This is a genomic window from Microbacterium sp. 05T445 (genome assembly GCF_056395865.1).
In genome coordinates this window covers 1,517,456-1,574,186 of the sequence record NZ_JBFTKJ010000001.1, presented here as the reverse complement: position 1 = coordinate 1,574,186, position 56,731 = coordinate 1,517,456, and the positions used below count along the sequence as shown (strand labels likewise).

At 70.2% G+C, this 56,731-nt stretch carries 52 protein-coding genes (1 of these 52 only partly in view); 25 read left to right on the top strand and 27 right to left on the bottom strand.

Annotation, left to right across the window (positions count from 1 at the left end):
• Both AC1DDU_RS07570 and AC1DDU_RS07565 read left to right on the top strand, forming a co-directional pair.
• Positions 1-187, top strand: partial view of an ABC transporter ATP-binding protein gene (locus AC1DDU_RS07570; RefSeq protein ID WP_477432638.1) — the 3' portion only. It extends 731 nt beyond the left edge of the window; only the last 187 of its 918 coding nucleotides appear in the window; its start codon lies off the left edge, out of view; the stop codon is at positions 185-187.
• Entirely contained in the window at positions 184-879 is a 696-nt protein-coding gene (locus AC1DDU_RS07565; protein ID WP_477432637.1) for a hypothetical protein, read from the top strand. Before AC1DDU_RS07570 ends, AC1DDU_RS07565 begins: the two co-directional genes overlap by 4 nt.
• Before the next feature lie 72 nt (positions 880-951).
• Here AC1DDU_RS07565 and AC1DDU_RS07560 read toward each other — a convergent pair whose 3' ends face one another.
• On the bottom strand, positions 952-1,245 hold the full coding sequence (locus tag AC1DDU_RS07560; RefSeq protein ID WP_477432636.1) for a chorismate mutase: 294 nt from the start codon (positions 1,243-1,245) through the stop codon (positions 952-954).
• 130 nt (positions 1,246-1,375) lie between these two features.
• Here AC1DDU_RS07560 and AC1DDU_RS07555 point away from each other — a divergent pair, with 130 nt between their 5' ends.
• From AC1DDU_RS07555 to AC1DDU_RS07545, 3 genes are all read left to right on the top strand, one after another.
• Positions 1,376-2,590 (top strand): AI-2E family transporter, encoded by a 1,215-nt coding sequence (locus AC1DDU_RS07555; RefSeq protein WP_477432635.1) that lies wholly within the window; start codon positions 1,376-1,378, stop codon positions 2,588-2,590.
• A gap of 49 nt (positions 2,591-2,639) precedes the next feature.
• Positions 2,640-4,247 (top strand): LuxR C-terminal-related transcriptional regulator, encoded by a 1,608-nt coding sequence (locus AC1DDU_RS07550; protein ID WP_477432633.1) that lies wholly within the window; start codon positions 2,640-2,642, stop codon positions 4,245-4,247.
• Positions 4,248-4,343: 96 nt separating this feature from the next.
• A complete protein-coding gene (locus AC1DDU_RS07545) occupies positions 4,344-5,459 on the top strand; it encodes a flavin-containing monooxygenase (protein ID WP_477432631.1) in 1,116 nt (371 codons plus the stop codon).
• A 6-nt stretch (positions 5,460-5,465) separates the two neighbouring features.
• On the opposite strand, the gene AC1DDU_RS07540 is transcribed toward AC1DDU_RS07545, so the two are convergent.
• Positions 5,466-6,701 carry a lactonase family protein gene (locus AC1DDU_RS07540; protein WP_477432629.1) on the bottom strand — a complete coding sequence of 412 codons (1,236 nt, stop codon included), beginning with the start codon at positions 6,699-6,701 and terminating at the stop codon, positions 5,466-5,468.
• Position 6,702: 1 nt separating this feature from the next.
• Positions 6,703-7,989 (bottom strand): adenylosuccinate synthase, encoded by a 1,287-nt coding sequence (locus AC1DDU_RS07535; protein WP_477432627.1) that lies wholly within the window; start codon positions 7,987-7,989, stop codon positions 6,703-6,705.
• Positions 7,990-8,079: 90 nt separating this feature from the next.
• On the opposite strand from AC1DDU_RS07535, the gene AC1DDU_RS07530 reads away from it, so the two are divergent.
• From AC1DDU_RS07530 to AC1DDU_RS07495, 8 genes are all read left to right on the top strand, one after another.
• Positions 8,080-8,961 (top strand): hypothetical protein, encoded by an 882-nt coding sequence (locus AC1DDU_RS07530; RefSeq protein WP_477432625.1) that lies wholly within the window; start codon positions 8,080-8,082, stop codon positions 8,959-8,961.
• Between the two features lie 48 nt (positions 8,962-9,009).
• The gene (locus tag AC1DDU_RS07525; RefSeq protein ID WP_477432623.1) at positions 9,010-9,762 is read left to right on the top strand and encodes a Pr6Pr family membrane protein; all 753 of its coding nucleotides are present in this window, start codon (positions 9,010-9,012) and stop codon (positions 9,760-9,762) included.
• Positions 9,763-10,157: 395 nt separating this feature from the next.
• Entirely contained in the window at positions 10,158-10,781 is a 624-nt protein-coding gene (locus tag AC1DDU_RS07520; protein WP_477432621.1) for a Pr6Pr family membrane protein, read from the top strand.
• A gap of 95 nt (positions 10,782-10,876) precedes the next feature.
• Positions 10,877-12,319 carry an argininosuccinate synthase gene (gene argG / locus AC1DDU_RS07515; RefSeq protein ID WP_477432619.1) on the top strand — a complete coding sequence of 481 codons (1,443 nt, stop codon included), beginning with the start codon at positions 10,877-10,879 and terminating at the stop codon, positions 12,317-12,319.
• A gap of 52 nt (positions 12,320-12,371) precedes the next feature.
• Positions 12,372-13,031: a TetR/AcrR family transcriptional regulator gene (locus AC1DDU_RS07510; protein WP_477432618.1), complete on the top strand. Its 660-nt coding sequence runs from the start codon at positions 12,372-12,374 to the stop codon at positions 13,029-13,031.
• Positions 13,028-13,714, top strand: a complete 687-nt coding sequence (locus AC1DDU_RS07505; RefSeq protein WP_477432616.1) for a hypothetical protein — start codon at positions 13,028-13,030, stop codon at positions 13,712-13,714. The genes AC1DDU_RS07510 and AC1DDU_RS07505 overlap by 4 nt, the downstream gene beginning before the upstream one ends.
• Positions 13,711-15,564, top strand: a complete 1,854-nt coding sequence (locus tag AC1DDU_RS07500; RefSeq protein ID WP_477432614.1) for a YhgE/Pip family protein — start codon at positions 13,711-13,713, stop codon at positions 15,562-15,564. Before AC1DDU_RS07505 ends, AC1DDU_RS07500 begins: the two co-directional genes overlap by 4 nt.
• A gap of 228 nt (positions 15,565-15,792) precedes the next feature.
• A complete protein-coding gene (locus AC1DDU_RS07495) occupies positions 15,793-18,459 on the top strand; it encodes a penicillin acylase family protein (RefSeq protein ID WP_477432612.1) in 2,667 nt (888 codons plus the stop codon).
• 25 nt (positions 18,460-18,484) lie between these two features.
• Here the strand turns inward: AC1DDU_RS07495 and mnhG are convergent, their stop codons facing one another.
• The 6 genes from mnhG to AC1DDU_RS07465 are packed head-to-tail and all read right to left on the bottom strand — an operon-like array spanning position 18,485 to position 24,794.
• Complete coding sequence (gene mnhG, locus AC1DDU_RS07490) at positions 18,485-18,841, bottom strand: monovalent cation/H(+) antiporter subunit G (RefSeq protein WP_477432610.1); 357 nt, start codon at positions 18,839-18,841, stop codon at positions 18,485-18,487.
• The gene (locus AC1DDU_RS07485; protein ID WP_477432608.1) at positions 18,841-19,107 is read right to left on the bottom strand and encodes an MrpF/PhaF family protein; all 267 of its coding nucleotides are present in this window, start codon (positions 19,105-19,107) and stop codon (positions 18,841-18,843) included. Before AC1DDU_RS07485 ends, mnhG begins: the two co-directional genes overlap by 1 nt.
• A complete protein-coding gene (locus AC1DDU_RS07480; RefSeq protein ID WP_477432607.1) occupies positions 19,104-19,709 on the bottom strand; it encodes a Na+/H+ antiporter subunit E in 606 nt (201 codons plus the stop codon). Before AC1DDU_RS07480 ends, AC1DDU_RS07485 begins: the two co-directional genes overlap by 4 nt.
• Positions 19,706-21,292 (bottom strand): Na+/H+ antiporter subunit D, encoded by a 1,587-nt coding sequence (locus AC1DDU_RS07475; protein WP_477432605.1) that lies wholly within the window; start codon positions 21,290-21,292, stop codon positions 19,706-19,708. Before AC1DDU_RS07475 ends, AC1DDU_RS07480 begins: the two co-directional genes overlap by 4 nt.
• Positions 21,289-21,861, bottom strand: a complete 573-nt coding sequence (locus AC1DDU_RS07470) for a Na(+)/H(+) antiporter subunit C (RefSeq protein WP_477432603.1) — start codon at positions 21,859-21,861, stop codon at positions 21,289-21,291. Before AC1DDU_RS07470 ends, AC1DDU_RS07475 begins: the two co-directional genes overlap by 4 nt.
• Positions 21,858-24,794, bottom strand: coding sequence for a Na+/H+ antiporter subunit A (locus tag AC1DDU_RS07465; RefSeq protein WP_477432601.1), 2,937 nt, complete (start codon positions 24,792-24,794; stop codon positions 21,858-21,860). The genes AC1DDU_RS07470 and AC1DDU_RS07465 overlap by 4 nt, the downstream gene beginning before the upstream one ends.
• Before the next feature lie 147 nt (positions 24,795-24,941).
• Between AC1DDU_RS07465 and AC1DDU_RS07460 the strand changes: the two genes are divergently transcribed.
• Entirely contained in the window at positions 24,942-26,528 is a 1,587-nt protein-coding gene (locus tag AC1DDU_RS07460; protein WP_477432599.1) for a hypothetical protein, read from the top strand.
• 3 nt (positions 26,529-26,531) lie between these two features.
• Here the strand turns inward: AC1DDU_RS07460 and AC1DDU_RS07455 are convergent, their stop codons facing one another.
• Positions 26,532-27,596: a LacI family DNA-binding transcriptional regulator gene (locus tag AC1DDU_RS07455; RefSeq protein ID WP_477432597.1), complete on the bottom strand. Its 1,065-nt coding sequence runs from the start codon at positions 27,594-27,596 to the stop codon at positions 26,532-26,534.
• A gap of 81 nt (positions 27,597-27,677) precedes the next feature.
• Here AC1DDU_RS07455 and AC1DDU_RS07450 point away from each other — a divergent pair, with 81 nt between their 5' ends.
• On the top strand, positions 27,678-28,913 hold the full coding sequence (locus tag AC1DDU_RS07450) for an MFS transporter (RefSeq protein ID WP_477432595.1): 1,236 nt from the start codon (positions 27,678-27,680) through the stop codon (positions 28,911-28,913).
• Between the two features lie 29 nt (positions 28,914-28,942).
• On the opposite strand, the gene AC1DDU_RS07445 is transcribed toward AC1DDU_RS07450, so the two are convergent.
• Both AC1DDU_RS07445 and AC1DDU_RS07440 read right to left on the bottom strand, forming a co-directional pair.
• The gene (locus tag AC1DDU_RS07445) at positions 28,943-29,596 is read right to left on the bottom strand and encodes a response regulator (RefSeq protein WP_477432593.1); all 654 of its coding nucleotides are present in this window, start codon (positions 29,594-29,596) and stop codon (positions 28,943-28,945) included.
• Positions 29,593-30,852 (bottom strand): sensor histidine kinase, encoded by a 1,260-nt coding sequence (locus AC1DDU_RS07440; protein WP_477432591.1) that lies wholly within the window; start codon positions 30,850-30,852, stop codon positions 29,593-29,595. Before AC1DDU_RS07440 ends, AC1DDU_RS07445 begins: the two co-directional genes overlap by 4 nt.
• 116 nt (positions 30,853-30,968) lie before the next feature.
• Between AC1DDU_RS07440 and AC1DDU_RS07435 the strand changes: the two genes are divergently transcribed.
• Positions 30,969-31,829 carry a GAP family protein gene (locus AC1DDU_RS07435; RefSeq protein ID WP_477432589.1) on the top strand — a complete coding sequence of 287 codons (861 nt, stop codon included), beginning with the start codon at positions 30,969-30,971 and terminating at the stop codon, positions 31,827-31,829.
• A gap of 38 nt (positions 31,830-31,867) precedes the next feature.
• On the opposite strand, the gene AC1DDU_RS07430 is transcribed toward AC1DDU_RS07435, so the two are convergent.
• A complete protein-coding gene (locus AC1DDU_RS07430) occupies positions 31,868-33,196 on the bottom strand; it encodes a MinD/ParA family ATP-binding protein (protein WP_477432587.1) in 1,329 nt (442 codons plus the stop codon).
• A gap of 225 nt (positions 33,197-33,421) precedes the next feature.
• Between AC1DDU_RS07430 and nucS the strand changes: the two genes are divergently transcribed.
• The 4 genes from nucS to AC1DDU_RS07410 are packed head-to-tail and all read left to right on the top strand — an operon-like array spanning position 33,422 to position 38,233.
• Positions 33,422-34,117 carry an endonuclease NucS gene (gene nucS, locus AC1DDU_RS07425; RefSeq protein ID WP_378809461.1) on the top strand — a complete coding sequence of 232 codons (696 nt, stop codon included), beginning with the start codon at positions 33,422-33,424 and terminating at the stop codon, positions 34,115-34,117.
• Positions 34,118-34,150: 33 nt separating this feature from the next.
• Positions 34,151-34,870, top strand: coding sequence for an HAD hydrolase-like protein (locus tag AC1DDU_RS07420; RefSeq protein WP_477432585.1), 720 nt, complete (start codon positions 34,151-34,153; stop codon positions 34,868-34,870).
• Complete coding sequence (locus tag AC1DDU_RS07415) at positions 34,863-36,128, top strand: hypothetical protein (RefSeq protein WP_477432583.1); 1,266 nt, start codon at positions 34,863-34,865, stop codon at positions 36,126-36,128. The genes AC1DDU_RS07420 and AC1DDU_RS07415 overlap by 8 nt, the downstream gene beginning before the upstream one ends.
• A gap of 29 nt (positions 36,129-36,157) precedes the next feature.
• Positions 36,158-38,233 carry a bifunctional lysylphosphatidylglycerol flippase/synthetase MprF gene (locus tag AC1DDU_RS07410; RefSeq protein ID WP_477432581.1) on the top strand — a complete coding sequence of 692 codons (2,076 nt, stop codon included), beginning with the start codon at positions 36,158-36,160 and terminating at the stop codon, positions 38,231-38,233.
• Positions 38,234-38,335: 102 nt separating this feature from the next.
• Here AC1DDU_RS07410 and AC1DDU_RS07405 read toward each other — a convergent pair whose 3' ends face one another.
• Positions 38,336-38,542 carry a cold-shock protein gene (locus tag AC1DDU_RS07405; RefSeq protein WP_045302013.1) on the bottom strand — a complete coding sequence of 69 codons (207 nt, stop codon included), beginning with the start codon at positions 38,540-38,542 and terminating at the stop codon, positions 38,336-38,338.
• 350 nt (positions 38,543-38,892) lie between these two features.
• Between AC1DDU_RS07405 and AC1DDU_RS07400 the strand changes: the two genes are divergently transcribed.
• Together AC1DDU_RS07400 and AC1DDU_RS07395 are read left to right on the top strand one after the other, a co-directional pair.
• The gene (locus AC1DDU_RS07400; RefSeq protein ID WP_477432579.1) at positions 38,893-39,531 is read left to right on the top strand and encodes a GntR family transcriptional regulator; all 639 of its coding nucleotides are present in this window, start codon (positions 38,893-38,895) and stop codon (positions 39,529-39,531) included.
• Between the two features lie 59 nt (positions 39,532-39,590).
• The gene (locus AC1DDU_RS07395) at positions 39,591-40,082 is read left to right on the top strand and encodes a GNAT family N-acetyltransferase (RefSeq protein WP_477432577.1); all 492 of its coding nucleotides are present in this window, start codon (positions 39,591-39,593) and stop codon (positions 40,080-40,082) included.
• 314 nt (positions 40,083-40,396) lie between these two features.
• On the opposite strand, the gene AC1DDU_RS07390 is transcribed toward AC1DDU_RS07395, so the two are convergent.
• The 11 genes from AC1DDU_RS07390 to AC1DDU_RS07340 all read right to left on the bottom strand — a co-directional run bounded on the left by AC1DDU_RS07390 (position 40,397) and on the right by AC1DDU_RS07340 (position 51,750).
• Entirely contained in the window at positions 40,397-41,278 is an 882-nt protein-coding gene (locus AC1DDU_RS07390) for a PfkB family carbohydrate kinase (RefSeq protein WP_477432575.1), read from the bottom strand.
• 52 nt (positions 41,279-41,330) lie between these two features.
• Positions 41,331-42,104, bottom strand: a complete 774-nt coding sequence (locus AC1DDU_RS07385) for a GntR family transcriptional regulator (protein ID WP_477432573.1) — start codon at positions 42,102-42,104, stop codon at positions 41,331-41,333.
• A gap of 145 nt (positions 42,105-42,249) precedes the next feature.
• Positions 42,250-43,209 (bottom strand): SIS domain-containing protein, encoded by a 960-nt coding sequence (locus AC1DDU_RS07380; RefSeq protein ID WP_477432571.1) that lies wholly within the window; start codon positions 43,207-43,209, stop codon positions 42,250-42,252.
• Positions 43,210-44,109 carry a PfkB family carbohydrate kinase gene (locus AC1DDU_RS07375; protein ID WP_477432569.1) on the bottom strand — a complete coding sequence of 300 codons (900 nt, stop codon included), beginning with the start codon at positions 44,107-44,109 and terminating at the stop codon, positions 43,210-43,212.
• Positions 44,109-44,549, bottom strand: a complete 441-nt coding sequence (locus AC1DDU_RS07370; protein ID WP_477432567.1) for a secondary thiamine-phosphate synthase enzyme YjbQ — start codon at positions 44,547-44,549, stop codon at positions 44,109-44,111. The genes AC1DDU_RS07375 and AC1DDU_RS07370 overlap by 1 nt, the downstream gene beginning before the upstream one ends.
• Positions 44,550-44,569: 20 nt before the next feature.
• Entirely contained in the window at positions 44,570-46,648 is a 2,079-nt protein-coding gene (locus AC1DDU_RS07365; protein WP_477432565.1) for an ADP-ribosylglycohydrolase family protein, read from the bottom strand.
• Entirely contained in the window at positions 46,645-47,469 is an 825-nt protein-coding gene (locus AC1DDU_RS07360) for a carbohydrate ABC transporter permease (RefSeq protein WP_477432563.1), read from the bottom strand. Before AC1DDU_RS07360 ends, AC1DDU_RS07365 begins: the two co-directional genes overlap by 4 nt.
• Positions 47,466-48,392 carry a carbohydrate ABC transporter permease gene (locus AC1DDU_RS07355; RefSeq protein ID WP_477432561.1) on the bottom strand — a complete coding sequence of 309 codons (927 nt, stop codon included), beginning with the start codon at positions 48,390-48,392 and terminating at the stop codon, positions 47,466-47,468. Before AC1DDU_RS07355 ends, AC1DDU_RS07360 begins: the two co-directional genes overlap by 4 nt.
• 72 nt (positions 48,393-48,464) lie before the next feature.
• Positions 48,465-49,817 carry an ABC transporter substrate-binding protein gene (locus AC1DDU_RS07350; RefSeq protein ID WP_477432560.1) on the bottom strand — a complete coding sequence of 451 codons (1,353 nt, stop codon included), beginning with the start codon at positions 49,815-49,817 and terminating at the stop codon, positions 48,465-48,467.
• A gap of 72 nt (positions 49,818-49,889) precedes the next feature.
• The gene (locus tag AC1DDU_RS07345) at positions 49,890-50,732 is read right to left on the bottom strand and encodes a nucleoside phosphorylase (protein ID WP_477432558.1); all 843 of its coding nucleotides are present in this window, start codon (positions 50,730-50,732) and stop codon (positions 49,890-49,892) included.
• Positions 50,733-50,823: 91 nt separating this feature from the next.
• Positions 50,824-51,750, bottom strand: a complete 927-nt coding sequence (locus tag AC1DDU_RS07340; RefSeq protein WP_477432556.1) for a carbohydrate kinase family protein — start codon at positions 51,748-51,750, stop codon at positions 50,824-50,826.
• 55 nt (positions 51,751-51,805) lie between these two features.
• On the opposite strand from AC1DDU_RS07340, the gene AC1DDU_RS07335 reads away from it, so the two are divergent.
• Positions 51,806-52,750 (top strand): nucleoside hydrolase, encoded by a 945-nt coding sequence (locus AC1DDU_RS07335; protein WP_477432554.1) that lies wholly within the window; start codon positions 51,806-51,808, stop codon positions 52,748-52,750.
• Complete coding sequence (locus AC1DDU_RS07330; RefSeq protein WP_477433461.1) at positions 52,747-53,748, top strand: adenosine deaminase; 1,002 nt, start codon at positions 52,747-52,749, stop codon at positions 53,746-53,748. The genes AC1DDU_RS07335 and AC1DDU_RS07330 overlap by 4 nt, the downstream gene beginning before the upstream one ends.
• Positions 53,749-54,655: 907 nt before the next feature.
• Here the strand turns inward: AC1DDU_RS07330 and AC1DDU_RS07325 are convergent.
• Together AC1DDU_RS07325 and AC1DDU_RS07320 are read right to left on the bottom strand one after the other, a co-directional pair.
• The gene (locus AC1DDU_RS07325) at positions 54,656-55,189 is read right to left on the bottom strand and encodes a hypothetical protein (RefSeq protein WP_477432552.1); all 534 of its coding nucleotides are present in this window, start codon (positions 55,187-55,189) and stop codon (positions 54,656-54,658) included.
• A gap of 35 nt (positions 55,190-55,224) precedes the next feature.
• Positions 55,225-55,698 (bottom strand): matrixin family metalloprotease, encoded by a 474-nt coding sequence (locus tag AC1DDU_RS07320; protein ID WP_477432550.1) that lies wholly within the window; start codon positions 55,696-55,698, stop codon positions 55,225-55,227.
• 488 nt (positions 55,699-56,186) lie between these two features.
• On the opposite strand from AC1DDU_RS07320, the gene AC1DDU_RS07315 reads away from it, so the two are divergent.
• Positions 56,187-56,384 (top strand): hypothetical protein, encoded by a 198-nt coding sequence (locus AC1DDU_RS07315; protein ID WP_477432548.1) that lies wholly within the window; start codon positions 56,187-56,189, stop codon positions 56,382-56,384.
• Positions 56,385-56,731: the final 347 nt, after the last annotated feature.

Here is a 56,731-nt window from a genome sequence, read left to right as displayed (position 1 = left end):
CCACCGCGAGAGCCTGGGGAACGTGGCATCCGTCACCGTCCTCGGAGCCCTCTCGCTCGCCGACCGCGAGCGGCTGGCGGCAGCCGGCCTGGACGTCGCGCCGGTCTCGCTGCAGCAGCTCATCGTGCGCACGACGCAGCACGCCGCCGAGCAGTCCGCCACCATCGACGAAGGAGCCCTCCGATGAGCCGCACCGTGAACGTCGTCCGCCTCCAGCTGGTCAACCGGATGACGTACGTCTGGATCCCGCTGATCATCCTGGCCGGCTCGTTCCTGCTCGCGCTGGCGGTGTACCTGACGCTGTACAGCTCTGGCCTGCCCGGCCCGTTCTACGGGGGCGGGGCGCAGGCGCCGCTGTGGTACTTCGGCATCGTCGGCATCCAGGCGCTGACGCTCACCTTCCCGTTCTCGCAGGCGATGAGCGTCACGCGTCGCGAGTTCTACCTCGGCACCCTGCTGACGGCGGCGCTGACCTCGCTGATCCTGGCCGCGATCTTCATCGCGGGCGGGTTCATCGAGATCGCGACGAACGGCTGGGGCGTGAACGGCTGGTTCTTCCGCCTGGACTGGGTGTGGGAGTCCGGACCGGCCGCCGCGGGCCTGTTCTACTTCAGCACCGCGATGATGTTCTTCGTCGTCGGCTTCTGGGCGGCGACGATCTACAAGCGGTTCGGATCGCTCGGGCTGACCATCGTGCTCGTGGGACTCGGCGTGCTGTTCGTGATCGGCATGTTCATCGTCGGCCGTCTGAACGCCTGGGGATCGGTCTTCGGCTGGTTCGCCGAGCAGGGCGCGCTCGGCCTGTCGCTGTGGGGGCTGCTGGTGATCGCCGCCCTCGCGGGGATCTCGTTCCTCACGCTGCGACGCACGGTCCCCTGATCGGGAACGGATGCCCCGGCCCGCGCGCGTGCGCCGGCCGGGGCATCCTTCTGCCCGGCGCGGCGACGAGGCTCAGCGGCTGTCGGCGGCCTCGGTGTGGTGGCGGATCACCTCGGCGACGACGAAGTTGAACCACTTCTCGGCGAAGGCGGGGTCGAGGTCCGCCTGCTCGGCGAGACTGCGCAGGCGCGCGACCTGCTGCTCCTCGCGGGCGGGGTCGGAGGCGGGCATGCCGTGGTCGGCCTTGAGGTGCCCGACCTGCTTCGTGGCCTTGAACCGCTCGGCGAGCAGATACACCAGGGCGGCGTCGATGTTGTCGATGCTGCTGCGCAACCGGGCAAGCGTCGCCGTGGGATCTTCGGTCATGGGGGTTCCTCCTCGCCCATCGACACTACCCGAGCGGGAGCGCGTGCCCGCGGGCGCGGTGCGTCGCACGATCAGACGATCTTGCGCCGGTGCCCTCGTCCCGGCGTGGGCCCGCCAATAGAGTGTGTCCATGACCGATGCCTCGTCTTCACTCGGCGCGACCGCCGCCGAGGCCGCTGAGCCCCTGTCCGCGGCCCCTGGTGGGGGTACGGACGGGCAGCTCGTCCCGCAGGATGCCGCCGAGCTCGCGGCCGCGGCCCCCGTGTTCACCGGGGAGGCTCCGGCGGGAAAGACGTTCTGGGCGAACCTCAACAGCCCCTTCCGGCTCGGCCTCGTCCTGACGCTCGGCGCACTCGTGGCGGTCGCGCTGGGTCTGGCCTTCTGGAATCTGTCGACGATCATCATCTACGTCGTCTTCGCCTTGTTCGCCGCACTGGGACTGGACCCCGTGGTGCGCTGGCTGGGGCGTCACCATGTCTCGCGCCCGTGGGCGATCGTGGTGGTGTACACGGCGTTCGCGCTCGTCCTCACCGGGGTGCTCCTGCTGGTGGTCCCGACGCTCGTGAAGCAGATCGGCGTGTTCTTCACCAACCTGCCGCAGACCGTGGACGACTTCCAGAAGTCCGATTTCTACGGCTGGCTGAGCTCGACGTTCGGTTCGCAGGTGGGGCAGATCACCGACCAGGTCGAGAAGTTCCTCACCAACCCGGCGAACATCGCAGCGATCGGCGGCGGCGTCGTGAGCTTCGCGGTGAACGTCGGCACCACGATCTCGGGCCTGATCATCGTGCTCGTGCTGAGCCTGTACTTCCTCGCCGGCCTGCCGGCGATGAAGGTCGCGTTCAACCGGTTCGTCCCCGCCCGCAACCGGCCGAAGGCCGCGGAGATGACCGACCAGATCACCGATTCGATCGGTGCCTACCTCATGGGCATGGTCGTCCTGGCGTTCTGCAACTCGGTCGTCGCGTTCCTCCTGCACCTGTTCCTGGGACTGCCGTTCCCAGCCCTGATGGGCATGCTGGCCTTCCTCATCACGCTGATCCCGCTCATCGGCTCGGTGCTCTACTGGCTCACGGCGACCACGCTCGCCCTGTTCACCGGCTGGCTGCCCGCCCTCATCTTCGCGGTCATCTACCTCATCTACATGCAGCTGGAGGCATACGTCCTCACGCCCAAGGTGATGAACAAGGCGATCTCGGTGCCGGGCGCCCTCGTCGTGATCGGCGCCATGGTCGGCGGCACGCTGCTCGGGCTGCTCGGCGCGCTCGTCGCGATCCCCGTGACGGCCTCGATCCTGCTCATCATCAAGCAGGTCTTCATCCCGAAGCAGGACGCCAAGCTCTGATCCCGGCGCCGGGGTTGTCGGCGCCGGCGCACACGCCCATACTGTGCGCATGGCGATCCGGGACGCCGGCGTCGTGGACTGGACGGGCCGGTTCCAGCAGCTCGCCGCGCACGAGGCGTCGCTGGCGGGCGACGAGCTGGAGGAGTTCGGCCAGGCGGCGTGGTTCGTCGGGCAGGACGAGGTGTCGGTGCGCGCGTGGGAGCGCGCGCACCTGCGCCACCTCGACGACGGCGACCTCCCCTCCGCCGTGCGGTGCGTATTCTGGCTCGGCTTCACGCTCAGCGAGCGCGGCGACGACGTCCGCGCGGGGGCGTGGATGGGCCGGCTCATGGATCTGTGCGGTCGCAGCGGCGCCACGGCGGGCACCGACGCGGTGCGGGCGCTGTGCGTCGCGGTGGGGGCGTTCGCGCGCGGAGAGGCGGAGGCATCCGTCCCGCTCTTCCGCGATGCGATCGAGAGGGCGGATGCCGCCGCCGACGCCGACACACTGACGCTGGCGTCGATGGGGCTCGGCCGGGCGCTCCTGGCGACCGGGCGCGCCGACGAGGCGTTCGGGGTGCTGGACCGCGTGATGCTGCTCATCGCGGACGGGCGCGTCAGCGACCGCGCGGCGGGCCCCGCGTACTGCGCCGTGATCGCGAGCCTGCTCGGCCGAGGCGACGTGGAGCGGGCCCGGGTGTGGACCCGCGAGCTCGGCGACTGGTGCGATGCGCAGCGCGGACTGGAGCCGTTCCGCGGCGAGTGCACGCTGCACCGCGCGAGCGTGCTGCAGCTGGGCGGCGAGTGGCAGGCGGCGACGGCCGCGGCCGAAGAGGTGTGCGCGACCGAGAAGCGCACCGAGACGCTCGCGAACGCCTGGTACCGGGCCGCGGACCTTCACCGCGTCGCGGGCCGACCGGATCCGGCGCGCGACGCGCTTCGCCGGGCCGCGGCCCTGGGGCGCGACCTGCAGCCCGGACTGGCGCTGCTGCACCGCGACACCGGCGACCTCGCCGGGGCGTGGGCCGGGCTCGAGGCCGCACGCGCGGCGACGGCCGAACCCGCGCCGCGGGCCGAGGTGCTCGCGGCGGCGGCGCGCGTCGCGCTGGACCGCGGGCACCTGGCCGAGGCCGCCGCAGCCGCCGAGGAGCTCGCGGAGTGCGCGGCGGCCTTCGACACGCTGTACCTCAGGGCGCTCTCGACCCGCGTCGACGGCGAGGTCGCGCTGGCGGAAGGGCGCCCGGCCGACGCGCTGACGCTGCTGCGCGCGTCGTGGGCGGCGTGGCGGCGATTGGACGCACCCTACGACGCCGCACTCACACGTATCTCGATCGGCGCCGCCATCCGCGACATCGGCGACGCCGAGGGCGCCGAGCTCGAGTTCGACGCGGCGCGCGGCACCCTCGAAGGCCTGGGCGCCATCCCGGATCTCGCCCGCCTCGAACGCGTCGCGGCGGCCGCGGCGGCGGCATCCGATCCAGGGCTCAGCCGACGCGAACGGGAGGTGCTCGCCCTCGTCGCGCGCGGCTGGTCGAACCGCCGCATCGCGGAGCACCTGTTCCTCAGCGAACGCACCGTGGCCCGGCACGTGGGCAGCATCCTGGCCAAGCTCGGGGTGCCCAGCCGCTCAGCGGCGACCGCGTACGCGTTCGAGCACGGGCTCGCCGTCGTCCTTTGAGCTTCGCGAGCGGGATGCCGCGGCATCCGCAATTGGTCATTTCTGCCGATGCCGGCCCCTGCCCACGCGCCTACCGTGAGGGCCCAGGAGGTCATCATGGACATCACGACACGCGACACCGTCATCGTCGGAGCGGGGGCAGCGGGGCTGCGCGCCGCGCGCCTGCTCACCGCCCGCGGCGTCGACGTCGAGCTCCTCGACGCGCACGACCGGGTGGGAGACACCTGGCGGGAACGGTACCGCTCGCTGCGCCTGTTCACGCCGCGGCGGTGGGCGGAGCTGCCCGGCCTGCGCATGGACATCGGGTTCTTCGAGTACCCGACCGGCGCCGGATACGCCGACTACCTCGAGAGCTGCGCGACCGCCATCGGCGCGCCGGTGCGTCTCTCGACCCGCGTCGAGCGGCTGTCCGTCGCCGGCGACGGTCGCTTCCGGCTCGCGCTGTCGACGGGCGACGAGATCCTCGCGGACCACGTCGTGGTCGCCGCGGGCGCGCACCACCGGCCCATCCGCCCGCCGTTCGCAGGGCACCTCGACCCCGGGATCCGTGCGCTGCACTCCCTCGACTACCGCGGCCCGGACGACTTCGCCCCGGGGCCCGTGCTGATCGTCGGGGCCGCGAACTCAGGCACCGACATCGCGCTGGAGGCCGCGGCATCCGGTCATGCGGTCACGATGGCAGGCCGCCACCCCGGTCAGGTCCCCGGTCGCATCGACACCCCGATCGGCAACCTGGTCAGCAGCATCTTCATCCGCCGGCTGCGCCGGCTCACGCTCGACACGGCCCGCGGCCGGCGGTTCGCCGCCGAGCACCGCGGGCACGGCGTGAACCTCGTGCGCAACCATCGCGCCGACCTCGCGAAGGCCGGCGTGCGGCTGGTCGGGCGGATCGCCGGGGTCGACGACACGGGCCGTCCGGTGCTCGACGACGGCGAGCGCGTGCCCGCCGCGACCGTGGTGTGGTGCACCGGTTCGCTGCCGGAGCTGCGCTGGATCGACATCCCCGCCGCGTTCGGCGAGCACGGTGCCGTCGCCCACGAGCGCGGCCTCGCGACGCACGTCGCAGGTCTCGCGTTCGTCGGGCTGCCGTTCCAGTACTCCGTCGCCTCGCCCACCCTCATGGGGATGGAACGGGATGCCGCCCACGTCGTGTCCCGCCTGCTCGCGCCCTCGCGCGCGCCGCGCGGGGAGGCATCCGTCGCCGTCGCGTGACGGGGCTCAGCGCACCGGGAGCAGACAGGTCGGCGACGGAGCCGCGGTGCGGTGCCGGACCCGGCCGGGAGCGCCGGTGCGCAGGTCGAGCGTCAGCGAGGCGACCTCGTCCGAGAGCTGCCCGGCGACGACGAGGATGTCGCGCACCACGACATGGTGCCGCGGCCAGTCCACCCCGGCATCGACCAGGGCGACCGGCTCGACCGTCTCGCCCGCGCCGCGCACGCGCAGCGTCGCGATCGTGTTGCTGCCGCGCACGCCCGCGTAGAGGAACCCGCCGTCGCGCGAGGCGGCGAGCTCGGCGGCGTTGTCGCCGGGAAGCGTGCCCGCGCCGAGCGGGGCGCCACCGACGAGTCGCCAGGTGCCGTCGGCCGACGGTGCGAGCACGAACAGCTCGCACGAGAACTCGGTCACCACGTACAGGTGTCCGCTCGGGTGCCACACCATGTGCCGGGGGCCGCTGCCCTTCGGCAGCGCCACCTGCTGCACCGGCCGCAGCCCGCTGCCGCCGTCGCGCCAGAACCGCACCACGTCGAAGCCGAGGTCGGTGGTCGCGATGAGCCCGCCGGGCAGGAACGCCGCCTCGTGCGCGCGCGAGGGACGAGCGGTCCCCACGCCCCCTCCAGGCGCCGCTAGCGCGTCGCCCGGAGCCTCCGGGCGCGTGGGCCCAGCCTCGCCCTCGGCCGCCGGCGCCGGCTCGGCGTCGTCGCGGTCGTGGTCGGGAACGAGGTGCGCGAACTCCGCTCCCGCGGCCTCCCGCAGCGCCCGCGTGGCGGCCACGAGGTCGATGTCGCCCGCGACGGGGGAGACGGCGTCGGGGTCGTACGGGTCGGTCGCCGCAGGCGCGATGGCCGGCGACGAGGGCCGGCCCGCGGCATCCAGGTCCATCCGCACGACGCGCCCGTCGCCCCAGCAGCTGGCGACGAGGAAGCGGCCGTCGGGCGACACCGCGACGTGGCAGACCGCCTCGCCGGCAGCCACCGGGGCGCCCAGCGGTGCGAACGTCGCCTCGCCGGTGCGGCGGAACGCCTGCACCTGCCGGCGCTGCTCGAGCGCCGCGTACACGACGTCCAAGGTCGGGTGCGGGGCGAGCCACGACGGCGAGTCGGCGGTCGCGACGTCACCCGCGAAGGCCAGCGAGCCCCCGGCCGATGCGTCGTCGACGGCGCCGGCCAGCAGCATCCCGAATCCGGTGGCGTTGCCGCCCATGTCGGCGGTGTACCCGCCCAGCCAGAACCGCACGTCAGTCGACGAGATCGTGGCGCACGATCACGGCGTCGCGGGCCGGGCCCACGCCGATCACCGAGATGCGCGTGCCGCTCATCGCCTCGAGCGCGAGGACGTACTCCTGCGCCTCGATGGGGAGGTCCTCGAAGGTGCGGGCGCCGGAGATGTCCTGCTTCCAGCCGGGGAAGTACTCCAGGATCGGCACCGCGTGGTGGAAGTCGGACTGGTTCACCGGCACCTCGTCGAACCGCTCCCCGTCGACGTCGTATGCGACGCACACCGGGATCTGGTCGAGGCCGGTGAGGATGTCGAGCTTGGTGAGCACGAGGTCGGTGATGCCGTTGATGCGGGTCGCGTAGCGCGTGATGGGCGCATCGTACCAGCCGACACGGCGCGGACGACCCGTGGTGGTGCCGAACTCGAAGCCGCGCGAGCGGAGGAAATCGCCGTTCTCGTCGAACAGCTCGGTCGGGAACGGGCCCGAGCCGACACGCGTCGTGTAGGCCTTCACGATGCCCACGATGCGGTCGAGTCGGTTGGGGCCGACGCCCGCGCCGGTCGCGGCGCCGCCCGCGGTCGCCGACGACGACGTCACGAACGGGTAGGTGCCGTGGTCGACGTCGAGCATCGTCGCCTGGCCGCCCTCGAACACCACGACGTCGCCCGCGTCGAGCGCGTCGTTGAGGAGCAGCGCGGTGTCGGCGACCATCGGGCGCAGACGCTCGGCGTACGACAGCAGGTCGTCGACGATCTCGTCGCACGTGATGGCGCGGCGGTTGAAGACCTTGACCAGAAGGTGGTTCTTCTGGTCGAGGGCGCCCTCGACCTTCTGGCGCAGGATGTTCTCGTCGAAGAGGTCCTGCACGCGGATGCCGACGCGGTTGATCTTGTCGGCGTAGGCGGGACCGATGCCGCGGCCCGTGGTGCCGATCATGCGCTTGCCGAGGAAGCGCTCGGTGACCTTGTCGAGCGTGCGGTGGTACTGCGTGATGATGTGCGCGTTCGCGCTCACACGCAGGCGCGAGGTGTCCAGGCCCCGGGCGTGCAGCGCCTCGAGCTCGGCGAAGAGCACCTCGAGGTCGACCACGACGCCGTTGCCGATCACCGCGTTCACGCCCGGAGACAGGATGCCGGAGGGCAGCAGGTGCAGCGCGTACTTCTCGTTGCCGATCACGACCGTGTGGCCGGCGTTGTTGCCGCCGTTGAACTTGACCACCCAGTCGGTGCGGTCACCCAGGAGGTCGGTGGCCTTGCCCTTGCCCTCGTCCCCCCACTGGACTCCGACGATCACGATGCCTGGCATGGGCTACTCCCCCGTTATCGGACGGTTACACCCCATCCTATCGGCGGTGCGCATTCCTCCCGCATCCTGCCCGGATGCCAGGATGGGCCGGTGCCCTCCAGGAAGCCGAGACGCGGCGCTGCCGCCGCCCCGAGCGCCGATGCCCCCCGGCCGAGCGCATGGCGCACCCACGTGTCGTGGGCGACCTGGACGCTGATCGCCCTCTCGGTGCCCTTCACGGTGTTCGCCGTGTTCCAGGCGGCCGGCGATCCCTCGGGCGACACCCTGTGGGGCGTGGCGTTCTTCCTCCCGCCGGCGGTCATCACCGGGTACGCGGTCCTCGAGATGCTGTGGGCGCGCGCGCACCTCATCAACGCGGCGGCCTTCCGGATGACGGCGATCCCGGCTGTCGCGGCGGCGGTGTCGACGGCGACGATCGCCGTGACCTACGCACTGCCCGCCCTCCAGGCGGTCCTCGCCCGCACCCGCCGGGACGACGGCGGGCACTATTGGCTCGGCACGGGGATCGGCAACCCCTGGCTCCTCACGCTGACTGCCGGCTTCGCGGCAGGCGCGCTCGCGGGGCTGCTCGTCTGGGTGCTGATCGTCACCCCGGTCGCGGCCATCCGGCGCCCCCGCGAGTTCGCCGACGCGAACATGATGTCGACCGAGAGCAAGGACTTCGAGAACAACCGGCGGGCGGGCATCGCGTTGTCGTTCCTGCTCATCCTCATCTTCGCGATCCCCACGCTCATCGTCTTCGGGTCGCAGAACGCGACGGCCGACGACGTCGTCGAGCTGTTCGCCGACCTCGGCCGGACTGTGAGCGCCCCGTCGGAGAACCTCGGAGAGATCGCGTGGCTGCTCGGCCTCCTGCTCATCCCCCTGGCGGTCTGGCTCACCTGGTACGTCTGGAAGACGCAGCGGGTCGACCGGGCGCGTCGAGCGGCCGCCGGCGTGCCGATGGGGCTGCCCGGTCCAGGTCACGACTGAGCCGCGGCATCCGACGACGCGACGCGGGCCTGTCGATATTGTGAGCGCATGATTCGTTCTCGGACCTGGGCGAAGATGTGGGCGGTACTCCGGCTGGCGATGGCGGCGCTCATCGTCGCCGCGATCGTGCGTCAGCTCGCCGCGTCGATCGGAACCGCGCTGGAGAAGGAGCGCGACCTCGGCACGACCATCGCCAACTTCTTCAGCTTCTTCACGATCCTCTCCAACGCCGGCGCCGCGATCGTGCTGCTGTGCGCGGGGGTGTGGTTCTTCACGCGCGGGCGGGGGGCCTCCGCCGAGCCTTCCGGTCTCGCCGTGGCACTCACGTGCGTGAGCACGTACATGATCATCACGGGGATCGTCTACAACCTCCTGCTGCGCAACGTCGTCCTGCCGCAGGGGAGCGAGCCGGTCTGGTGGTCGAACGAGGTGCTGCACCTGCTCGCACCGCTGTTCCTCCTCGCCGACGTCTTCGTCGGCCCGCTGCGCCGAGCCCTCCCCTGGCGCGCGCTGTGGGCGGTGGTGGCGTTCCCTCTCGTCTGGATCGCCTACACGCTGATCCGCGCGCCTTTCGTGACGAACCCGGTGTCGGGTGATCCGTTCTGGTACCCGTACCCGTTCCTCAACCCGAACAACGCCGGCGGCTGGCCCTCGGTGATCGTGTACATCGTCGGGATCGCCGTCGCCGTCATCGCCGTCGCGTCGTTCGTCGTGTGGTGGGGACGCCGGGTGGGGACGACCGTCCGGTCCGCATCGGCGGGCGTGGGCGTGTCCGAGGACGTGTCGGCATCCGCCCTGTGATGCCCCGCCCGCCGGCCGCTCCCTGACGGCTCGTGCCGGCATCGGGCAGGGTCGCCGACTGCCGGAGCGGGATGCCGAGCCCCTCGAACACCCTCTTGTAGAACGTGTCCCCCGAACGGTGGACACGTTGTAGCCTGCGTACAACAATCGGTGGGACTGCAACCGCTTCCCTCCCGGTTTCGCGCCAGTATCTGCGCCCGCCGCGTATCGGCGGGAGCACATTTCTGCTCAACGGAGAACGACACGCATCCGCGTGACGTCGTCAATCTGGGGGTGGGACATGTACTGGGCATGGTTTCGGATCGCCGCCGCGGTCGCCGGGTTCTCGGGAGTGGTGGCGGGGTTCATCGTGAACGTGGATCGCGCCGCGCGGCAGGGCCAGGGGGCTCGGCGCCGTGCTGGCGAACTACTTCAGCCTGTTCACGATCGTCTCGACGCTGCTCGCCATCGTGGCCCTGCTCATCGCCGCGGCGTGGACGATGCGGCATCCCGGCTCATCGCACGAGCCGCTCGGCATCGCACTCGCGATGGCGGCGACGGCAGGCCCCGTGCTCCTGCTGGGAGTCGTCTACAACGCGCTGCTGCGCGATCTTCCGTCGCCCGTCGCGCTCGGCGACACCGCCGGCATCGCGATGCTCGACGAGTACGCGGTCGAGGTGCTTCACGTCGTCCTTCCGATCTACGTCATCGTCGACCTGCTGCTCGCACCGCGGCGACGCGGACTGCCGTGGTGGTCGCTGGGCGTGCTCGTCGGCTATCCCCTGGGATGGACCGTCTACACGATGGTCCGCGGCGAGCGGGTGGCCAACCCCGACGGCACCACGCCGTGGTGGTACCCGTACCCGTTCCTCGACCCGCACGGTGCCGGTGGCTACGGCTCCGCGCTGCTGTACATCGGGGCGATCCTGGTCGCGTTCCTCGCGATCGGCGCGATGATCATCGAGATCGGACGCTACCGCGAACGACGGTCGGCCCGCGGTGGGCCCGCGTCCGCGGCCCGCGGTCCGCTCGCAGCCTGAGTCCGCGGTGCCGCTCGCCAGTGTTGCCCCTGTGCCTGGAGTGACGGGCGACTCCGAGCCCGGCGGCATCCTTCCCCTTAACTAGACTTGACCCCATGTCGAAGGTCCTCCAGTCCCTGCCCGTCGGCGAGCGCGTCGGCATCGCCTTCTCGGGGGGCCTTGACACCTCCGTCGCGGTCGCGTGGATGCGCGACAAGGGCGCCGTCCCCTGCACGTACACCGGCGACCTCGGTCAGCCCGACGAGGACGACATCGCCGCGATCCCGAACCGCGCGCTGGAGTACGGTGCCGAGATCTCGCGCCTGGTCGACTGCAAGCCGGCTCTCGTGGAAGAGGGCTTCGGCGCCCTCGCGTGCGGCGCGTTCCACATCCGCTCCGGCGGCCGCACCTACTTCAACACGACGCCCATCGGCCGCGCCGTCACCGGCACGCTCCTGGTGCGCGCCATGAAGGAGGACGGCGTCGACATCTGGGGTGACGGCTCCACCTACAAGGGCAACGACATCGAGCGGTTCTACCGCTACGGCCTGCTGGCCAACCCGGCGCTGCGCATCTACAAGCCGTGGCTCGACGCCGACTTCGTCACCGAGCTCGGCGGCCGCCAGGAGATGAGCGAGTGGCTCGTCGAGCACGGCTTCCCTTACCGCGACTCCGCCGAGAAGGCCTACTCGACCGACGCGAACATCTGGGGCGCGACGCACGAAGCGAAGACTCTCGAGCACCTGGACGTCTCTCTCGAGACCGTCGAGCCCATCATGGGCGTGCGCTTCTGGGACCCGTCGGTCCCCATCGAGACCGAGGACGTCACGGTCACCTTCGAGGCCGGTCGACCGGTCGCGCTCAACGGCGTCGAGTTCGCCGACCCGGTCGCGCTGGTGCTCGAGGCCAACCGCATCGGCGGCCGCCACGGCCTGGGCATGAGCGACCAGATCGAGAACCGCATCATCGAGGCGAAGTCGCGCGGCATCTACGAGGCGCCGGGCATGGCGCTGCTGTTCACCGCGTACGAGCGCCTGGTCAACGGCATCCTGAACGAGGACACGCTCGCGACGTATCACGAGCAGGGCCGCCGCCTCGGCCGCCTGATGTACGAGGGCCGCTGGCTCGAGCCGCAGTCGCTCATGCTGCGCGAGTCGATCCAGAAGTGGGTGGGCTCGACGATCACCGGCTCGGTGACGCTGCGCCTGCGCCGTGGCGAGGACTACACGATCCTCGACACCGACGGCCCGCGCCTGTCGTACCACCCCGAGAAGCTGTCGATGGAGCGCGTCGGCGACGCCGCGTTCGGCCCGACCGACCGCATCGGCCAGCTCACGATGCGCAACCTCGACATCGCCGACTCGCGCGTGCGGCTCGAGCACTACGCGGCCGCGGGCATCATCGGCGGCGCGACGGGCGAGCTCGTCGGCCACCTCTCGCAGGGCGAGGCGGGCGAGATCACCGAGCACGCCGAGGAGTACAGCGCCGAGCGCGAGGAGCTCGCCGAGGCGACGGATGCCGCGAACGAGGCATCCGCGTTCGACCTGGGTACCGACTGAGCATCGCCGAAATAAGTTGCACACCAGTGTGCAACTTATCTACGCTGGAGGCATGACCTCCTCGACCGATGCCGTGCGCCGTCCGCGGCGCGATGCCCTCGAGAACCGCGCGGGCATCCTCGCCGCGGCGCACGTGGCCCTCGCACACGACCCCCACGCGTCGGTCGACGCGATCGCCCGCGAAGCCGGCCTGTCGCGCCGCGCGCTGTACGGGCACTTCGACGATCGCGACGCCCTCGTGGGAGAACTCGTCGCACAGGGCGCGGCGCGCTTCAACGCGGTGGCGGCCGTCATCGACGACACCGACGCCCGCGTCGCGCTCGCGCGACTGGCGGCGGCGCTGTGGAACGAAGCGGCCCACGTGCAGGTGCTCGCCGCGATCGCCCTCGACGAGGCGCACCTCGAAGACACCGCCGCCGCTCTCGCCCCCCTCCGCCGCACGGTGGTGCGGATCGTCCGCGAAGGACAGGAGGCCGACGTGCTGCGCACCGACGTCGCCGCGCCGACGCTCGCGCGCCTGGTCGAAGAGACCGCGCGCACCGTCATCACCCGCATCGACGCCTCCTCCCCCGAGGCGGGCGCACTCGCGGTGCGCGCCGTGCTGAGCATCGCGGGGCTCTCGTGGCGGGAGGCGCGGACCCTCCTCGAGGACCACCCCGATCTCCTCGCCCAGACGGCGGGCCCGCGACGCACGACGGGGGTCCGGGCGTGAGGGTCGTGCTCGACGCGGTGGGCAAGGGCCGCCGCGAACACGCGCTGCCGGTGACCTCCGCCGTCTTCGAGTCGGGCCGTGCCGCGCTCGTCGCCGCCGAGACCGCGCAGCGCCCCACCGTGCTCGGCCTCATCGCCGCCGGCCGCATGCGCCCCGACACCGGCCGGGTCGAGATCGACGGACGGACGGATGCCTCCGCCCTCCGCCGCCGCGTCGCCCTCGTGGACGCCCCCGAGGTGTCCGAACCCGAGCCCAACGTCACCCTCGCCGGCGTCGCCGCCGAGGAGCTGATGTTCGCCGGGCGCCGGTCGCACCCCATCGCCGTGCAGAACTGGCTGACGGGCCACGGACTCGCGGAGGCGGCATCCCTGCCCGTCTCGAACGTCGACCCCGCCGACCGGGTGCGGGCGCTGTGCGAACTCGCGGTGCTGCGCAAGGGCGTCGACGGCATCGTGCTCGTCTCGCCCGACCGGCACGGCGGCCGACCGGCCGCGTGGTGGACGATCGCCGAGGAGTTCGCCGCGCGCGGCTACGCGGTGCTCGTCATCGCGGGCCAGGCCTCGCGGTCGGTCGTCGCGGACGTGAACCGTGAAGCCGCCCGCCGCGCGCCGGCCGACCCGCGCACGGCGTCGGGGCCCCGCCTGCGCCGACTCACCGCACGCACGAAGGGCGGCCGCGCATGAAGGTCCCGCAGATGGTCCTGGCCGAACTGCGCCGGCTCGCCTCGACGCGCATGTCGCTCATCGCCCTGATCGCGCTCATGGTCGTGCCGATCCTCTACGGCGGCCTCTACCTCTGGGCCAACCGCGATCCGTACGGCCAGCTCGACCAGGTGCCGGTCGCCCTCGTCGTCGCCGACACCGGCGCCGAGCTCAACGGGACCGAGCGCAACCTCGGCGACGAGGTCTCGCAGGAGCTCATCGAGGACGGCTCGTTCGACTGGCACCTGGCCACCGCCGCCGAGGCCGACGCCGGGCTCGACGACGGCACCTACGACTTCGCGGTGGAGCTGCCGGCCGACTTCACGGCATCCGTCGCCTCCATCACCACCGCCGAGCCGCGCACCGCCGATATCGTGCTGCACACCAGCGACGCCAACAACTACCTGGCGTCGACGATCGGTTCGCAGGCGGTGCAGCGCATCCAGACGACCATCACCGAGAAGATCGTCGCCGAGGCGGGCGTCACGATGCTCGACGCGCTCGACACCATCCGCGTCAAGCTGACGGATGCCGCCGACGGCGCGTCGCAGCTGACCGACGGCCTCGCACAGGCCGGCGACGGCGCGTCGCAGCTGACCGACGGCGCGTCGCAGCTCGCGGACGGCACGGTGCAGCTGCGCGACGGCGCCGCCCAGCTGTCGGCCGGCGCCGCCCAGGTCGCCGACGGCACCGCGCAGGTGGCCGCCGGCACCGCACAGCTCGACGCGATCGCCGACCGGATCGGAACCGCATCCGCGGATGCGGCCTCTCTGCTGCCTCAGGTACGCGACGACATCGCGGCGAAGCTCGCCGCGGCCGGCCTCGATCAGACCCAGATCGACGACGTGCTCGCCAAGCTCGACCCGGTGGGCGACAAGCTGGCCGCCGTCGACTCACGGGTTCAGGGCGCGGTCGCGCAGGTCGATCAGCTGAACTCCGGTGCTCAGCAGGTGTCGGCGGGAGCGACGTCGGTCGCCTCGGGCGCCGCGACCCTCGCGTCGGGCACCGCGACGGCGGCGGACGGTGCGGCGCGGCTGCACGACGGCGCGGCGACCCTCGACGACGGCCTCACCCGGCTCGAGGACGGCGCGACACAGCTGCGCGACGGCCTCAGCGAGGGTGCCGCCGAGCTGCCCTCGTTCGACGCCGCGACCCGCGAGGCGCAGGCCGACACGCTGGCCGCCCCGGTCGAGGTCGAGCGCTCGTCGCTCACGCAGGCGCAGAACTACGGCGCGGGCCTGGCGCCGTTCTTCGCGGCCCTCGCCGGCTGGATCGGCATCTACGCGCTGTTCCTCATCGTGAAGCCGGTGTCCAAGCGCGCGGTGACGGCCCTGCACTCCCCGATCCGCATCACCCTGGCCGGGTGGGCGACCCCTGCGCTCCTGGGCGCCGTGCAGATGATCGGCCTGTTCGGCGTGCTCGCGCTGGCCCTCGGCTTCTCGTTCGCCCATCCGCTCGCGACGCTGGGCATCCTCGTGCTCGCCTCGGCCACCTATGCCGCGATCGTCCTCGCGCTGAACGTGTGGCTCGGCTCCGTCGGCCAGTTCCTCGGACTCGTGCTGATGGTGCTGCAGCTCGTGACCGCCGGCGGCACGTTCCCCTGGCAGACCCTGCCCGCACCACTGGCGGCGCTGCACCACGTGCTGCCGATGGGCTACGTCGTCGACGCGATGCGCCAGGTGATGTACGGCGGCAATGCCGACAGGGTGTGGCTCGACCTCACCGTGCTGCTGGTGTGGCTCGTCGGCGCCGGCGTGGTCGCGGCCATCGGCGTGACCCGCATGACCCACTTCCGCACGCTGCGCGACCTGCAGCCCAGCGTCATCGGCTGACGGCGCGCCGAGGGACCGGATGCCGCTGCCCGCGGCATCCGGTCCTGTCATCGCTCCTTGCGCGCGACAAGGGCAGGTCGCGGGGCGAAAAGCGAGCATGATTCGGCAAGGGGCGCGCGTCGGGGTTACGATGCGAATCGGCGCCCGCGCGACCCGAACGCGCGCGGCACCGCGTCCCGCGATGCCTGGCATCGCGTATCCCCCCGCCCCCGCCCGGAAAGCCCTTCAATGTCGAAGCCCCAACCCTCCCCCTATGCCGTCGACGACACCGTGCGCCGTCGATCGCCGGGGCGGATCATCGGCATCACCCTGTTCAGCATCCTCGCCGGCGTCGTGGTGATCGCGCTGATCGCGGTGGGCGTGGTCACCTACACGGTGCAGCGCTCGTTCCCGCAGCTCAGCGGAGAGGTGCAGGTGCCGGGGCTCGACGCCGAGGCGACGGTGCAGCGCGACGCGCTCGGCATCCCGACCATCACGGCCGACTCGTCGCACGACCTGTTCTTCGCGCAGGGCTATGTGCAGGCGCAGGACCGCTTCTGGGAGATGGACTTCCGCCGTCACGTCACCAGCGGCCGCCTCTCGGAGCTGTTCGGCGAGTCGCAGCTGGGCACCGACGAGTTCCTGCGCACGCTCGGCTGGCACGACATCGCCCAGCAGGAGGTCGACGCCCTGCCCGAGACCGAGCGCGGCTACTACGACGCCTACGCCGATGGCGTGAACGCCTACCTCGCCGACCACAAGGGCGCCGACGCGTCGTTCGAGTACGCCGTGCTGGGGCTGCAGAACCCGGACTACGAGATCGAGCCGTGGACGCCTGCCGACTCCGTGGCGTGGCTGAAGGCGATGGCCTGGGACCTCCGCGGCAACATCGAGACCGAGACCGAACGGGCGCTGCTCGCACCCGATCTCACCGAGGCCGACATCGACGGGCTGTACCCGGCGTACCCGTTCGACCGGCATCCGGTCATCGTGCCCAAGATCTCGAGCGTGCCGGCCGTCGGCACCGCGCCCGACGCACCCGCCGAGGGTGAGACCGTCCCCACGCCCACTCCAGGCGCCGCTGACGCGTCGCCTGGAGCCTCCGGGCGCGTGGGCCCAGCCGACACCTCGTCGATCGAGTGGACCCAGGTCGACAGCGTCATCGAGGCCGTCGGCGAGCTCGTCGGCGACGCGGGCGAGGGCATCGGATCGAACTCGTGGGTGGTGTCGGGCAACCTGACCGACACCGGCAAGCCGCTGCTCGCCAACGACCCGCACCTCGGAGCGTCGCTGCCGAGCGTGTGGCACCAGATCCAGCTGAAGTGCTCCACGGTGAGCGAGGAGTGCCCCTTCGACGTCGGCGGCTTCGGGTTCTCGGGCCTGCCGGGCGTCGTCATCGGCCACAACGCCCGCGTCGCGTGGGGCTTCACCAACCTCACCACCGACGTCACCGACCTGTACCTCGAGAAGATCGAAGGCGACTCGTACTGGTACGACGGGGCGCTGGTCCCGCTGAAGACGCACACCGAGACCTTCAAGGTCGCGGGCTCCGAGGACGTCGAGCTCGAGGTGCGCTCCACCGTCAACGGGCCGATCGTGTCGGGACTCACCGACGACTTCACGGCGATCGCCGAAGACCCCTACACCGGCACCGGCGGCACGGTGGTCGAGCCGGCCGCGGCGCCGGCAGGGGACTACGCGGTGAGCCTGCGCTGGACCGCGCTGCAGCCGGGGACGACGGCATCCGCCATCTTCGCCCTCAACACCGCGAAGGACTTCGACGACTTCCGCGGCGCGGCGGCCCTGTTCGACGTCCCCGCGCAGAACCTCATCTATGCCGACGTCGACGGCAACATCGGCTACCAGACGCCGGGTAAGCTGCCCCTCCGCGGCGCCGGCGACGGCTCGATGCCGCAGCCGGGCTGGGACTCGGCGTACGCGTGGCAGGGATACATCCCCTTCGAGGAGCTGCCGGTCTCGTACAACCCCGCCGAGGGGTACATCGTCACCGCGAACAACGCGATCGTGGGCCCCGACTACAAGCACTTCCTCACCAACGACTGGGACTACGGGTGGCGAGCCGCCCGCATCGACGAGCTGCTGCAGCGCGCGATCGCGAAGGGACCGCTCACCGCCCAGGACCTCAACGACATCCAGGCGGACGACTACTCGTACATCGGCATGCGGCTGACGGCGGCCTACGCCGACATCACCACCGGCGACGACGACACGGATGCCGCACTCGACCTGCTGCAGGAGTGGGACGCCCAGAACGACGCGGATTCGGCGGCGGCGGCGTACGCGAACGTGCTGTGGGACACCCTGGCCGGCAACGTGTTCGCGAACGGCCGTGAGAATCCGGCACCGCTGACCGGCCAGGGCCGGCTGTTCCTGGTGATGGACGGGCTCTTCGACGACGAGTCGTCGCCGTGGTGGACCAACGACGAGCTGGGGGTGTCGGGCATGTCCGACATGCTCAAGCGCTCCGCGATCGACGCCTACGAGCGGCTGGTCGACGCGCAGGGCGACAACCCGTCGCGGTGGAACTGGGGTGCGCTGCACGCCCTGCCGCTGGAGAACGGCAGCTTCGGCACGTCGGGGATCGCCGCCATCGAGTGGCTCTTCAACCGCGGTCCGTTCCCGGTGGGCGGCGGCTCGTCCGTGGTGAACGCGACGGGCTGGACCCTCGGCGAGGGCTTCGCGACGGTCACCGTCCCTTCGATGCGCATGGTCGTCGACCTCTCGGACTTCGATGCGTCGGGGTGGAACCAGCTGACCGGCGAGAGCGGGCACGCGTTCCACACGAACTACATCGACCAGGTGGAGTCGTGGCAGAAGGCGGAGCTCACGCCGTGGGCCTTCTCGCCGAAGGCCGTCGCCGCAGCCGCGACCGACACCCTGGTCCTGAAGCCCTGACGCGCGGCCTCCGCCGCCGGCCGGCTCAGCCGCCGGCGGCGGGAGGCGTGCGCTGCGAGTCGGCCAGCTCGTCGACGTAGAGGCCCGCCTCGTCGATGGTGCCGTTGCGGTACGCCTGGCGGCCGACCATGTGCGCCGACAGCGGTGCGGTCGCGAGCTGGATGAGCACGACGGGAACCAGGAACGCGACCACCGGCCATGAGCGCAGCGACAGCGCGATGGCGAGGCAGATGAGGATCAGGCCGAGCACCTGCGGCTTGGTCGCCGCGTGCAGGCGCGTGGGCACGTCGCGGAAGCGCAGCACGCCGATCGCGGCGGTCAGGCACAGCAGGGCGCCGATCAGGATCAGGATCAGCGCGGCGACGTCGAGAGCGGCATCCATCAGCGTTCCTGGTCCCTTCTCGCCACGAACCGGGCGATCGAGATCGAGCCGAACACGCCGACGGCGGCGATGATCAGCAGCACCGGCAGCGTGCGGGTGTGGTGGTTGATCGCCATCTCGGCGCCCAGCACGCACATCACCTCGGTGAGGAGCACGTCGGATGCCACGGCCCGGTCGAGGATCGACGGCCCGATGACGATGCGCCACAGCGTCAGCAGCGCCGCCACCCCGAAGATCACGTAGATCGCCAGCAGCAGGACGTTCATCGCGCACCTCCTCGGGCGTTCGCGGCGCGGCGTGCGGCGGCATCCGCCCGCACCGCCTGCAGCTGGGCGTGCGAGCCCACCGCGCGCACGATGCGCGCCTCCCAGTGGTGCACGCTGGCGCGCTGCTTCTCGACGGCGGCGGCGTCGCGCACGCCGATCACATGCAGGTACAGGATGCGGCGGTCGCGGTCGGTGTCGACGATGAGCGAGCCGGGGATGAGGGATGTCGTGACCCCGGTGTGCGTCATGATCAGGTCGTCGTCGGTCACCAGCTGCACCGCGATGATCGCCGCCCCCGGCTGCCGCCGGAAGTCGAGCACCTGCCAGGCGACCGTGAGCGAGCCCTGCACGACCGCGATCAGGAACTCGACGACGAACACCAGGCCCCACCACAGGTTCACGCGTCCGGAGAGCTCCACCGGCGGAAGTCGGAAGATGCGCGTCACGACGAGCGCGGCGACGAGACCGGTGACGAAGGCTAGCCACGTGAACTGGCCCCACAGCAGCATCCACAGCGCGATCAGCCAGACGAAGAACGGCAGCTGGCGCCAGGCGGTCGCCGCGGCGCGGCGCAGCGGGTTCGGGGAACGGTCGGGACTCACGGCACGACCTCCGTCCCGGGAGGTGCATCCTCGTGGAGCTGCGTGAGCGAGACCGGCTCCAGCAGCGCGGAGCCGATGCGCGCGCACACGTCGTACAGCGGCCCGGCGAACACGGTGAGCGCGACCGTGAGCGCGACCATGCCGGTCGTGGCGGCGGTCATGATCTTCGGGATGACGCGGCGCTCGGTCTCGATGCCGGCCGCGGGCGCGGAGCCGAGGTACGAGATGCGCGCCTCGGTCTCGGCGGAGTCCTCGTCCTCACGCCAGAACGACAGGTTCCACGCGCGCATCAGGGCGTACAGCGTCAGCAGGCTCGTGACGATACCGCCGACCATCAGCACGATCATGATCGGCGTGCCCACCTCGGCGGCCGCCTCGAAGAGGGCGAACTTGCCGATGAAGCCCGAGAACGGCGGCAGCCCGCCGAGGTTGACCGCGGGGATGAAGTACAGCACGGCGATCACCGGCGCGGCCTTCATGAGGCCCTTCACGCGGAGGATCGACGTCGAGCCGGCGCGGCGCTCCACGAGTCCGACCGCCAGGAACAGCGTCGTCTGCACCACGATGTGGTGGACCATGTAGTAGATCGTCGCGCCGATCGCCGCGGGTGTCGCGATCGCGAGGCCGAAGATCATGTAGCCGATGTGGCTGACGAGCGTGAACGACAGGATGCGTTTGAGCTCGGCCTGCGCGACGGCTCCCAGCACCCCCACGATCATCGTCGCGAGCGCCACCCACATCAGCAGCTGGTTGACGTCGTTGTCCTGGAACATCTCGGTCTCGGTGCGGATGATCGCGTAGACGCCGACCTTGGTCAGCAGGCCCGCGAACACCGCCGTGACCGGCGCGGGGGCGGTCGGGTACGAGTCGGGCAGCCAGAACGAGAGCGGGAAGACTGCCGCTTTGATGCTGAACGCCAGCAGCAGCATGAGGTGCAGGATCAGCTGCGTCTCCTGCGGCAGCTCCCCCATGCGCTCGGAGATCTGCACCATGTTGACGGTGCCGAGAGCCCCGTAGATCATGGCGATCGCCGCCAGGAACAGGATCGACGACACCAGCGAGACGACGATGTAGACGACTCCGGTGCGGATGCGGGACTCCGTCGAGCCGAGCGTGATGAGCACGTACGAGGCCACGAGCAGGATCTCGAAGCCGACGTAGAGGTTGAAGAGGTCGCCCGCGATGAACGCGTTGAAGATGCCCGCCCCGAGGATCAGGTACGACGGGTGGAAGATCGAGACCGGCGTGTCGTCGTCGCCGTCGGCGGCGCCCTGCCCGACCGAGAACAGCAGGACCGCCAGCAGCACGATACTCGAGACCACCACGAGCAGGGCCGCGAGCCGATCGACGTAGAGCACGATGCCGAACGGGATCGGCCAGCCGCCCACCGAGACGGCGATCGGCCGGTCGCCGACGTCGACGACGTACAGCAGCACGGCGGCGATCACCAGGACCGCGGTCAGTGTGATGACCGAGACGACGACCTGCGTACGGCGGTGGCGACCGGCGATGAGCGCGATCGCGGCACCCAGTAGCGGCAGCGTCACGAGCAGGGGCACGAGGGCGGGGGCGATCTGGCTCATGCGTCACCCCCGTCGGGCGGGGTGGAGTCGTCGCGGCGGGGCGGGCGGGTCCCGCCGTCGGGCCGGTCGACGGGCGCGTCGTCGCGCAGGCCGGCGAAGTCGCGCGCGCCGAGGATCGTGATCGGGGCGGTGTCGGTGCCCACGAAGTCCGTCGTGGCGTCCTCGTCGGCGTCCTCGATCTCGGTCTCCTCGTCCATCGTCTCCTCGGCCTCCGGGGCGCGCTCGCGCACCTCGAGGTCGGCCTCGTCGTCGGTCACGGTGTCGGCCTGGCCGAGCTGCCATGACCGGTAGATGAGGGCGAGGAGGAACGCCGAGACGGCGAACGTGATGACGATGGCGGTGAGCGTGAGCGCCTGCGGCAGCGGGTCGGACATGTCGTCGACGGATGCCGAGCCGAAGAACGGCGCGACCCCCGGCGCCCCCATCACGTTGAGCAGCAGCAGGTTCGTGGCGTTGCCCAGCAGCAGGAAGCCGATGAGCACGCGCGTCAGGCTGCGCTCGAGCATGGCGTAGACGCCGCACGCGAAGAGCACCGCCATGACGATGATGAGGACGAGCGAGACGCTCACGGCGCGCTCACCTCCTGCTGCTGGCGTGCTTCGTACGCCTGCCGGTCGACCTCGGCGCCGAGGCTGCGCAGCACGTCGAGCACGAGCCCGATGACGACGAGGTACACGCCGATGTCGAAGAACGTCGAGGTGACGAACTCGACGTGACCGAGCACGGGGAGGGTGGCCTCGACGAAGAAGCTCTTCAGCGGCGGCGCCCCGAAGAACACCGGCACGACGGCGCATGCGACGGCGATCGTCATGCCCGCGCCCAGCAGTCGCCCGGCATCCGTGGGCGCGGCGGCACCCAGCTCGTAGCGGCCGCCCGCGACGTAGCGCATCACCAGCGCCATGCCGGCGACCAGGCCGCCGGCGAACCCGCCGCCGGGCAGGTTGTGGCCGGCGAACAGCAGGTACAGCGACACGATGATGATCGTGTGGAAGAGGATCCGCACGATCACCTCGAGCATGATCGAGCGGTTCTCGGGGCGCACGCGCTGCCCGCCGACGAGCCACGCCATGCGGCCGCTGCCTCGTGCGTCGCCCCGCTGGCGGAGCCCGTCGGAGGTCTCCACGAGCGGGCGCCGTGCGCGCGTGGCACCGGTGGGCAGCGACGAGATCGCGCGCGACAGCGTGTCGGCGCGATGGGTGACGAACACCAGGGATGCCACACCCGTCGCCGCGAGGATCAGCACCGACAGCTCGCCCATGGTGTCCCACCCGCGCAGGTCGACCAGGGCGACGTTGACCACGTTCTTGCCGTGACCGAGCTGGTAGGCGAGCTCGGGGAAGGCATCGGAGATCGGCTTCTCGACGCGCGCGCTGGTCGCCACGATCGCGACCATCGCCATCGTGAGCCCCACGGCCGCGCCGAGCACGGCGCGCGCGACCGGCCACACCGAGGCGTTGTGCTCCCCCATCCGCGACGGGATGCGGCGCAGCACCAGCGCGAAGGCGACGAGGGTGACCGTCTCGACGAGGATCTGCGTGAGCGCCAGGTCGGGCGCGCCGCTGGTGGCGAAGAGCATCACCATGCCCAGGCCCGTCACCGAGACGAGCACGACGCCGGTGTACCGCTTGCGGGCGCGGATCGCGATGAGGCCCGCGGCGATCATGATGGGGGCGACCAGGAGCTGCATCGGCGTCTGGAACGCGTCCAGCTGCGCCCGCAGCTCGTCGCTCGCCAGCAGCGCCGTCGCCTCGGCGGCGACGAACACCACGAAGATCGTTCCGACGTACACGGGCAGCGAGCCGCGCTGCGTGAGGCTCGTGGTGACGACGGACAGCCGCGCGATGACGCGGAGCGCGCCGTTGTAGGTGTCGGCGGCGGTGAACGGCAGGAGCCGCTTCGCCGGCCGCCAGGCGCGGGTGATCCAGAACACGAGCACGCCCACGAGGATCGACGCGAGCGAGATCCACAGCGCCGGCTCGAGGCCGTGCCACAGCGCGAGGTGGGCGGCGTGCTCGGGTGGGGCGACCCCCGGGGTCGCGGCCGGCGCCTGGTCGGCGTAGGGCGCGAAGACCTTGTCGAGCCACGGTGCGGCGACGCCGGCGACGACGGTCAGGCCCGCCAGCAGCGTGGGGGCGACCAGGAATCCGAACGGCGGGTCGGGCCATTCCGTTTCGGGCATACGATCGCCGTTCGCGTCCCGCTTGGTCGCGAAGGCGCCCCACAGGAAGCGGATGCCGTAGCCCGCCGTCAGCACCGAACCCAGCGCGATGCCCGTCACGGCGACGATCCCCCACACCGCACCGCCCAGCGCCTCGTGCAGGAGCGCCGCGAGCGCGCCCTCCTTCGCGACGAACCCGATGGTGGGGATGATCCCGACCATCGACGCGACGGCGATGATCGAGAACGTCGTGATCACCGGGGCCTGTCGGCCGACGCCGGACAGCTCGGTCAGGTCGCGGGTGGACAGCTGCCGGTCGATGACGCCGACGACGAGGAACAGCGCCGACTTGAACAGCGCGTGGCTCAGCAGCAGCGCGAGACCGGCGAGGGCGGCATCCCTCGTTCCGTACCCGAGCACGACGGTCAGCATGCCGAGCTGGCTCACGGTGCCGAAGGCGAGCACGCGCTTGAGGTCGGTCTCGCGCAGCGCCTGGAAGCCGCCCAGCAGCATCGTGAACACGCCCAGCCCGACGACGATCGGCCGCCAGGTCGGGGCGATCGCGAAGACGGGGGCGAGCCGGGCGATGAGGTAGATGCCCGCCTTCACCATCGCGGCGGCGTGCAGGTAGGCGCTGACCGGCGTCGGCGCGGCCATCGCGCCGGGCAGCCAGAAGTGGAAGGGGAAGATCGCGGACTTGCTGAGGGCGCCGACGAGGATGAGGACCAGAGCGGCGTCGACCACCGGGCCTGTCGGGGCGTCGGCGAGGATCGCCGAGATGCTCGACGTGCCCGCGTCGACCACGAGCAGCACGACGCCGATCAGCATGACGAGCCCGCCGAGAGTCGTGACCAGCAGCGCCTGCAGCGCCGCACGACGGCTGGCCGCGCGCTTGTTGTAGTACCCGATGAGCAGGTACGACAGCACGCTGGTGACCTCCCAGAACATCACCAGCACGACGAGGTCGTCGGTGAGCACCAGGCCGTACATCGCGCCGGCGAACGCGAGGAGCACCGCGGCGAACTGGCCGAGATTCTCCTTCTTGCCGCGGAAGTACCAGCGGCAGTAGATCATCACGAGCGCGCCGACGCCGGTCACGACGAGCGTCATGAGCCACGAGAGCGTGTCCATGCGCATCGACAGGTCGATGCCGAGCGGCGGGATCCAGGCGTATGACTCGAACGGAATGTCGCCGGCGAGCACGTTCGGCGTGAGCACCGCGGCGTAGACGAACCCGGCCGCCGGAAGGATCGCGGCGACGTAGAACGCTCGCGCGCCGATGCGTCCGACGAGCCACGGCAGGAGGATCGGGAGGACCGCGAACGCGCCGAGCACGAGGAGCATTCAGGCCTCCTCGGGGTCGTCGGCCGGCGCAGGTCGGATCGACGGCGCGGGCTAAGGCGATCGGGGTTGTCGCTTTCCATCCTACCGGCGCGCGCGACCCGGAGGTCGTGACGGCGTCACACGGCCCACGCGTGGCAGAGTGACACGGTGGCCGATCCGCACCCGCACGACCCGCGCCGCACGTCCGCGATCCCCCGCTGGGCGCGGGAGCTGCTGGGCATCGCGGCGGCAGCGGCGATCGCGGTGGGGGTCGTGGCGGCGGTGGCGGCATCCGCTCGATCGGAGCTGCTCTTCCGCGACGGCGACTCGCTCGTGACGACGCTCATCGTGCACTCGCTCGCGGCCGGGCAGCCGCAGGACTGGGCGCTGTCGACGGTGCTGTTCCTCCCCGAGACCGCGGTGCTGTGGCTGCTGTCGCTCGCGGGCCTCGGCGTGAACGGCACGCTCGCCCTCGCCGGTGCGGTGAACATCGTGGCGCTGTACGGCGCGCTGCGGGTGGCGTCCGGACGGGGTCCGCGGCCCGTCGCCGGCGCACTGCTCGCGCTCGGCGGGTTCGGGGTGCTCGCCGCGTCCGAGTCCTCGCCGTCCCGCGATGCGCTGGAGCTCGCCTCGCTGCTGACCACGACCACGTACTACAGCGCGACCGTGATCGGCGTGGTGCTCGCCGTCGGCCTCGCCCGGCGAGGACTTGACAGCGTTCGGGTTTCACGTGAAACGGCCCCCGGCGACGGGTCGGGGCCTCGCGCACCCTGGGGCGCGGTGACCGCGGTCGGGGTCGTGGCGGCGGCATCCGTGCTCACCAACCCCCTCTTCGCGGCGTGGGCGACGGTGCCGCTGGCGCTCGTCCTCGCGGTCGCCGCGGTGCGCGAGCGCGTGGCGCTGTGGCTGGCCGGAGGGCTCGTCGCCGGCACGCTCGCCGGCTACCTCGGACGGATTCCGCTGTCCCACCTCATCGCGAACACCGGCGCGGGCTACGCCGACCCCGCGCAATGGCGCGCGTCGCTGGAGTACTACGGCGCCCTGCTCGCGGACCGGTGGGCGCAGCCGTGGGGGGCGGCATCCGTCGTCACGGTCGCCCTGCTGTGCGCGTGGTGCGTGTGCGCCACCGTGCTGCTCGCGCGGCGCCGCGAGCTCGGCGCCGCGGTGGTCGCCGCGTGCGGGTGGGTCCTGCCACTCCTGGTGACGCTCGGCGCGGTCGCGCTGGGCACCCACGCCGCTCGATATCTCCAGCCGGCGGTGTTCGCCCCGCTGCTGGGCCTCGTGGTCCTTCCCGCCCTGCTGCCGCGCGCGCACGGGGCTCGTGCGCCGCGGCTCGCGGTGGCGATCGGCGCGACGGCGGCGGCAGTGGTCGCGGCGGCAGGGCTCGGCATCCCTCGCATCGTCGCCGCGGCGGACGCGCCGGACGCCGACCTCGCCTGCGTGGTCGACTGGGCCGAGCACTCCGGGCGCACCGGTGCGGGACAGTTCTGGACAGTGCGGCTCCCCAAGACCCACCTCGCCGACCCTCGGGGACTCGTGCAGGTCGACCACCAGTTGCGCGGCTACGCGTGGCTGGTGAACCGCGACGACTTCGCGGTGGGCGAGGTGTCGTTCCTCGTGCTCGACGCGCAGTCCCCCGCGTTCGACCTGCCGGGCGGCGTCGCGATGGCCGACGCCGGGCTGGTCCCGTGCGGCCGCTACACGATCGCCGACTTCGGCGATCGCACGCTTCCGCTCGGCCCGCAGCGTTCCTGACGCCTACGTCCGGGGAGCGGGACCGGTGGTGTTGCCCTCGCGGAAGGTGCAGGTGAAGCGGATGGATGCCGCGGCCTGCCCCTCGAGCATCGCGGCGACGGCGGCCCCCGCGGCGCGTCCCTTGTCGGTGGCGGGCTGCACCAGCGTCGTGAGCTCGTACGGCGCGAGCCCGTCGACGACGATGCCGTCGAAGCCGGTGACGCTGACGTCCTCGGGGACGCGCAGTCCCGCCTCCTCCGCCGCGCGGATGACGCCCGCCGCCAGCAGATCGCTCTGCGCGATGACGGCGGTGGGGCGGCGATCGGGATCGGCGAAGATCTCGCGGCCGGCCGCGAAGCCCTCGTCGATGAAGCTTCCCGCCGCGGCGTAGGTCACGGCATCCGGGAACACGTCCAGCGCGCCCGCGAGCCGCTCGCGCGTGACGTCGACGGCGATCGCGGTGTCGTCGCGCAGCCAGCCCCGCTCCCATCCGGCCTGCGCGGGAAGGGCGACCACGGCGACCTCACGGTGACCGAGGGCGCGCAGGTGACTGGCGGCCTGACGCTGCGCCTCGCGGTTGTCGAGCCCGATGCGGGGCACGTCGTCGCCGGCATCGCCCTCGATGACGACGACCGGGATGCCGCGGGCCTTGACGGTCTCGAGCGACTGGCGCAGCAGCCCGCTGCACCCGATGAGCACGGCGGCGTCCAAGGGCGCCGATGTGAGCGAGGGGCCGGTCCCGGTGGGTTCGTGATCGCGCAGCAGGAGGAGACCCGCGCCGAGCGGGGTGACCGCGTCGGCGAGCCCGTCCATCATGAGCGTCTTGACCGGATCCAGGAACGCCCGCCCCAGGTGCTCCTCGAAGACGACCCCGACGATGCCGGAGCGGCCGCGGCGCAGCGATGCCGCCCGCGGATCGGGGCCGGTGTAGCCGAGGGCCGCGGCGGCGTCGAGCACCCGGCGACGAGTGGCCTCGGACACGGGGGTCTTGCCGCTGAACACCACGGACGCCGTCGAGGGCGAGACGCCCGCCTCGCGGGCGACATCGGAGATGGTGGCACGGCGGGTGCCGGAGTCCTGGCGGCTCATGTCGAGTTGATGGTAGCCCGTCCCGCCGCAGCCGGTCGAATCGATTCGGATGTTGTCGAATCGATTCGGTACCCTGTCGGAATGGATACCGCGCTCACCCGGAGGCAGCTGGTCGCCTGGCGCACCGCGATCTTCGTCATCTTCTTCGCCACGGGGCTGGGCTTCGCCACGTGGGCTTCGCGCGTGCCCTCCGTCAAAGCCGGCCTCGGAATCAACGACTTCGAGGTCGGCCTGCTGCTGTTCGCCTCGGGCGGCGCGTCGATCATCGGCCTCTCGCTCGCGAACGTGCTCCTCGCACGGTGGGGCGCACGACGCGGCCTCTTGATGGGCATCGCCACGCTGGCCGCCGGCATCCTGCTCACCGGCTTCGGCGCGCAGTTCGCGGAGTCGTTCGCCCTCACCGCGGTGGGGCTGGCGATCATGGGCCTCGGCATGGGCGCGACCGACGTCATGATGAACGTCGAGGGCGCCGCGATCGAGCAGGCCACCGGCAAGACGCTCATGCCGCTGTTCCACGCGCTGTTCAGCCTCGGCACGGTCGCCGGTGCCGGCGTCGGCGTCGCGATGACGGTGTGGCAGGTGGGCGTCGCCCCGCACCTGTGGAGCATGGGTCTCCTCCTCGTCGCCGGCGGCGCGATCGCCGTCGCCTTCGTGCCGCGGCGCGAGGCCACCGAGGACCCGACCGGCGCTGCCGAGGCCCCCACGCGACGCGAGAAGTTCGCCGCCATCGTCGCGGTGTGGAAGGACCCGCGCACCTACGCGCTCGGCGCCATCATGCTCGGCATGGCGTTCGCCGAGGGCGGCGCCAACGACTGGCTGCCCCTCGCCGTCGTCGACGGCCACGCCGGCACCGAGGCGCAGGGCGCGATCGCGCTCACCGTGTTCTCGGTCGCGATGACCGCCGTCCGCGCCCTCGGCGGACCGCTCGTCGACCGGTTCGGCCGCGTGTGGACGCTGCGGATCCTCGCCGTCCTCGCCTGCAGCGGCCTGGTGATCTTCATCCTCGCCCCGTCGGTGCCGATCGCCCTCGTCGGCGTCGCGCTGTGGGGCATGGGCGCGTCGCTCGGCTTCCCGATCGGCATGTCGGCCGCGGCCGACGATCCCACCAAGGCCGCGGCCTCCGTCTCGGCTGCGGCGACGATCGGCTACGTCGCGTTCCTGTGCGGCCCGCCCATCCTCGGCTGGATCAGCCACCAGATCGGTCTGCTCCCGACGCTGTGGATCCTCGTGGGGCTCATCGCGCTGTCGGGCTTCGCGTCGGGCGCCGCCAAGCCGATCGCCGGCTCGAAGGTCGGCGCGGGCCACGCCCACCACTGAGCCTCCCGGGCGGAAGGGCCCGGATGCCGTCAGCCCTCGCCCGCGACGAGCGCCACCGCGTGAGAGCGGCTCCGCGCGCCGAGCTTGGCGAGGACGTTCGAGACATGCGTCTTGACCGTCGTCACCGAGATGCCCAGCTCCTCCGAGATCTGACGGTTGGAGCGTCCGCCGCGCATCCGGTCGAGCACCTCGCGCTCGCGCTCGGTGAGCAGCTCGAGCTGGGCGGCCTGCGCACGCGGGATCCCCGTCTCGGCAGCAGGGCCGCGAGGGATCAGTGCCAGCGCACGCCGCGTGACACGTGGGTCGAGCACGCCGTCGCCGGCGGCGACGCTGCGCACGGCCGCGACGAGGGTCGCGGCATCCGTCGTCTTCAGCAGGAATCCCGCTGCCCCGGAACGCAGCGCGCCTTCCACGAGGTCGTCCTCGTCGAAGCTCGTCAGCACGAGCACGGCGGCCGATCCGGCCCGGACGATGTCGCGGGTGGCCGACACGCCGTCGACGCCCGGCATGCGCAGGTCCATCAGCACGACGTCGGGGCGCAGGGCGGCGGCGTTGCGCACCGCGACGCCGCCGTCGGCGGCCTCCCCCACGACGTCGATGCCGTGGGCCTCCAGCATGATCCGCAGCGCCTCGCGGATGGCACCGTGGTCGTCGGCGAGGAGCACACGCGGCGCCGCGGTCATGCCGTGACCTCCACGGGGATCCTCGCGTGCACCGACCAGCCCGCGAGCGTCGGGCCTGCGTCCAGGCGCCCGCCGAGCGCGCGTGCCCGCTCGCGCAGGAGCTCCAGCCCCCACCCGCTTCCCGGGAGCAGGGGCCGCGTGACGGCGGCGCCGCCGCGCGAATCGACGCGCACCACGACGTCGCCGGCGTCGTCGGTGTCGAGGACGACCGCGACCTCGGATCCGGCGGCGTGACGGACGCAGTTCGCGAGCGACTCCTGCACGATGCGCGTCACGGCCTGGTCGATCGGCGACGGGATGCCGGAGGGCAGCGCATCGTCGAGGGTCACCGTCAGCCCGTTCCGGCGCGCGTCGTCGACGAGCGCGGGCAGGTCGCCGCGGCGGGGCGCGGCGACCACGGCGTCGCCGGTGCGCAGCACCGAGATCATCGACCGCAGCGCCCGGTGCGCCTCGAGGCTGGAGTCGCGGACCGCACGCAGAGCCGCGCGGTCCGCGCCCGGCGCGCCGTCCACCGACAGCGCCGCCTCCGAGCGGATCGCGATCGCCGAGACATCACCGGCGACCAGGTCGTGCAGCTCGCGGGCCATCTGCTCGCGTTCGCTGCGCACGGCCGCGGCCCGGTCGCGTTCGGCCAGGCGCTCGGCATCCTCCGCCCGCTCGCGATGCAGCGCCACCAGTTCGTGGGCCTGCGCGACCGACGTCGCGTACCAGTAGTCCATGCCGGCCAGGGCTCCGAGCTGCAGGACGACCAGCAGGGCCACCCGGGCATCGTCCACCGCGGCGAAGGCCGCGATCCCGAACCCGGCGACGGCGACCGCGATGCCGATGAGGATGCGCCGGCGCCCCGCGGCGGTGGCCGCGACCGTGGCGGCATAGAGCAGGTCGAGCACGACGACGAGGGTGACGATGCCGCCGACCGTCATGAGGTCGATCACGAGCAGCACGAAGGACACGCCCAGCAGCACGAGCGGGGCGCGGGTGCGCCACGGCACCAGTGCGCACGCCGGCAGCGCCGTCGCGAGCGACCACCACGGCGACACCGGGGCGGGCAGGATCGAGAACGACGTCCACAGTCCGACCATGCCGAGAGCGGCGAGCGCGATCGCGAACAGCGCGAAGCCGATCGCATCGGCGAGCGGACGGTGGGCCCGCACCCAGCCGAGGACGCCTCCTCCACCGGGTCGCCGCGCCACGACGCGGTCCTCGGCATCACGGCGCGGGCTCCCGGCCGGGGCCTGCTGCACGGTTCCGCTCACCGTCTCATGCAATCACGCGTCGGGCGCGGCGGCCTCCGCCCAAAGGAGGAGGTGCGCTCGCACGCCTCGTCCTTCCGCCCGATCCGCTCCCGCGTCCGCGCGGCGAAGCTGGCGGCATGGACATGATCGCGGACGCCCCACTCGCCGGCACGCTCGGGGTCCTCGCCCTCGTCGACAGCTTGAGCGTGGGCACGCTCCTCATCCCGGTGTTCCTGCTCCTCGCGCCGGGCAGGGTGCGCGCGGGCAGGGTGCTGCTGTACCTGGTGACGCTCGCGGTCTTCTACCTCGCCGTGGGGATGCTCTTCACGCTGGGACTGGTCAACCTCGTCGACGTCGCGCAGGAGGTGCTCACGTCGCCCGGCGGTCAGGTCGCCCGGCTCGCGGTGGGCGCGGCGCTCCTCGCGGGCTCGTTCTTCGTCGGGCGCGCACCGGCCGATGCCGCGTCCGGCGCTCTCGGGCCCGCCGGGTCAGGTCGCTCCGGCCCGGCCGACGCGGGCGCCCCGAGCCCTCAGGTCACCCCGCGCCTGACGCCGCCCGATGCGGCGGCTGTCGGCACCTCGACCGATCCCGCTGCGCCGGCGACGGCATCCCGCCTCACCCGGTGGCGCGACCGCCTGCTCGCCCCCGGCTCATCCGGCACCGCGGTCGTGGCCGTCGCGCTCGGAGCCGGGCTCGTCGAGGTCGCCACGATGCTGCCGTACCTCGTCGCCATGGGCATGCTCGCCGAGGCTCCGCTCGACATGCCGGTCCGCTTCGCCGCGCTGGCCGGGTACTGCGCCGTGATGATCCTTCCGGCGATCGTGCTCCTGGTGCTGCGCATCGTCGCCGCACCGCTCGTCGAGCGCCCGCTCGCGCGCCTCGCGGCGTGGATGGAGCGCACCGGACGGGAGAACACCGCGTGGATCGTCGGCATCGTCGGGTTCCTGATCGCCCGCGCCGCGGCGAGCGAACTCGGCCTGCTGGACTGGCTCGGCTGAACCGCTCGGCGCGGTTCCGCACCCGACGGCGGCAGGCCTCAGAGGCGGTCGGCCACCGTGGCCGCGACCGTCAGCCATGCATCGCGCGTCTCGGGCGACAGGGCGTCGAAGTCGATGGGTCCGCCGTCGACGAGCGAGGGGTCGAACGGTGCGTTGACGACCGCGGACGTCACCTGCTCGAAGTGCTGCGAGAGGCGCGACTCGAGGCGGCGGTCGGGACGCGACGACGGCGCGGTCAGCACCGTCACGGCCTCGTCGATCTTCGCGCCGAAGCCCTTCTCGCGCAGTCCGTCCAGCAGCCACGCCGCGCTGGCGGCGGTGTCCTCGCGCACGGTCGAGACGATCACGAGCTGGTCGGCGGCGGCGACGGCGGCCACCCAGTTCGAGGCTCGCATGTTGTTGCCGGTGTCGACGATCATGAGCCGGTAGTACCGGCGCAGCAGATCGTGCAGGCGATCGAACGCGGCGGAGTCGATCGTGGAGGATGCCGCGGCATCCTCGTCCGACGCCAGCACGTCGAATCGGGCGTCGACCTGCGTGCGCACGAAGGTGTCGAGGGCCGCCAGGCTCGAACCGGGCAGGTTCGAGAACTCGTCGAGGTGTTCCAGCAGGTCCACGGCGGTGCGGTGGTGCGGTGCGTTCTGCGCCCGCCAGCCGAGCGTGCCGCGCGTCTCGTTGTTGTCCCACGCCAGGGTCGCACCGCCGCGCAGGGTGCCGAACGTCGCGGCCAGCAGGAGGGTGCTCGTCGTCTTGTGGGCGCCGCCCTTCGGGTTGAGCACGACGATCGTGCGGGGAGCGTCGAGACGACGCTGCACGCGCTTCTCGCGGTCCAGGCGCGAACGCTCGGTGCGGCCGGGAGCGGGAGAGATGAGCCCGCCGGTGGCGCGGCGAACGACGGCCTGCCACCCTTCGGTCGCCCGCATCCGGCTGGCGCCGTTGCGCGAGTCGAGCAGGTCCTGGACCGTGGGGCGGGCCTCCTGCGCAGGAGCGGGCGGCGCGGTGGCAGGCGACAGGGCGGCCGCGGCCGCCGACACCGGCGTCGGTGCGGTGACGGGTGTCGTCCCGGTCGGAGCCGACACCGGGGCGGTGGCGCCGGTGTCGTCCATCATGACCTCCGCGGACTCGAGCTCCTCGGCGAAGGTGCCGTCCGGGTGGACGACGAGCGGCCACCGGGACGAGCCCTCGACGAGCGTGGCGTGAGCGGGTTCTCCGGCGGACGCGGCGAGCTGGCGGATCTCCTCCACGACACGGTCGCGCAGGGCGAGGCTGTCGGGGGCGACGACCTCCGCCACGTCGCTGCCGACGTGGAGCTCGGCGACCGTGCTGGACAGGATGTGCACTGTCGCGTCGGGCTGACGTGAGTTCATGGTTCTTCTCCGGGCGATGCGGCGTGTGAGCCGGGGTCTGGGGGCCCGCACCACTGGGCGGGCGGTGACGGGCGCATCGACCCGTCCGGATCGCAGCGTCGACCGTCGTCGCTGATGCGACACGGAGAATCACGCTATCCGACGAGCCTGCGGGCAAGCTGAGGCGCGCTCACCGGCGAGCGGGCGCGCGACCGCCACGGAGGCACCCCGGGCTAGGCTCGTCGGGTGCGTCTCGTCATCGCCCGCTGCTCCGTCGATTACACCGGGCGGCTCAACGCCCACCTGCCTCTTGCCACCCGCCTGCTGGTGCACAAGGGCGACGGCTCGCTGCTGGTGCACTCCGACGGCGGTTCGTACAAGCCGCTCAACTGGATGAGCCCGCCCTGCCGGCTCGACGTCGAGGAGCCCGACGAGGAGTCTGCGTCCGCGGGCGTGCTCGAGCACTGGCGCGTGACGCATGCCAAGACCGGCGATGCGCTCCTCGTGCGCATCTACGAGGTGCTGCACGATTCGTCGCACGAGCTCGGCATCGACCCGGGGCTGCAGAAGGACGGCGTCGAGGCCGACCTGCAGCGACTGCTCGCCGAGCAGGTCGACGTCATCGGCGAGAACCTGACGCTGGTGCGCCGCGAGTTCCCGACCGCGATCGGCCCTGTGGACCTGCTGCTGCGCGACCCCGCGGGCGGCACGATCGCCGTCGAGGTGAAGCGCCGGGGCGACATCGACGGCGTCGAGCAGCTCACCCGCTACCTCGAGCTGCTCGGCCGCGATCCGCATCTCGCGCCGGTGACGGGCGTGTTCGCCGCGCAGGAGATCAAGCCGCAGGCCAAGGTGCTGGCGGCGGACCGCGGCATCCGCTGCGTCACCCTCGACTACGAGGGCATGAAGGGCATCGAGTCCGGGGCGCCCCGCCTGTTCTGATCTCCCGGCCCGGCTCGTCCTAGGCTGGTGCCCATGCCGAGCCGATCTGCGTGGACCTGTGTGCTGTGGGACGTCGACGGGACCATCGTCGATGCCTCCGACGGCATCCTGCGCCGCCTCACGATCGCCCTCGAGCACTTCGGCAAGCGCCCGCCCACCCGCGCTGAACTGGTGCACTGGATCGGCCCGCCGATGTACCAGTCGTTCCAGACGAACGTGGGCATGACGCCCGAGGAGTCCGCCGAGGCCGTCTCGTTCTACCGCACGCTCGGCAAGGCCGACGGCTACACGACCGGCGCGAAGCTGTTCCCCGGAGTCGCCGAGCTGATCACGGATGTCGCCGCCGCCGGCATCCCGCAGGCCACCGCGAGCTCGAAGCCCGAGGTGCAGGTGGTCGCCCTCATGGACCACTTCGACCTGTCGCCCTCGCTCACGGCCATCGTCGGCGCGACGGCGGACGAGAAGACGTTGAGCGCCAAGTCCGACATCGTGGCCGAGGCTCTGCGGCGCCTGGACGCGGCGGGTGTCGACACCAGTCGGCCGGTGCTGGTCGGCGACCGGCATCACGATGTCGAAGGCGGCGCCGAGCAGGGTGTGCCGGTGATCTTCGTCCGCTGGGGCTTCAGCTGGCCGCACGAGGCGGAGGGCGCGCAGGCGGTCGTCGACGACGTCGACCAGCTGCGCGCGCTGCTGCTGTTCGGCGAGACCGCGGACGAGGTCGCGACCACCGCCGCGGGAGTCGCCGATGCCTGAGCTCGCCGCGGCGATCCTGGAGTGGCTGGTGCCGGCCCTGGTCGTGTTCGGCGTGGCGGCGATCGCGGCCGCCGTCATCGCCTGGGGCGTGCGCCGCGCCCGGCGGTCGCCGCGAGCACGCCGGGCGGCCGAACAGGCGCGTGCCCATGCGGGCGCCGCGCTCGTGCGCCTGGACGACGAGGTCGGCGAGCTCGACCTCGAGGTCGGGCTCTCCGGCGCGCTGTACGGCGGCGACGCCCCCGCGTCGCTGCGGCGGGCGCGCCTGACCGCGCAGCACGTGCGCGACGAGGCGTTCGAGCAGTACCGCGAGATCAGCGATCCGAGCGCCACCCCCGACGAGATCAAGCGCGTCTCGGCGCGCATCGAGCGGCGCGCCGGCGAGGCCCTCGCCGCGGTCGCCGCCGCCCGCACCGAGCACGGCGCGTGGGTGCGCGCGAACGTGTCGGCCGCGGGGCAGATCGACGCCGCCCGTCGCCGGCTCGCCGACCTGCGGGCGTCGATGGGGGATCCCGCCGCGCTCGTGGCTGAGCTGTCGTCGCGCTTCGCCGAGGACGAATGGCAGGATGCCTCCCGCGCGGCGCACGGCGCCGTGTCGGAGGTCGCCGCCGCCCAGCGTCACATCGACGAGGCCGCCGCGCACGCTGCCGACCCGTCGCTGAGCGCGCTGCCCGACCTCGCCGCCGCGGAGCGGGCGCTGCGGCGAGCGGAGACCGACGCGCGCAACCTCGAAGAGAGCCACCGCCTGGTGCTGCAGGCGTCGCAGGCGGTGGCCGACGAGATCGCCGCGGCCCGCACCGCGCTGCGGCAGGCGGCCGTCACGCGCGAACACCTCGGTGCCGTCGACGCGGAACGGCTCGGCGCCGAACTGCGGGCGGTGGCCGACGAACTGGATCGGATCGAACCGGATGCCGCGCGCCGCCCGACTCGCACGGTCGACGCCGTCGCACGCCTGCGCGGGCGCCTCGACCTCGCGCTGGGCGACGCCCGCACCGCGCAGCAGCGACTGCGCGGTGCCCGCACGGCCCTGCCGGGGACCCTCGCCGCCGCGCGCGGCGCGATCGCGCAGGCCGAGGCATCCGTCTCCCACTCCCGCGCCGGGATCGACGCGCGATCGCGCCTGCTGTCGGCGCAGAACGAGCTCGCACAGGCGCGGCAGGCGCCCGACCCCGTCGCCGCTCTCGATGCCGCGCGCCGCGCGATGAGGGATGCCGAGGACGCCAAGGCCCTCGCCGACTACGCCCGCCTGGCGCAGCCCTGACCGCGCACCCCTCTCGCTATCGTGAACGCATGAGCGACGGGGCGACTCACCGACCGAACCGCGTGCTGGCGGTCGCTGCCAGGATTCCGGCGACGCTCGCGATGATCGGGCTGATCCTCGCGGCCGGCGTGGTGTGGCAGGGGCTGTGGCGGCCGTTCCAGGACTCGGACCTGTTCGATGTCGTCGCGTACGGGCTGCCCGCGTTCGAGGCCGGCCGCTGGTGGACGCCGGTCACCGGCACGTTCTTCGTGGCCGAGCCATGGGTGTACCTCTTCACCATCGGCGGTTTCGTGGGCATGGCGTATCTCGAGTGGCGCCGCGGCTCGCGGGTCGCCCTCGCCTACTACTGGGTCGGGCAGCTGTTCGCCGTGTTCGCGACCGCGCTGGTGCTCTGGCTGTGCGCGATGCTCCCCTGGCCGTGGGCGCAGACTCAGGCGGCGGCGCTGGATGTGGGCGCCTCGGGCGGCACCATGGCGTGCATCGCGGCGGCGGTCGGCCTGCTGCGGTCGCCGTGGCGCGTGCGCGCCTGGCTGGTGCTGCTGGGCTTCGTCTTCATCGCGGTGCTGTTCTGGGGAACCCTCGCCGACGTCGAGCATCTGCTCGCCGTGCTGCTCGTCCTCTTCGTCGACCGCTCGCTGCGCATCCAGCGCACCACGATCCGCGAACAGCGGCTGATCGCCTTCATCGCCGTGCTGCTGCTGGGCGCGATCGAGGTGATCACGGCGCTGGTGCCGACCGACGGACTCTTCGGCCCCACGCAGCCCGCGTCGGGCGGGTTGGTCGACTTCGCGGTCGACGTGGTGGTGATCCTCCTCGTCGCGAACGGCCTGCGACGCGGTCGCCGCTGGGCGTGGGTGGTCGCCGTCATCCTCGCGGTGATCAACGTGCTCACCGCCCTGCTCGTCGTCGGCCTCATCGTCCTGGTGACCGAGGCGAAGCTGGAGGCCACGATCGACGGCGAGACCGAGCTGGCGCTGGCCAGCGGCGCGATGTGGCTGCTGATGCTCGTCTACCTGGTGTGGGTCAGGCGCGCGTTCCGTGCGCGGCGGAAGTCGCGCATCGGCGCGCAGCCCGCGCCCGAGGTCGCCGACGTGAAAGACATGCTCCACGCCGACGGCGGCGGCACGCTGTCGTGGATGACGACGTGGGAGGGCAACAGCTACGCGCGCACCGCCGACGGCATCGTCGCGTACCAGCGGCGCGCGGGGGTCGCACTGGCCCTCGCCGACCCGTTGGGTCCCGCGGCGACGCGCGCGACAACCGTTCACGAGTTCATCGCCAGCGCAGAACGCGCGGGCCTGGTCCCCTGCTTCTTCAGCGCCGACGAGGCGACCCGCGCCGCGGTGCCGTCGTCGTGGCGGAGCCTCGTCGTCGCCGACGACACGATCGTCGACCTGCCGGGCCTGGAGTTCACCGGCAAGCGCTGGAACTCGGTGCGCTCGTCGCTGAACCGCGCCGGCCGCGAGGACATGACCTTCCGCATGACCCATCTGAAGGACGAGTCCTGGGGCGTGCAGCAGCAGCTGCGGGCGATCTCGGAGATGTGGGTCGGCGACAAGGGCCTTCCCGAGATGGGCTTCACGCTCGGCACCCTGGTCGAGGCCGAAGACCCGGAGGTCCGGCTCGCACTGGCCATCGCCCCCAACGGCGACGTCGACGGGTTCCTGTCGTGGCTGCCGGTGTACGGCGGGGGGAACACGATCCGCGGGTGGACGCTCGATCTCATGCGCCGCCGTGACGGCGGCTTCGGTCCGGTGATGGAGTACCTGATCGGCTCGTCGGCCCGACTGTTCTCCGACGAGGGCGCCGAGATCATGTCACTGTCGGGGGCGCCTCTCGCCCACGACTACCCGCCGGATGCCGGCATGATCGCGGCGCTGAGCGACAAGCTCGCCGACGCGCTGGAACCCGTCTACGGCTTCCGGTCTCTGCACCGCTTCAAGGAGAAGTTCCACCCGCGGTACGAGACGATGTACCTGCTCTACCGCGACGAGAGCGACCTGACCCGCATCGGCGGCGCGCTCACGCGCGCGTTCCTGCCCGACGCGACTCTGCGTCAGTTCGCCGGTGCGGGCCTGGAGCTGGTCCGCGGCGACCGCGATTGATCACCGCCTGCTCGATCGTAGGCACCGCAAAGCCGCGGCATCCGCCTCGGCGGAGATGGATGCCGCGGCCCACTGATCGCCGAAGCGATCAGTCCGCTCGACTCAGAGCGGGCGGATGTTCTCGGCCTGGAGGCCCTTGGGTCCCTGCGCGATCTCGAACTCGACGCGCTGGTTCTCCTCGAGGGAGCGGTAGCCGCTCGACTCGATGGCGCTGTAGTGCGCGAAGACGTCTGCGCCGCCCTCATCGGGGGCGATGAAACCGAATCCCTTTTCCGAGTTGAACCACTTGACGGTGCCCTGCGTGCTCATTACTTGCCGTTCTTCTGTGATCTCGTCGCTTTTGCGGCGAGTCACTCCAACGTAGTGAACAAGGGCGCGCGCGGCGAGACCCTCTTCGGAAGGTGACAGAAATGTTGCACTGCGCTCGGGTAAGGCGCGGCGGCCCCATCGTACGCCCGGGCTGAGCGGTGCTCGAAGCCCGGGCGTCGACGGATCCCCCCGGATAGGCCACGCCGTAGCGTGGACATCAACATCGTACCGATATATCAACGCAAGAGCGAGGTCGGGGTGCCGCGGAATCACGGGGCTGACGCAGGCATGCAGGTGGTTTCGCACAGGGTCCATGCAGATGAATCCTCCGGCGTACACTGGTGCCACTCATGACTGCTCCCTTCGCTCCGCTCGTGCCGCGCGGCGCCTTCCTCGGCGACGAGGTGTACGCCCATCTGGGCGAGGCGATCCTCGACGGCCGGCTCGCTCCGGGCGAGCGGCTGCGCGACCAGGAGCTCGCAGAGTGGCTGGGCGTCTCCCGCACGCCCGTGCGTGAGGCGCTGCAGAGACTCGAGCGCGCGGGGCTGGTCGAAGTCTCGCCCCACCGCTACACGCGGGTGTCCGAGCCCAACGACAAGGCCGAGGCCGACACCTTCGAACTCGTCGCGTACAACATGGGCATCGCGGTGCGGATGGCGACATCCCGCTGCGACGACGAGACCCTCGCCGACGCGCTCGAACGGCTCGACGTGCTGATCGCCGCATCCCGCGCCGACGACATCGAGGCGCTCGCACGGGCCAGCCACGCCTTCTTCACCGGCGTGACCCGGGCCAGCGACAACGTCGCGCTCATCCAGTTTATCCGCGAGTACGAGATCGCGATCCGGCGGAACCTGCACGGCTGGCGGCCGTTCATCGAGTGCCCGCTGGGGCGCACCGCCGCCTACGAGGAGTTCCGCGACGCGTTCGCAGACCGCGACGGCCAGCGCGCCGAGATGGTGCTGCGCGGCATCCACGGCTTCGTCTGAGCACGCCGCCGGCCGACCCGCCCTTCTCAGTGGGGGATGCCGTGGCTAGCGTGGGGCGCGTGAAGCACATCGAGCTGCGGGCCTTCGACGACGACGATCTCGACGCCGTCTTCGAGATGATGCGCGACCCCGAGGCGATCGCGATGGCGGCCTTCACCGCGGAGGACCCCGACGATCGGGAGGCCTTCGACGCGTGGATCGCGCGCCAGCGCACCACGGAGGACGTGCTGTGCCTGGTCGTCACCGAGAACGGAGGCTTCGCCGGCACGGCTGCCGCCTTCACGGTCGACGGCGACCGCGAGGTGAGCTTCTGGATCGCCCGTCACGCGTGGGGGCGGGGCGTCGCGACCGAGGCCCTGCGGCTGCTCGTCTCGCACGAGCCGATCCGCCCCCTGTTCGCCCGTGCTGCCGCCCACAACGCCGGCTCGATCGCCGTGCTGACGAAGGTCGGCTTCACCGAGGTGTCGCGCAACGTCGACTTCGCCCCCGGCGTCGGCCGCGAGATCGAAGAGATCGTGTTCACGCTGCCGCCGTCCCTCGACGGTGCGTGACTGTCCACGGGACTAGTGGCTGAGCTCTCCCGAGATGCCCCGGCAGATGCCGTTGGCCCTGGCCAGCTCCTCGTCGACGATGACGCCGTCCTGCATCACCGGGACGATCGACGGGTTGTCGGGCATGACGTAGCGTTGATCGGCATCCGCGACGCGTTTCCCACCCTGGAACGGACCCGGTCGGAGTTCCTGCCTCCGACCGGCTGCTTCACGTCCTGTGGCCCTCTGGCTTCGTCCGCGGGGCCAGACGGCTCAAGGGATCGCCAGAGCTTCTTCTCAGCGCCTTCCGCGGTAGGGCGCTGAGTTTCCCGGTCTCAGCCCCGAGGAGGGCGGGCGCCTGTCCACGCAACGGAAACAGCGGCTGCGGCCGACGCCCGGCGGACCGAAGCGGGTAGCGGCTCACCCGAGGCCAGGCTGGCGGCCAGCGTGCCCAGGAAGGTGTCACCCGCACCGGTGGTGTCCGTGACGAGGCTCGCAGGCACTGCGTGCACAACGTAGACACTTGCCCCTTCCACCACATGGCTGCCCCGCTCACCCAATGTCACGACGACTGATCGTGCGCCGGTGACCTCGGCCACGGCGACCGCGAGGTCGTCTGTGGTCAGGTTCGCACGGGCGGCGCAGATCTCACGCGCCTCGTGCTCATTCACGACCAAAGGATGCGCTGCGGCCAGCGTCGCTGCAGAGAGAGGGACATAGGGGCCGTCGTTGAGTACCAGGCGAACGTCGTTCTGACGGCACCATGCGGCGACTGCTTCGATGACCTCTGGAGAGACTTCGGTCTGCAGGACCACCATCGACGGGTCCGCAGCGTCAAGAGTGGCCAGCGTGGCCGGTACGGTCAGAGAGCCGTTGGCACCCGGAGCCACGGTGATCGCGTTCTCACCGTCCGCCGTCACGGTGATGAACGCAAGACCGGTGGTAGCACCGGAGATCGTGATGATCTTCGACACGTCGACGCCGTCGTAGGCGAGCTCAGCCAACTGCACGGCCGCCTCCGCGTCGTCGCCGACTGCCGCGATCAGGACGGTGTCCGCTCCCGCTCGGGCTGCGGCCGCGGCTTGGTTGGCGCCCTTGCCGCCAGACCTCCGAGCGATCCGGCTTGCCAGAACGGTCTTTCCCGGCGTCGGCCGCTCGGGGACGGAGGCGATGATGTCCGCGTTGATGGAGCCGACGACGACGACACGGTTGGTCATGTGTTCTCCCGTTGGGTTCGGGTGGTGCTCGCCCGCCGACGGGAACCCGTCGTCAGGAGCTGATGGCGTAGTGGAAGCGCACGCGGGAACCAAGCCACACCGTGCGTGAGGTCTCGACGAGCTCGCCATCGGCACGACCGATCGACCAGTCGACGAAAAGCGTTCCGTCCTCACTGGTCTGCAGCAGTGCTGCCTCGGCACGTGTCACGGTGCGTACTTCGAGGAAATGATGGGTCTCGGTGCTGGACACACCGAGGGGTTCGAGGGTCTTCGACAGCGAACCTTCGACGAGCTCGACGTCTCTCAGCAGTTCGACGGCAGGACCGGCAACCCACGAGTCGGTGATGCCTATCGGTCGCCCGTTCACCTTGTGCAGGCGCTTCAGGTGCAGCCGCGGCTGGTCCCGTTCGGCAGGTTCCAGTTCGTTTGCCAGCTCGTAGGGCTCGTTCTCGGGTGGACCTTCGGTGAGGTGAATCGACTGGGCATCCTCTCCGGCGGCGCGAAACCGGTCGCGCCACGGTGTCATCAGGCCGAAGTCGTGCTGGATCAGCGGCGGCCGGTCAGCGACGAACGTCCCGGTGCCGTGACGTCGCTCGACGTACCCGTCCTGCGCGAGGGTCGCCAGCGCCTGGCGGATCGTGATCCGGCTGATGCCGTAGATCGCCGCCAGATCCAGCTCGGTGGGCAGTTGCTCCCCGATGTCCGCAGCCTGGTCGATCAGCCCCTTGAGATCACGATGCACCTGTGCCCAGGCAGGCATCGGCGACTTGCGGTTCACCGGTGTCGCCAGTGCGGCGAGCGGATGCGTGCTGGCTGCGATGGTCATGGAGCCCTTTCAGAGCGAGTCGTATGCGGAGATTATAACCACATGACCTACTCGGGCAGATGGAACTGTACGGCGATTCGAGGTGGTGAAGCGGTGCGCTGAAACACCCATCGCCCCACCACCCCCGTCGGCGCTGGCGCGGTCGTCAGGTGACCGGCTGACCGTCGAGCTTGATGTGTGCGGCGTCCATGTTCACCGCCCCGCCACGGAACGTGGGTCGCCCCCAACGCGCGGCCGCGGCTTCGGCGACCACAGTGCCCACGACGGCGCCGGCAAGCTCGTACAGGAACGCGTCACGCGTCGTGTCCACCCCGGTGTCTGGGAAGTTGACCTGCAGCACCGTCTGACCGGCGTGCTCGAGCGCGGTGGCGAGGCGGTCGAACCGGAACCGACCCTGGGCGCCGACGAGCTGGACTGCGAGGTGCGCCTGCGGGCCGATGAAGTAGTCGACGTGTCCGCTCTCTTCGAGCGCAACGGTGCGTACCGAGATGCCGGTGGCCTCGATGAGCTTGAGCATCCAGAAGTCCGCGGCTCCGCGCAGATCCGGCAGCGACAGCAGGGAGACCCCGACCGGCGCCTGGTCCGGAAGACCGTTCACCGTGTCCTCGACGAGCGAGGCACGTTCGGTCAGCAGTTGCGCGAGCGCCGAGGTGGCACCCGTGGTGTCCTCACCGCAGACGGCGGCGACACCGAGGCCGAGCATCAGGTGGCCTGCGCAGGGGACGATCTCGTCGACCTTCAGCGACGGCACCAGCTGCACCTCGTCGGCCGCCTCAGCCAGTGGCGAGTCGGCGTTCGAGGTGATGGCGATGGTCCGCACGCCCTGCTCACGCGCCAGGCGAAGAGCCTGCACGGTGGCGCCGGACGTTCCGGAATGGGAGATGCCGACCACGGTCTCCACGGCGACCGGGAGCCGTCCCATGAAGGTGATGTCACCCGAGGAGGCGGCGCGGTGACCATACGCCTGCGCCAGCAGTGCTGACGAGAGCGAGTCGCCGGAGCCGACGAACACCGCGTTGCGGGGCGGGTCGGCGACGGTGGGCTGGATGTCGGCGGATGCCTCGAGGGCGCCGACGAGGTTGCTGAGGTTGGTCTGGTGAGTCATCTACTTTTCCTGGGTTGCGGTGACACCGTTAGGTGGTGCCGTGAGTGGTTGGGCTTCGAGGAGGGCCGCTGCCCCCCACCCGGCGAGTGCGTAACGGGCGACGGCTACGCCGAACATCGCTGCGGTGACAAGGTCGGCGCCGAGTGCGATCGCAGCCATGATGGCCGCCGCGGAGGAATCGCCGGCACCAGTGGTCTCGACGAGCTGCACATTCGCATCCCGAACGGTCCACTCGTGCATATCCCCGGCGTCGACGACGAGGATGCCTTCGCGGTCCAGCCGGGCGATGACGGGGGTCGCCAGCTCGGTGGCGATGCGCCTTGCCGCGGCGTGGGCGTCCGCATCGATGAGCGATAGCTGCACGCGGCTGGGGAGCACGATGCCACCCGCCGGCGTAACCCGTCGCAGGTAGTCGATCCCGTCCCTGTGCATCGGGACCTGATGCGGATCGATCCCGGTCGCTGTCGCCGGGGCGGCCCCTGGTCGGCGGATCGGGGCGGAGTCCAGCAGCGCATCCAACCCATCGAAGAAGCCGGGATCGGCGGGCTGCTCGGCTTCGCCCTCGTCCGAAACGGCGACGGTCGTCTCGAGCTCCACCGGCCCCGGGGAGGCGGTCTCCACGATCCGCCTCCCCTCGGCCGAGTTGAGGATCCACAGCCGGGTGGCCGTGGACGCTGGAGCGCAGTACCGGCGATCGATGTGGAGGCGGTCGAAGAGCTCAGCGAACCGTGGCTCGTCGTCCGGAAGATGCGTTGACACCCGGACGTTCACGCCATAGACGAGGCGCGCGCCGAGTGCAGCGAACAGTCCTGGCCCGCCGAGCTGCGAGAAGCTCGCGCCCTGTCCGGCGACCACCAGGTGATCGACGGACAGTCCGCCCCGCACACCGATCGTCGCCATCAGAACGACTGCAGCGCGTACTGGACCGTGCGGTCGCGGGGTCCGTCCAGCTCCAGCAGGTAGACGCCCTGGCTGTGACCGATCCCGAGTTCACCGTCGATGACCGGCAGCTGCAACGACTGCACGCCGTAGACGAGGCGCACGTGGGCGGCGGCATCCTGCGGGCCATCGTGCAGGTGCACGAAGGGACGGTCCACCGGGATCGACTGCTCGATGAACAGGCGGATGTCCTGCAGCGTGGTGCCGTCGACACCCGAGTTGAAGATGATCGTGCAGGTGGTGTGCGGGATGAAGACGTGCAGGACGCCGTTGCCGCCGGACCCGCTGACCGCCTCCCGCAGCCGCGGGGTGACGTCCACATAGCCGGTGGGGGCCGGGAATCCTTCCGCGGGCTTGGTGTTGATCGAGAAGCTTTCCCAGGTACCCGGGGTGACGCTCATGCTGTTGCCTTTCGTGTATTTCATTGGGAGGAAGGGTCTTGGCGTTGGACACGGAAGCCGTCGGCGGTGAAGGTTCCCCGTTCGACGAGGAACCCGGCACCTCCTCCGACAGTCCGTCGCGACGTTGCTGCGCGGGCGATGATCTCCCCGTCGACGGCGAGGGCGACGTGATCGCCGGCCACGGTGAGGGTCACACTCAGCGGCGTGTCCAGGGCTACCCGATAAGGAACTTCGCAAAGGACGCGGCGGTCGTCGTCGACCTGGTCGATGAGGCGCACCTTGCCGTCGGCGAACACGCCCGCGGTGTAGTTGCGGTGGCCGCGAGCTCGAGCGACCAGGCCCGCCGTCTCATGGAGCGACAGCGTGAGCGTGGAGGTCACGCTGTAGTCCTGCCAGCTGCGGCTTCCGATCGTGCTGACCCCGCCGCGCCCGGGGTGGGAGACGCAGTACGTTCCGGCGAAATCCGCTTCCCAGTTGCGTGCTGAGCTCACCCAGGGGGCCAGACCGGCGGGTTGGGTATCCCAGATCGAGGTGAGGAGGATCCCGCTCTGCTCGAACTGCGACGGGGCGCCCTCCCAGTCCACCGACTCGACGACGACCGTCGAAGCGTTCAGCCCGGACTGGATCTCGAACCCGAGCCGGAACGGAACAAGGTTTCCGACCGCGGGGATCGTCCAGGTGATGGTCTGTGCGGAGCTGACGGTGACCGGGTCGCTGTCGCGACGCGCTACGGCGTGGTCGCCGTCGTAGAGCGCGAAGAGCCTCACCATTGCGGGCGCCGCGGCGCGCAGTGCGACGGAGACGATGTCGGTCGGGTACAGCGTGGGGCTGGCGACCGTGGAGAAGTTGGTGACCTTGTCGAGCGGGTCGAGGAATGTGGGCGTCGACACCGCGACAGTCGCTCCGCCCGGAGCCTCCACCTGCAAGGCGCCACCCGACACGTTGGACAGGCGGGGTGTGGCGTGCGCGGTGTGGTGAGGGCAGGAGGTGAAGCCGTGGCGCGATCCCGGAAACGCGAAGTCGAACCGTGCGGCAGGCGTGATGGGCTCGATGCCCCGCAGTGAGCGGGCGGAGTTGATGATGCGGGTCGCCTCACGTGACGCGTCCGTGACCGATTCGCCCCCGTCGGCACTGACGACGATCGCACGGTCGGCGACCGGCTCCCGCAGCGCCGGGGGCAGCGCCTGCAGTCCGAGTCGCACCGCGTTCAGGCATCCCACGGTGCCGGCGTTGCTGTCTGTGTCGAAGCCGACCGACGAGGCCACCGCGACGGCCAATGCGAAGTCGTCTCCTGCGAGGCGCAGCGAGGCGAGCACCATGGCGGTGTTCGACAGTGCGTGGCACGGTCCGGGGTACCGCCCGTATCCGTAGTGCGTGTCCACCCAGGTCCGCACCTCGCGCCAGTTGTCGCCTTCCTGCACGTGGGCGTTGACGTCGTCGATCAGGTGCAGCAGGCGCGTGTCGGTGACATAGCGTCGGCCGGTCGCGATGAGGTCGTCGAGATCCGAGGAGATGAACGCCTGGGCCCGCATCGCCGCGAAGAACGCGGCCGCGTCGAGGGCGACGCCGTCGTGGCTGACGCTGGCGGCGGCGCGGGTGAGCTCTGCAGCCGCTGTCGGGGCGCCGGGATGCATCAGGGCGAATGCATCCGAGAAGATCTGCGCGCCGATCTGCTCAGCAAGAGTCGTCCCGTTCACCGCGATGGAACCGCTCGCCGGTGCACCCATCCCGGCCCGCAGATTCAGGTATGCGGTGTGCTCGGTGGAGCGCCCGTATCCGCCCCACCACAGGATCGTCTTGTCTTCGATGATGTAGTTCAGCCAGGTCTTGCCGACCTCGGCGGCGCCGACCGGGTCGCCGGCGAAGTCTTCGACCGCGCGGGCGAACGCTAGGGTCCCGGAGATGTCATCATCGGCGACGATCAGCGGCACACCGAGGTCGCCGCTGATGTAGCGGTCGACGAGACCGAACTGTGCGGTGATGTCCTCGTACGGCCAGCCTTCGACGGGCCGACCCAGGTACACACCGATGAGCTTCCCGACGATAGCGGCGTACACGCGCTCGGCGTACACCTGATCCAGCGGCGTCTGCGTGGTCATCCCTTCACCGCCCCGCTGGCCATGCCGTCGACGACGTACCGCTGCAACGCGATGAACACGGCGAGGATCGGGAGGATGAGGATGAGGGCGCCGGCCATCATGGTGCCGATGTCGGTGCTGAATGTTCCGTTCATCGTCAGGAACCCGAGGGTGAGCGTCTTCGTGTCTCGGTCCTGCAGGAACGTCGAGGAGATCAGGAACTCGTTCCACGCGTTCAGGCCGATGATCACTCCGACCGTGATCAGACCGGGTCGGACCATGGGCAGCAGCACCCGGGTGACCAACTGGAACGTGTTCAGCCCATCCATCAGCGCCGCCTCCTCGATCTCGATAGGCACGTTCAGGAAGAACGTCCGCATCAAGAACGTCGCGAACGGCATGTTGATGGCGGCGAGGATGACCCCGACGACGAAGACGTTGTCGGTGAGGCCCAGGCTTGCCGCGACGGAATACAGGGGGAAGATGAACAACTGGATGGGCACCGTCATCGCCATGGTGAGGTAGACCATGATGATCGGCCAGCTGCGCACCTTCTGCCCGGCCAGGACGTAGCCGGCCAGCGACGAGCAGATCAGCACCACGATGACGGTGGTCCCGGTGAGCAGGATGCTGTTGATGAAGCCTTCGGTGAACTGGCCGTAGTTCCAGGCGGTGACGAAGTTGTCCAGCGACAGGCTCTGCGGCAGCTGGAACGGGTTGCCGAGGATCTCGGTGTTGCTCTTGAAGCTGTTCAGCAGCACCAACACCAGCGGGATGAGCGCGGTGATCGCGAACACGGCCAGGACGAGGTGGCCGACAGCGGTCCGAAGGGGGTTCTTCATCGCAACAGATCCCTTCGGCTGATCCAGGTGTAGAGGACGGATGCGAGCAGTCCGAAGAAGCTCATGATCAGACCGACGGCGGCGGCTTTGCCGAACTGGAACGACGAGAACGCGAATGCGTAGGCGTACGTGCCCATGACTTCACTGGAGTGCGCGGGGCCGCCCTGGGTGAGCAGATAGACGTAGTCGAAGGCAAGGAAGGAGAAGATGACGGTCATCACACCCATCAGCAGCAGCGTGGGCCGGATGCTGGGCAGATAGACGTGGAGGAACACCTTCCACGCCCCGGCGCCATCGACGGTGGCCGCTTCCACCTGGTCAACGGGCGTCTGGCGCATCGCGCCGAGGTAGACGACGGTGAGGAATCCCCAGTAGTGCCACATGTCGACCGCGGCCGCGGCGTACAGCGAGGTGGCCTGGCTCGCGGTGGGCGGGGCGAGGCCGAGCGGGCCGAACACGCCGCCGTTGGGGTTGTAGATGATGGTCTGCCACACCATGGCATTGACCACCGGTGCGAGCACGTAGGGCATGAGGAAGATGACCTGGTAGAAGGTGCGCATCTTCTTTCGGCGCAGCAGCAGTGCTGCGGTGAGAAGGCCGATGATGACCGGGAGGGTCAGGAACAGGATCAGCCACTTGATGTTGTTCGTGAGCGACGTTGCGAACACCGGGTCGGCGAGGATGTCCTGGAAGTTCTGGATGCCGATGAACTGCGCGTCGAATCCGATTCCGTTCCAGTCCGTGAACGCGAACAGCAGGGTCAGGATGCCTGGGATGACGACGATGAAGATCGACAGCAGCAGTGCGGGCGAGACCAACAGGTAGCTGGTGAGCGTCTGCTTGCGGAAGTGGTTCACGCGGCGGGGGGAGCTGGACCGCGTCGTGCCCTTGCGGCCGACGTCGGGCGCCAGGGTGGTGGTCATGAGCGTGTCTTTCGTCGGGAGTAGGGGGTGTGGGCCCGCCTCGGGCGGGCGGGCCCACATGGGAGTCGACGCTTAGTTGGCCGGCTCGGGAAGGGGCGGAACGAGGCCCTTCGCCTGTTCTTCGTCGAACACCTTCTGGATGTTGGCGAGGAACTCCTCCGCGGTGACGTTGCCCAGCCACACCGAGTCGATGTCGGTGAAGGCGGCGGCGGTGGCCGGCGGGAAGAACGTGCCGGCGAAGTAGCCGTAGTTGCCTTCGTTGACACCGGCGATGGTCTCCTGCATCGCGGTGACGAACGGCTTGGACAGGCCGGTGAAGTCGTCGGCCGTGAGGTCGAAGTTCTTCAGCGGCACGGCCCAGTACCCGGGCCAGGTCTCGTTCATCTTCTGCGTGAAGTCGTCGCTCATCATGTAGTCGATGACCATCGCCGCGCCGTCCTTGTTCTTGGAGGCTTCGTTGATCGACAGCGACGCCGTGGTACCGAGCGTGTAGTACGGGCTGGGCAGATCGGGGTTGATCGTCGGGAACGCCATGTAGCCGAGGTCGGTGGTGTTGCCGGCGTCGTCGTTGAAGTAGTTCGACGCGAACTGGAACGCGAGGCTCGGTCCGATGAAGAAGGGCGACTTCTCTTCGCTGAGCAGCTTCATGGACTGGTCGAAGTTGAGCGTCGGGTAATCGTCGCCTCCGAGGTAGCCGGCGTTGTAGAAGTCCGCGGAGTCCTGGACGGCCTTGACCAGCACCGGGTCGGTCCACGGGATGGTGCCCTGCAGCGCGTCGTACACGGCCTTGCCACCGGCGACCTGCGAGAGGAACAGCGAGATGTAGTTCTGGTTGACCGGCTTCCAGCCCTGGTTGCCCGTGACCGACGAGTACAGGCCGGCGTCGGCTGCCTTGTCCATCACGGCGACGAACTCGTCGTAGTCGGTGGGGACCGCCACGCCGAGGCTGTCGAGCACCTTGGTGTTGTAGAACACGCCGATGTCTTCGATGGAGTTCGGCAGCGAGTAGAGCTTGCCGTCGTAGGTGCCGGACTCGTACATCGAGTCGAGGATCCGGTCCTTCCAGCCGTACTTCTCCGCATACGGGGTCATGTCGGCGAGCTTGCCCTCGGCGGCGTACGCGGATGCGAACGCGGGTCCCGAGCCGTAGACGATGTCCGGGCCGCGGTTGGCGCTGAGCGCGACCTGGATGTTCTTGTCGACTGCGTTGTCGAAGTTGACCTCGAGTTCGTACTCGTCCTGCGATGCGTTGAAGCCGTCGACGAGAACCTTCTGCATCGTCTCCTGCTGGGCCGGGGGCGCGCCCCAGAACCACAGTTCCAGCTTCTCCTTGCCGGCACCGGCCCCGCCGCTGCACCCGGCAGCTGTGAGCGCGATGGCGGCGGCCATGCTCACGACCGCGAGCGTGGTCACTTTCCTGTTCATGCTGTGTACTCCTCGTCGGGTACGTGGATGGGTTGTATTGAGGTTATAACCACCGTATGACCAAGTCAATGGTCAAAGATCACGACTCTGTCTCAGCAGGCCCGCTCCCGCGTCGGCGGCAGCATCGAGCACCGCCAGCTCAACGACGCCCTCGAGCGCGATGTCCATGCCAGATGCATGGCCGGCGCCGGTGATGAACTGCTTGCCGGCGATGACGTTGTCGGCCACGGAGCACACCGATCCCCCGCGCTTTCCGAAGAGCGCTGCCAGCGTGACGATCGCTGCGGACTCCCGGTCACCGTTGAGCACGCCGGCGCAGGCCCAGGTGTCGAGGATCTCGGTGTGCCAAGGCTGGAAGTAGCCGCCGACCGAGGGGCGTCCGACGCCGCAGAAGTCGCTGTCGCTCGATCGGGTGACACCGATGTGGAACGGCTGACCGAGCTCGTTCGCGGCACGCGCCATCGCGATCACCACATCGTACGAAGCCACCGCCGGGTAGGACGCGGGGATGTAGGCCTGCGTCATTCCCTCGTCCCGGACCACACCTGACGCGATGACAACGTCGCCGGGTTCGACCTTCGGGTGATAGCCGCCGGATCCGCCGACCCGGATGAAGGTGTCCGCCTCGGTGAACTCCAGCAGCTCATGCATGATGAGCTCCGCCTCCGGGGAGCCGCTGCCGCCCGAGACGACGGTCAACGGCACACTCTTGTAGCTGCCGGTCCACGTGGTGAACATGCCGGACCTGCCGATCTGCTCGGCATCGTCAAGGCGGCGGGCCAGCTGAGTTGCGGGGTCGTCGTCGTACGCGCAGAGCGGGTCGCGGACCGTCAGCAGCACATAGCGGGCCACCTTCCCCGGATCAAGCTGGGACAGCGCCGGACGCCCTTCGACCAGCAGGCCGCGCCTCGGCACGTTCTCGGTGTATCGGTAGGTGTCGTAGAGGCGATGTGGATTCCACTCTGAAGACATAGTCGTCCCCTTCTTCCTTGGTTGTTGACTGCGTTCAGGCGCGCGCGAACGAGACCTCGTGCGCCGCGCGCCGGATGGCTTCTCGCGCAGCCGGGTCCACCTCGGGCGCCCCAGGAGCGGCAACGACGGCACTGGCGGTCGCCGCAGCGACCCGGGCCGCGCGGCTCAAGTCGCCGGTGCGGGCGAAAACGGCGAGGAACGCGCCGGTGTAACTGTTTCCGCCCCCTGTGGGATCCAGCGCACGGGTGGGCGAGGTCCCCACCGTGTAGACACGGTCGTGCTCCACAACCAGCGAGCCGCGGGCGCCCCGCCGCAGCAGAGCGACGACGTCGGCGTTCTGGAGCTGCGCGATGGCGTCCTCGAGGCGACTGACCCCCAGCAGCGAGAACGCTTCGGATTCGTTGATGGACAGCAGATCGACCAGCTCGAGCTTCTCCCGCACCGTCGACAGATGCTCCGACCGGCACGAGTCCAGCGAGATCTCCCACAGCAGCGGGCCGCCGAAGCTGCGACGAAACTCCGCGACCTCTTCCCAGTACGAGGCCTCATGGTCGTGGAAGAGGTAGACGCCGGCGACCGAGTCGGCGTCTGCGGGGATGTGCCGGGGAAGCGGGGTGTGGGCGTGGAAGTGATCCAGCCCGTAGACGGGGGTCTCCTCCCGCTCCCCGTCCGCAAAGTACTGGATGCGGGTGCGCGGGGAATGCTGCCCGACCTCGAACAGTCCCGACGACGAGATCTGCCGCCGGGCGCACCATTCCGCGAGGAAGCTCTTGTCTTCGCGCCCCACGCCGGAGACCAGGAGAGTCGACGCGTCGGACGAAGCGAGGCTTGCACCGACCGCTGCATAAGCGCCCGCCCCACCGACCTCGTCGCCGACCCGATTGCGGTCTGCATCGAACACCTCGTCTACGACGATGTGCGAGAGCACGGCCACGGACGCCATCGATCCTCCAAAAGTCATGTGGTTATGCTTACAATACCTATAACCGTGGCATGTGCAAGCCGAGAGGAAGCCGATGAAGGTTCTGATTGACACCGACCCGGGGATGGACGACGCCCTCGCCATCTCCCTGGCTCACAAGTCCGCCGTCTTGGATGTCGTGGCGATCACCGCCGTGACCGGAAACCTTCCCAGCGATCGCACCGTCGCAAACGCCCTCCGCGTACTCGACCTCCTGGACGCACCGCAGATCCCTGTCGCACAGGGCCCCCTGGTGCCGCTCGGCGGGCACTACCCGTCGGACCCGTTCTCCCATGGGACGGACGGACTGGCCGAATCCGACCTTCCAGCCTCGGCCCGCCCCATCGACACCCGGAGCGCCGCGCAGCTCATCGTCGACATCGTCAACGAGCACACCGGCGAGATCGCGATCTGCGCCCTCGGCCCGCTGACGAACATCACCCAGGCCCTCGCAATCGACCCTGCACTGCCGTCCAAAGTGGCACAGTTGACAATCATCGGCGGATCGTTCGGCGCCACCCCGTACGCGTGGTCGCAGGCCACCGGCGACAACCCCACCAGCGAATGGAACGTGTTCGTCGACCCTGAAGCCGCCAAAACCGTCTTCAACGCCGGCTTCCCCCTGCTCGCGGTCGGTCTGGACGTCGCCACCCACCCACGGATCAACTTCCGCGACGACGACATGGTGCGACTGCGCCAGTCCACACACCCCGCAGCCGAACTCGCTGTCCGGGTCGTCGAGTTCGTACAGGGCCGCGGATACCAGAGCTATTGCTCCCTCATCGACAGTGCAGCAGTGGCCAGCCTCATCGACCCGACACTGGTAACCACCGAGACTGTGCTGTGCGACGTGGAGACCGAAGGACGCCTCACCCGCGGTATGACGGTCGTCGACCGGCGCCTCCACCACGAATGGACGGACCTTCCCCGAATCAAGATCGCTGTCGACTTCGACTACGCCCGCTTCCTCGACCTCGTCACAGACGAGCTGACCAGATGAGTACCTCGTCTGCGGGCGACCGACTGCCGTTCTGCGAGCTCCACGTCCACATCGAGGGGACCCTGGAGCCTGCCACGATCTTCGCGCTCGCCCGAGCGAAGGGCCTCGCCCTCCCGTATGCCTCGGAAGCTGAGCTGAAGCGGGCGTACCGGTTCACGGATCTGCAGTCGTTCCTGAACCTGTACTACGACAACATGCAGGTACTGCAGACCGAAGACGATTTCTTCGAACTCGCCGCCGCCTACCTCCGGCGCGCGCACGCCGGAGGCGTCGCCCATGCCGAGATGTTCGTCGACCCGCAGGCCCACTCCAAGCGCGGCATTCCAGAAGCCGTCGTGCTCGCCGGCCTGCACCGGGCCATCGACACGGTAGGTCACGAGACCGGGATCACCTCATCGATCATCGTCTGCATTCTCCGCGATGACCCTGTCGACGAGGCCGCACGGATGGTGGACCGAGTCCTCGAGTCCGGATTCGCCATCACCGGTCTCGGACTGGACTCCGCCGAGGTCGGCTACCCGCCGTCGCTGTTCCAAGGGATCTTCGAGCGCGCTCGCGCCGGCGGATTGCGGTTGGTCGCCCACGCCGGCGAGGAAGGCCCCGCAGACTATGTGTGGCAGGCCCTGGACGCGCTCGGGGTGGAACGGATCGACCATGGCAACCGCGCCCTCGAGGACGCCGCCCTGGTCGCAAGGATGGTCAGCGACCGAATCCCATTGACGATGTGCCCGCTCTCCAATGTCCGACTCCGGGTCATCGGCGAGATTTCCGAGTTCCCGCTGCGACAGGCCATGAACGCGGGGCTGCAGGTCACCATCAACTCGGACGACCCCGCCTACTTCGGCGGGTACCTGGACGACAACCTCCGCGCCCTCACCAGCGCGTTCGCGCTGACCGATGACGACCTGAGGCACCTGGCGGTGAACTCGGTCGATGCGAGCTTCGTGACGCCGGCGAGGCGGCAGCAGCTGCTGGAGCCCCTGAAGGGACGTGGATGATGCCATCCATGCGATGCGAAGCGAACGAGGTCAGCCGCCGTGGACGGCCCGCCGGTGCTGCCATTTCGTGGCGGTCGGGCGGCCCGGCCGACTTGATCCGGTAGAGGCGAGCGCTACCTCGGGGGCCCGAATTGCGGGTCGGTGCAGCAACGAAGAAGCCGGTCGGAGACCCTGTCTCCGACCGGCTTCTTTCGCACGTTCTGTGGCCCTGTAACTTTTTCCGCGAGCCCAGGCGCCTCAAGGGGTCTCCAGAGCCCTCCCCGGACACTTTCCGCGGTAAGCCTCTGAGTTTTCCACCGCGACACGACAACTCCAGGTCAGGAAGGCTTTCGCATCGACGCATTCGCGTGTCGAATACAGCGTGTGCGGTGCCCGCTGGGCGGGCCGGCATCAGCTTCTCTCGGGCTCCCATGAAACGTGCATGCGCGGTCAGCATCCGTTTGGGTGCGCGTTCGTTTCACCGCAGCCGCCCGATCGTGCAGTTGCCGTCCTACGTAGGCCACGCGGCCCCGGCCGTCCTCCACGTCGGCCGCCCCTCCCGGTGAGCTGGTTGAGTCGCGCAGGCGTGTCCGTCGGGTTACGTTGCTGGCTACGAACCCGCCTTCAGTTCGTGGGGGAGGGCGGTTCTTTGGACTCGTCTGGCCTTCCATTCTCGGGCATGGCAACTCGGGTGCTGCGTGGCCGCGAGGAGACCACGCGGAACGTCGCATATGCAAGGGCAACGAGCGCAACACCAACGATGACCCACCTGGCAGGGTCCGTCTGGATGGAAGAGACGACGCATTCGCCACGAGCGCTGCAAGTACCGTGCCCTTCCACGACGGCGTAGACGATTACAGCAATCGCAGCAACGCCGACCAGGGCCCAAAGTGTGCGGGCGAGGGCACCAGCCCTCCGCCGCGCACCTTCAGTTTGCGGATCGTTGGGCATCATCCAGGCTGATCCTGGTCGGAAGATTCTCACCCGGCTCTGGATCAACCTGAGTGAACGTCTCCGAGCCTTGCGCGGATCGCGCTTGGTCGGCCGGCGCTAGGTAGGCGCCAGCATTTGCACCTGTCACGTAAAACTGGCTGTCCAGAGGGGCAGCCAACCCAGATGAGGTGAGATAGAGCAGGTAAGTGGATCCAGGCGTGAAGATCGGCGTGGAAGGCGGCTGCTCTTCGCTGCCGATCTGTCGAACCCGGACCGTCCCACCGACTGCCAAGTCTCGGTCCGATTGAATGACCTCCGAAATCTGCACTGTCGAGACTGTGAAGTCCGTTGTCGGCTCAATGTCTTGGGCGACCGTCTGTTCGACGACCGACCCAACGAGGACTACGGCGCTGTCGGCCGCCAGTTCCTCCACGGAGGAGTAAAGGTGAACACGGGACATGGAGGAACCAGAGGTGGTGCTGGCGCAGCCGCCAAGCAGGGCTACGACAGCAATGGTTGCGGCAGCCAATCCCAGGACTTTTCGCGATCGCATGGTGTCTCGATTCAGTAGAGGGCGTTGATGCCGCTGATCTCGTCGGACGTTAGGTTGCGTACCCCCGCGTAGTAGGCATCCGACGCGGAGGTGTACATCACTCGTGCCACCACATTCGTGACGTGGTCAAGACCGAGCCCGTGACCGACTTCGTGCAACCAGACCACGCGGATCCGTCCTTCGTTCGACGCAAGGTTGGGGAGGTAGTAGTCATTCAGGCGAGCGTTTGAAGAGTTGGTGGCGCCGAACACGCAACCCCAGTTGTTCTGACCTTCCCACCCGGTCGCGCCGTAGTTGGTGTTGTTTGCGGTGAAGGTGGGGCCAGATGACGTCACGCCCGTGAGGTTCACATCCGTCCCCAGCGTGTAGTTGTTGAGCGCCGCGTACAGCGCGGTTCTCATCGTCCCGTTTGTGCCGGACAGATTGATGTTCAGATTCGGTGTTGACCACTTGCAACCAGTGGTCGTGTAGGCGCTGGCGGGCATAGGGGCTGCCACTATCCCGATCGCCAGAGCGAGCGCGCTCAACGCGCTCAGGGTCCGCACTCGCCCGCGCCCTGAGGGAACAGCCGGGGATGAGGGTCGGGACTGAGGTTTGCGTCGCATACCAGTACTCCTTCGTACCAATGCTCCGGCCAGCGCTGAAGCGGCCCCACGGTTGCACAACTCCCGTGCTTGCCGCTATCGGCATCTCTGGTTGACAGCCCACCGTCTGGGCTGCACAAGTTCGCCAATTGAGCGGAGCAACGCAACCGCAACTCCCTGCCATGCCATTTGCAACTGGTGGCCAATTTTCATCCGATCGGATGACTGACGACGCGCGAACCTCAACGCGTTTCGCATCAAAGGGATCGCGCTATCGAGGAGCCCGAGGTGTGCTCCTAAGCCGCAGGCTGGTTGGTCTTGCACGTAGCGCGTGGGCATCGCAGCGCGGCGCCACGCAGTGAGCTGTCCGGGTGCGCAGCTAGGACTTCGTGGACGACTCCAAGATCTACGCGGCGCTCGCTGAGATGATCTCCTCCGCGGCGTTGCACACTCCCCGAGGTGTGCAGCTGTCGCAGCCGGTGACCCCGTCCGAAAACCGCAGTGGTGGCGACTGGAAGCCGTCGAAGCGCCTGGCCATCATCGGCCCGCTCACCGAGGTTGCCGCACGGGCGGCCATTAGGGCATAGCCGCCCCCAGCGGAGCCTGCGCCATTGCAGACGGTCAAGCATCAGCAAGGCTGTCCGGCCGAGCAACTGAGCGCGACTCATCTACCGGATCTCGAAGCGTGCGTTCCCGTTGAAGGGGTTGGCTGCGCCGGAAGGCGCGGGCCGTCGTGGTCCCCAGCCAGGAGACCACTTACTGACACCCATCACTCAATGGGATGAAAGTCTCACGGCAAATCGCACTGACCAGCCGCACAACGAGCGCACCGCGTGGCGGCTCCAGATTCTGGCCCCAGCGGTTCCGGCGCTCGCATCCCCGCAGTGGGCGTTCGCGCGCAGGAGTTCCACCCCGTCAGCGTCCAGTCCTGTTC

Bases quoted from the DNA above. Each gene is read 5' to 3' on its own strand.
- AC1DDU_RS07410 (WP_477432581.1), top strand. From the start codon at position 36,158: ATGAGCGACGGGGCGACTCACCGACCGAACCGCGTGCTGGCGGTCGCT.
- AC1DDU_RS07385 (WP_477432573.1), bottom strand. From the start codon at position 42,104: ATGACCATCGCAGCCAGCACGCATCCGCTCGCCGCACTGGCGACACCG.
- AC1DDU_RS07415 (WP_477432583.1), top strand. From the start codon at position 34,863: ATGCCTGAGCTCGCCGCGGCGATCCTGGAGTGGCTGGTGCCGGCCCTG.
- AC1DDU_RS07350 (WP_477432560.1), bottom strand. From the start codon at position 49,817: ATGAACAGGAAAGTGACCACGCTCGCGGTCGTGAGCATGGCCGCCGCC.
- AC1DDU_RS07380 (WP_477432571.1), bottom strand. From the start codon at position 43,209: ATGACTCACCAGACCAACCTCAGCAACCTCGTCGGCGCCCTCGAGGCA.
- AC1DDU_RS07535 (WP_477432627.1), bottom strand. From the start codon at position 7,989: ATGCCAGGCATCGTGATCGTCGGAGTCCAGTGGGGGGACGAGGGCAAG.
- argG (WP_477432619.1), top strand. From the start codon at position 10,877: ATGTCGAAGGTCCTCCAGTCCCTGCCCGTCGGCGAGCGCGTCGGCATC.
- AC1DDU_RS07560 (WP_477432636.1), bottom strand. From the start codon at position 1,245: ATGACCGAAGATCCCACGGCGACGCTTGCCCGGTTGCGCAGCAGCATC.
- AC1DDU_RS07445 (WP_477432593.1), bottom strand. From the start codon at position 29,596: ATGACCGCGGCGCCGCGTGTGCTCCTCGCCGACGACCACGGTGCCATC.
- AC1DDU_RS07450 (WP_477432595.1), top strand. From the start codon at position 27,678: ATGGATACCGCGCTCACCCGGAGGCAGCTGGTCGCCTGGCGCACCGCG.
- AC1DDU_RS07565 (WP_477432637.1), top strand. From the start codon at position 184: ATGAGCCGCACCGTGAACGTCGTCCGCCTCCAGCTGGTCAACCGGATG.
- AC1DDU_RS07330 (WP_477433461.1), top strand. From the start codon at position 52,747: ATGAGTACCTCGTCTGCGGGCGACCGACTGCCGTTCTGCGAGCTCCAC.
- AC1DDU_RS07465 (WP_477432601.1), bottom strand. From the start codon at position 24,794: ATGCTCCTCGTGCTCGGCGCGTTCGCGGTCCTCCCGATCCTCCTGCCG.
- AC1DDU_RS07390 (WP_477432575.1), bottom strand. From the start codon at position 41,278: ATGACCAACCGTGTCGTCGTCGTCGGCTCCATCAACGCGGACATCATC.
- AC1DDU_RS07405 (WP_045302013.1), bottom strand. From the start codon at position 38,542: ATGAGCACGCAGGGCACCGTCAAGTGGTTCAACTCGGAAAAGGGATTC.
- AC1DDU_RS07420 (WP_477432585.1), top strand. From the start codon at position 34,151: ATGCCGAGCCGATCTGCGTGGACCTGTGTGCTGTGGGACGTCGACGGG.
- AC1DDU_RS07430 (WP_477432587.1), bottom strand. From the start codon at position 33,196: ATGAACTCACGTCAGCCCGACGCGACAGTGCACATCCTGTCCAGCACG.
- AC1DDU_RS07495 (WP_477432612.1), top strand. From the start codon at position 15,793: ATGTCGAAGCCCCAACCCTCCCCCTATGCCGTCGACGACACCGTGCGC.
- AC1DDU_RS07435 (WP_477432589.1), top strand. From the start codon at position 30,969: ATGGACATGATCGCGGACGCCCCACTCGCCGGCACGCTCGGGGTCCTC.
- AC1DDU_RS07525 (WP_477432623.1), top strand. From the start codon at position 9,010: ATGATTCGTTCTCGGACCTGGGCGAAGATGTGGGCGGTACTCCGGCTG.
- AC1DDU_RS07335 (WP_477432554.1), top strand. From the start codon at position 51,806: ATGAAGGTTCTGATTGACACCGACCCGGGGATGGACGACGCCCTCGCC.
- AC1DDU_RS07485 (WP_477432608.1), bottom strand. From the start codon at position 19,107: ATGAACGTCCTGCTGCTGGCGATCTACGTGATCTTCGGGGTGGCGGCG.
- AC1DDU_RS07375 (WP_477432569.1), bottom strand. From the start codon at position 44,109: ATGGCGACGATCGGTGTGCGGGGCGGACTGTCCGTCGATCACCTGGTG.
- AC1DDU_RS07355 (WP_477432561.1), bottom strand. From the start codon at position 48,392: ATGACCACCACCCTGGCGCCCGACGTCGGCCGCAAGGGCACGACGCGG.
- AC1DDU_RS07400 (WP_477432579.1), top strand. From the start codon at position 38,893: ATGACTGCTCCCTTCGCTCCGCTCGTGCCGCGCGGCGCCTTCCTCGGC.
- AC1DDU_RS07455 (WP_477432597.1), bottom strand. From the start codon at position 27,596: ATGAGCCGCCAGGACTCCGGCACCCGCCGTGCCACCATCTCCGATGTC.
- AC1DDU_RS07370 (WP_477432567.1), bottom strand. From the start codon at position 44,549: ATGAGCGTCACCCCGGGTACCTGGGAAAGCTTCTCGATCAACACCAAG.
- AC1DDU_RS07555 (WP_477432635.1), top strand. From the start codon at position 1,376: ATGACCGATGCCTCGTCTTCACTCGGCGCGACCGCCGCCGAGGCCGCT.
- AC1DDU_RS07550 (WP_477432633.1), top strand. From the start codon at position 2,640: ATGGCGATCCGGGACGCCGGCGTCGTGGACTGGACGGGCCGGTTCCAG.
- AC1DDU_RS07360 (WP_477432563.1), bottom strand. From the start codon at position 47,469: ATGAAGAACCCCCTTCGGACCGCTGTCGGCCACCTCGTCCTGGCCGTG.
- AC1DDU_RS07545 (WP_477432631.1), top strand. From the start codon at position 4,344: ATGGACATCACGACACGCGACACCGTCATCGTCGGAGCGGGGGCAGCG.
- AC1DDU_RS07340 (WP_477432556.1), bottom strand. From the start codon at position 51,750: ATGACTTTTGGAGGATCGATGGCGTCCGTGGCCGTGCTCTCGCACATC.
- AC1DDU_RS07510 (WP_477432618.1), top strand. From the start codon at position 12,372: ATGACCTCCTCGACCGATGCCGTGCGCCGTCCGCGGCGCGATGCCCTC.
- AC1DDU_RS07500 (WP_477432614.1), top strand. From the start codon at position 13,711: ATGAAGGTCCCGCAGATGGTCCTGGCCGAACTGCGCCGGCTCGCCTCG.
- AC1DDU_RS07320 (WP_477432550.1), bottom strand. From the start codon at position 55,698: ATGCCCGCCAGCGCCTACACGACCACTGGTTGCAAGTGGTCAACACCG.
- AC1DDU_RS07475 (WP_477432605.1), bottom strand. From the start codon at position 21,292: ATGAGCCAGATCGCCCCCGCCCTCGTGCCCCTGCTCGTGACGCTGCCG.
- AC1DDU_RS07365 (WP_477432565.1), bottom strand. From the start codon at position 46,648: ATGACCACGCAGACGCCGCTGGATCAGGTGTACGCCGAGCGCGTGTAC.
- mnhG (WP_477432610.1), bottom strand. From the start codon at position 18,841: ATGGATGCCGCTCTCGACGTCGCCGCGCTGATCCTGATCCTGATCGGC.